The following is a 55269-nucleotide window of genomic DNA, read 5'->3' as shown; positions in this document are numbered from 1 at the left end:
GCACGCCGTGCGTGGCGGCGCACAGCACGACCCGCGCCCTGTACGCCGCCTACAACGGCGCCCTCTACCAGGTACGCCGCGCCTCGGACAACACCACCCGCGACATCGGCGTCCTGAGCGCGGGCGGAGTCGCCAACGCCGCCACCCAGGACTCGTTCTGCGCCGGCACAACCTGCCTCATCACCATCATTTACGACCAGTCCGGCCGCAACAACCGCCTCACCCAGGCACCCCCCGGCGGGTTCAACGGCCCGGCCCCCGGCGGATACGACAACCTCGCCAACGCCACCGCGGCACCGATCACCGTCGGCGGCCAGAAGGCGTACGGCGTCTACGTCGCCCCCGGCACCGGATACCGCAACAACACCACCAACGGCGTCGCCAGGGGCGACCAGCCGGAGGGCATGTACGCCATCTTCGACGGCACCCACTACAACGGCGGCTGCTGCTTCGACTACGGCAACGCCGAGACCAACAGCCGCGACAACGGCAACGGCACCATGGAGGCCATCTACTTCGGCAACAACAAGGTCTGGGGCTACGGCGCCGGCAACGGCCCCTGGATCATGGCCGACCTGGAGAACGGCCTGTTCTCCGGCGTGAACCAGAAGTACAACGCGGGCAACCCCACCATCAGCCACCGCTTCCTGACCGCCATCGTGAAGGGCGAGCCGAACCACTGGGCGATCAGGGGCGGCAACGCCCAGTCCGGCAGCCTGTCCACCTTCTACAACGGCGTACGCCCCAACGTCCCCGGCTACAACCCGATGAAGAAGGAAGGCGCCATCCTCCTCGGCATCGGCGGCGACAACAGCAACGGCGCACGCGGCACCTTCTACGAAGGCGTGATGACCTCCGGCTACCCGTCAGACGCCACCGAGAACGCGGTCCAGGCCAACATCGTCGCCGCCGGCTACAGATAACCGGCCACAGGCAGACCGAGGATCGAGATGAGCGAGCCGCCCCGGGACCGCACCCAGAGCGGCTCGTCGCCAGGGGCGGGCCCCGGGTCAGCGGAACTGCCAAGTGACTGAACAGGCCCAGGGACCTTCGTGTGGCACCTCCTGTCCGGATGCCGAGGAGGTCAACGCAACCGTCCAGTTCCGGTAACACAGGACAGAAAGGGATTCATCCATGGGACCGTCCGTTCACGCAGCTGGTCGTAAAGTCTTATTCATTCTGTTCAGGCTGGTAACGATGTTCGCGCTCGCCGCGGGCGTCGTGACCGCCAACTCGACGTCAGCCCATGCGTCCACCAGCCAGTTCAGGGGCGTCAACTGGCCCGACGCGAGAGACAACTTCGTGAACGGCGTGCTCTACGTGTCCGGGCTCAGCGCGTCCGACACCTACTCCTCCGCGGCCACCGTGGCGAATCAGGTGGTCGGCCAGCTGTATTCGATCACCGGGGCCAACACGGTACGGATGCCGATCAACGAGCCGACCGTGTCCAACTACTGGGGAACCTATACAGGTGCGATCGACACCGCGCTCAGCAGAGGCAAAGTCATCCTGGCGTACTGGGCCCACAGCGGCGGCAGGTCGGCCAACATGACCACGTTCCACCAGATGTGGGACAGGATCATCGCCCAGTACGGCGGTAATCCCAACGCCTACTTCGAGGTCATCAACGAACCATTCGGCTACAGCGCCACAGATCTGAACAATATGTACAACACCTGGTTGACCAGGTATCCCAACGTGCCGCGCGGCAGAGTGATCCTCGACGGCACCGGCTTCGCCACGAACGTCACCGTGGTCGGCAGTGACAGCCGCCTGAACGGCACGCTGCTCGCGGTCCACGACTACACGATGAACGTCACCCCGCCCTACGACGACGAAACCGCGTGGGCGAACCACATCGCCAGCTCAATCGGACCCTACGCCAGCCGCACCATCGCCACCGAATGGGGCGCTCCGATGGGCCCCGGCAGCAAGTACGACATCCAGTGGAACACCATCGACTACAGCATCCCGAGCGGGTCGTACTTCGCCGACTACCTCCGCGGGGTCAGCAGCCAACTCCGCAGCCTCGGCATGGGCAGCGTGTACTGGCCCGGGCTGCGAGACGGCGACTGGTACAGCCTGACCAGCAGGAGCGGAAGCGGCTCGAACATCAGGCTGGCGTTGGTGAACCCCTCTGGGCTGATCCGGCTGCAGTACGCCTGGGGAATGGGGAACGGAGGAGGCACCTACGTTCGCATCCGCAACGCAAACAGCGGGCTGAACATCGACGGTATGGGGGTTACGACCAACGGTGGCAACGCCGCGCAGTCGAGTGGCGCCAGTGGCGCGAACCCGCAATGGGTTATCGAGAACGCCGGCAACTACGTGCGGATCAAGAACCGCGCCACCGGCCTCTACCTCGACGGCATGGGCCGCACGTCCAACGGTGCCGCCGTAGGCCAATACCAGAGCACCAACAGCACGAACCAGCAGTGGTCGATCCTGACCGCCGCCAACAACGTGCGGATCAGGAACCGTGCCACCGGCCTCTACCTCGACGGTATGGGCCGCACCTCCAGCGGCGCCAACCTGGCCCAGTACAGCGATACCGGCGCGACGAACCAACAGTGGACGGTCGTCGCGGCGAACTGACCTGGTGGGCCTCTTACAGCCTCGGCCATCAATGCCATCCTCACGCGCAGGAGCGGGCGGCGTACTGCGCGTCCAGCGACGCCGTCACCGGTTTGCCGTCCAGCGTGGTGGACGCCTTCACCGTCACTTTCCCGGCCGGCACACTCTCCGCACTGGTCGGGAACGAGCGGGACTTCCGATTGCCCGGCGGCACCGACCCGAACGGCGTGGTCCCGTACGCCGACTCCGCCGACACCTTCACGTGGACCGCCTCGTTGTTGGTCACCCTGACGGTCACCATCACCTTCTCGCCCACGCACCGGGTGTCCGCGGACACTTCAAGCGACGGCCCCTCGACGTCGACCTGAAACGAGGCGGTCATCGTCCCGCCGGCCACCGTGTACGACACAGTCACGGTCTGCCTCCCCGAGGTGGCCGGGTCGTACCCCGACACGGAGTATCCGCCATACCCCTCGGCGAGGACCTCGTCCTTCATCCCGTCCGTGTAGTCGGCGGTGACCACCAGACTCGACAGGTCGAGGGATTCACCGACGGTGTAGGTGGTCTTGGCCGGGGGCGTCTTCACCGAGACCGACGACAGGTCCGCGCCGCGCAGGGCGGCGTGCTCCGCCTGGGTCAACGCGAAAACGTTCCCGTGGCGGATGACGCCGAGCGCCAGGTTGTAGTCCGGCGTCTGCCAGGTGATGGGCGTCCATTCGCCCGACGCGAGGTCCTTACTCCAGTACGGGCTGAGCTGCTCCTCCATGTAGTTGCCCGCGGGTGCGCCGGCCCACTTCTGGTCCGCCCAGAGGTAGTACCCCTTACCCCGCACGTCGCCGGGGTTGGCCTTGACCACCATCGGCGCCTCGGCGTAGGTCGTGTTCATCGTGTCGTGGGTGATGCAGCCTTTGACGAGCGTCCAGTCCTCCGGAGGCGCCCCGCCACCCGTACGCTCTGCCGTCGACGTTCAGGTCGGTGGCGATGAGGTAGAACCTGTCTCCCTCGGGCGATCGGACGATGGACGGGTCGCGCACGGCGTGCATGCCCTTGGTGGACTCGATGAACATCTGCCCGTGGTTGGCCGCCACCCAGCGGGTCGGGTCGTTGCCGACGCTCGTGGACATGTAGATCTGCTGGCCCGCCTGGCTGTTCGACCTCCCGTCAAAAGGCTCACGGTCACCATCGCCGCTGCCGTTGACGACGCCGCCAGATGCCGTCGCCGTCGAGTTGTCATCGCCATTCTTCTCTCCGAGGAAGATGCGCCGTAGTGCGTGTTCGCAGGTCAGGTGCCCCGCGACAGGTGTCGCGGGGCGCCCCTCTTGGTTCAGCGGGGAAGGTTCAGCGAGCTGCCTTGGGGCCTTGGTCCAACTGATCGCCAGCGCCGCGGCCCTGCTCATGGTCAGTTCTCCGGCGCGTCCCCGTACTGGGCGATCAGCGCGTCGGCGTCCCGCAGGAGCGTGTCGCGGACCTGGGGGTCGGTGACGACCTCGCCGTCGTTGACGAGGTCCTGGAACTTCTGCAGTTCCTTCACGACCTTGTCGTTCTTCTTGTCCTTCTCCTGCGCGTCGCGGACGGTCGCGAGGTTGATCCGGAGCCGGTGGGCGCTCTTGGCGGTGAGCTTCCCGGCGGCTTCGAAGCGGTCGATCAGAGCGGCGATGTGATCCGTCGAGGTGACGACGGAGAACTTCACCGTCTGTTCGGCCTTGTTGCCGGCGTTGTCGACGGCGGTGACGGCCAGGGTGTGCTCGCCCAGGGCCAGCTCGTACAGCGGCTTGATCGTCCCGGGCTCGAACGGCTCGCCATCCAGCGTGCCGGTCACCGACTTCATCCCGGAGTCGGCGTCGTCGGCCGTCCAGCCGATGGTCAGGTCCTGGCTGTCGCCGTACTCCTGGCCGTCGGTGACACCGGAGACCGAGATGGTCGGAGGTGTCGTGTCCTTCTTGGCGTCGAAGGCCCAGGAGTCGATTTCGAAGAGGTCCACGCCGTCGGGCCCGGCGTAGGTGAAGTACACCTCGTGCACGCCGGTGATGCCGTCGAGCTTGGCGGTCAGTGTCGTCCACTCGCCGAGCGGCGCGTCGACGGGGATGGTCGCGGCCACCGGCGCGGCGCGGTCGCCGAGACGAAGCTGGATCTTTCCGCCTGCCACGAGCGGGCGCACCTTCGCGGTGACGCCGACCGCGCCGTCCTCGCCGAAGTCGACCTTCGCCAGCGACGTCCAGTCGCCGTTGTCGATGTCGTGCACCACGAGGTTCGGGGCCTGCGCGCCGAACTCCGCAGAAGCGCCGTCGATCTTCTTCGTCGCGATGCCCTGCTGCCATGCGATCGTCTCAGCCTCGATCACACGGTACGGGTTGAGGTTGCGGATCTGCTCGACGCCCTTGTAGTCGCCCCTCACTTCCTTGATCGTGCCGTCCGCGTTGAAATCGAGCTTGGCCAGATGCGGGCTGCGGAATCCCTGCGTGGCACCGCCCGTGATGCGGCTGTTGAGGGTCTGGGCGTGGTAGGTGAAGTAGTACTGGCCGTCGAGCTTGAACACCGACTGGTGGTTGTTGCCGCCGGCGCCGAAGTAGGTGCCGGGGTTGCGGAAGATGATCCCCGCGTACTTGTCGGCCGTCCAGGGGCCCATCGGGTTGTCGGCCATGAGGTACGCGATCGCCCCGGTCGGCGGACCGTTCGGATCCACCGGGCCCGAGAACCCGAAGTTGGACGAGTAGGAGTAGTAGTACCTGTCGTTTCGCTTGAACACGTGGCCCGCCTCGAAGACGAGCGGCGCGTCGATGACCTCCGCCGAGCCCTTCGTGCTGATCATGTCGTCGCCGAGCTTGATCACGCGCGTGGACTTCGGGTGGTTCGTGTTCTCGTAGGTGCGCGACCCGTCGTCGCCGCCACCGCCGAAGTAGAGGTAGCCCTGCCCGTCGTCGTCGACGAACACGCCCGGGTCGAAGAGCCAGTTCCTGCCGTTGGACGCGCCCGGCGTCGCGCTGGTGATGAGCAGGCTGCCGCGCTCGTCGCGCCACGGGCCGAGCGGCGTGTCACCGACCAGGACGCCGGTGGAGCCGCCGTTGTTGGCGTAGTACAGGAAGAACTTCTCCTTGCCGTCGACCACCTTGCTCTCGACCGCGGGGGCCCACGACTGGTTGGCGTAGCGGGCGAGGCCGTTCGGGCCGGCGACGGGGATCTCGCCATGGTCGACCCAGTTCACGAGGTCGTCCGATGAGATGACGGTGATCGTGTTGATACCGCCGTAAGTGTTCGTCGGGGAGATGCCGTTGGGACCGGGGTTGTACATCTGCGTGTCGTTCGTCAGGTAGAGGTACACGCGGCCGTTGTGGACGAAGGCGTTGCCGTCCGCCCCGAACTTGTGCGAGATGAGCGGGTTGCCCTCGCCGGGGTTCTTGCCGAGCACCTCGATGGTCGTCGACGGGACGAACTCCGAGACGGACACCTCATCGACCTTGAAGTCCATGAGGTGCGTGTCCGGAGCGGACGCCGGGTTCGCCGTCCACGGCGTCTCGATGAACAGCCTCGCGGTCGTGACGTTCTGTCCCGCGGGAATCGTGAACGTGCTCTGGATGAGCCCCCACTGTCCGCGCGCCACGGTCACCGTGCCGACGTTGGTGTAGGTCGAGCCGCCGTAGTGCATGGTGGCGAAGAACTGTTTGGTCGCCGGGCTGTTGGGGTTCTCGTACTTCACCCGCGCTGTGATCGCGTAGGTCTTGCCGGCCTGTACCTTGCCGGACAGGTCCTGCATCGGACCGGATCCGGTCGTCTTCCGGTTGGTGACGAGTACGGCGCCCGATCCGGCGTACGCATCCGTCGTGGGCGACAACGTGGCGCCGTCGGTCGCGTTCCCGTTGTTGACGAACCAGCTGGTGAGGCCGCTTTCGAACCCGCCGTTCAGGATGAGGTTGGGGCCGGCGGCCTGGACCGGCCCCGCCGTGGCGGCGGCCGCTGCGGCCAGCATGGCCCCGGCCATCGCCACAGCGGCGACCCGTCGCCGAGTTGCCCTGCGAACACGCTTCAACACGAGGTACTCCTTGATCGCTGAATTGCATGGGGGTTCACTGGCGGCCTGGGGATCCCCAGGCCGGGCACGCATAGGAGAAGGGGCGGCCCGGCGGCACCGGGCCGCCCCAAAGATCAAGCGCGGGTGATCAGCCGCAGGAGCGGGCGGCGTAGTCCGCCGTCAGCGACGCGGACACCGGCTCACCGTTCAGCGTCGCGGACACCGCCACCGTCACGGTCCCGGCCGCCACACTCGCCTCGTTGGTCGGGAACGAGCGGGGCTTCTGCTTGCCCGGCGGCACCGACCCGAACGGCCGCGCACCGTACGCCGACTCCGCCGACGCCTTCACGTGGACCGCCTCGTTGTTGGTCACCTCGACGGTCACCATCACCTTCTCGCCGACGCACCGGGTGTCCGCCACGACGGACACCTCCAGCGACGGCGCGTCGGTCTTGAGCGTGCCGAGCCGGGCCAGCTGGTAGCTGAGCGCCCGTTCCGGCGCGTCGATCTGGTTCTGGGTGCCGAAGTCACCGGCCCGCGCCGCCGTCGCGCCGGCGAGCGCGGCCTGCATCGCGGCCCAGGCGTCCTTGGGGTAGTAGTGCTTGTCGAGCGTGCCCGCGTAGGCGATGGCCGCGTCGAGGGCGCTGGTGTCCAGGGGCTTGTTCTGCGCGGTCAGCGTGTCGCTGAGCAGGTAGTAGTCGAAGTCGACGTGCCCGCCCTTCTCCTGCGTCGCGTAGTCGAACAGGCCGACCCGGTGTCCCATGAAGTGCGCGAGGCTGCCGTCCAGCGTCTGCGGACCGACGCGGTTGCCGAGTTGGGTCCATTCCAGCCCGTCGAGGCTGTAGTAGAACGTCGTCCACAGCTGTCCGACCGGCGAGGTGAAGTCGAGGTCCGCCTTCACGTACACCTGGGTCGCGTCCCCCAGTGACACCGTCGTGCCCGGCACGAAGTTCTCCAGCGTCGTCTGGTTGAGGTCGACCGCGAACGGCTGCACCCGGTTGACGACGCCCAGCGTGTTCTGGCCGCCGGCGCGCTTGACCGCCACGTACGAGAATCCGCGGTTGTAGGCGGCCAGGCCGGCCACGTCGCCGTTCTTCATGCCGGAGATATCCATCTTGGTCTCGACCGACTGGCGCGGCCCGAACGTCCGCTGCGAGAGCGTGTTCCGCGCCTCCTCGAACCAGGCCAGCTCGGCCCGGTTGGAGAGCTTTGTGTAGATGTACTGGCCGGTGACCACCTTTCCGGTCGTCAGCCGCAGCCATCCGTCACGGTCGGTGAGCGACCAGTACCGGTTGTCGGGGGCGTGGTTCCACTCCCACACCGGATCCAGCCGCGACCCGTTGGGGGCGATCTCCTCCTGGGCCGGGTACTCGGTCGTCACCGGCTGCCCGATGATCGACACGTCGTCGATCAGATACTCCACGCTGGAGGACGGCGGCTGCGGGTTGGCCCACGGCGTCTCCACCGCGAACTTGAAGTTGTCCGGGTTCGCCGTCGCCGGAACGGTGTACTGGCCGGACACCGTCGCCCACTGCCCGGCCGACACGTTCCCGGAGGCCATCGTCTGGACGCCCGCACCCCAGTCCGCCACGAGGTTGAACCGGATGCTGCTCGGGCCGGAGCTGTACTTGATCTTCGCCGACACGGCGTAGGTCACGCCGCGCTGAATCTTCCCGTTCAGGTACTGGTTCGGGCCTGACCCGTTGAGCGTGCGGTTGCTCACCTTCAGCGCCGCCAATCCCGAGGCCGGATCGGTCGTGTCCCGGCTGACCGTGGCGCCGAACTGTGCGGCCCACGGCGAGACCGTGCCGGATTCGAACCCCTGGTTCTGCAGGAGTTCGACCCCGATGAGCGACTCGTCGTACGTGGGCGGAGCCGGGATCGTCCACTCTTCGTCCATGTACGCCTTGTGCGGCGCATCGTTGGCGAAGTCGTCCGAGGCGACCACGCCCTTCTGGCGCTCAAGCGCCTCCTCCTGCGGGCTGAGCTTGATCGGCTTGCCGAACACGCCGTCCACCGGCACGACCCCGTTGTTGCCGAACGTCGGCCACCCGTCCTGCCACGTGGCGGGGATGAGCGCCGGGATGCGCCCGATGGGGAAGGTGTCGCGGAAGAACATGCCGTGCCAGTCGGTGCCGCCGTCCGCGCGCGAGATCGGCACGAGGCTGCCTTGGGCGAAGCCGTTGGAGTTGAGCACCCCGCGCGCCTCGTAGGTGTTCACGCCGCCCGCGGAGGTGTAGCGCCCGAGCAGTTCCTTCGAACGGAACATGACGACCTGACGGCCCTGCCCGGAGGGCCAGGTGATGATCACGGCGTAGTAGTAGCCGTCGATGTAGTAGAACTGGGCACCCTCGAACAGGCCGCCGATGAACGGCCTGCCGGCGTAGTTGCTCGCCGTGAAGATGTTCGGATAGTCCTGCGCGATGGCCGTCAGGTCGGAGTTGAGGCGCACGGCGCTTGTCCCGCCGGAGCCGTAGAAGATGTACGCCGTGCCGTCGACGTCGAAGAACAGCGACGGGTCGTGCAGGCCGCGGCCGAGGGGCGTGCGCTCCCACTTGCCGTTCTCGACGTCGCCGGTGCGGTAGATGTACGCGCCGCCGAGGTTGTTGGTGTTGAAGACGACATAGAACTTGCCGTCGTGATAACGGAGGGACGACGCCCACTGGCCCTGACCGTAGGAGGTCTGTCCGTTGCGCAGGGAGAAGGCGTCTCCGATGTCCGCCCGGTTGAAGACGTAGTTGACGATCTGCCAGTTGACGAGGTCGTAGGACTTCATGATCGGCGCACCCGGGCTCAGGTGCATCGTCGTGCTGATCATGTAGTAGATGTCCCGGTGCTCCTTGTTCTCGGCGGCCGGGACTCGCTCGACGCTGATGTCGGGCACGTCGGCGCGAAGGAGCGGCACGGAGTAGGTGCCATCGCCCTTGTCCGTCGACGTGTACGACGGCTTGGGCGACCACTCACCGGCGGCGTTCGCCACACCGCCCGTGGACACCAGACCTGCGCACAGGAGCATGCCGACGGTCAGGAGCGAAATGCTCCTCGGCCGCGCAGCCACCGCGGAGCAGACAAGTTTCCGGGCTAGGGCGAGAAAACGTAACCCGGCGACGATGCCGGCCGACCCAGGGAGAAGAGATCGGGGAGATGCGGACATGACGAACTCCAGACGCGACAGAACGTGGGTGGTGCTGATGTTCGCGCCAGTCACCGAAAGAGCGCGGCGACCACCGCAGACCAGGACAGTTCGGGCATGCAACAGGTGGAGATGGGTGATGTCAGGCACGCCTGATGACAGGGTGTGGCGGAATCTGAGGGATCGATGTGAAGAGTCGACCGTCAGCGCCGGGTGGACTCGTGGCTGGTCCGGCCGAGGTGCGGGGCTCGCTGGAGGAGCGGCCGAGCGTGAGGGCTCGCGGTTGACGATTTCGGTGATGTCGTGCGCTGGGTGTACCGGGTCAGGCGGTCACCTAGGGAGCGGCACGACAGCGGCGAGCCGGGCGTTCGTGAGGATGATCAGGTTCGTGCAGGCGGGCCGGAGTGGAGCACTCCCGCCGAGAGACTGCGGGTCGGCCGTGACAAGGTGGATCGCTCTCATGAGTTGGGGGCTCCTCATGCTGTTAGCGCTAACACTTTGAAACCAGAAGTTAACAACCGCGATGTTTTGCGACATTAGGCGGCGTAGCTTGCACTGTCAAGACTGTGCGGAGCGCTCCAGCGCAAGCAACTTACGATTCGATGGCAGTTCCTTCCCGCGAAGCGGCGGTGGGTTGCCGGGAGTCACCCGGCGGCCATGTCTACCTGAGTGGCCGCCGCCATTGACTTTGGCCGATTCTCTTTCGTATGTTCCTAACAGCCCGCAATGTTATCGCTAACAACCCCCGACCCACCTACTCACTCAAGCGGCCGTGCTCGCCCAGGCCGCTCCGCAATGCACCCATTTCGCCCTCTTCGGGAGGTAGACGGCCAGCGCCAGCCGGTGGAGCACGGCCGGGAAGTTGCCTACTACAAGGAGGCGCTGTGTCGTCCACAGCTGTCAGTCGGCATCGTGCAGGCTGCTGCTATCGCCGCCACCGCTTCGGCCGCCGGTACGTTCGGGGGCAGGTCCCCAGCGAGCGCGGCCCTCCCTGGCGGCGGCTTCGGCTTCGAGTCCGAGCTGACCGGCCGAACGCCTCGGTGGCACCCACATCACGACGCTGCTGCTCGGGTTCTCCGAGCCGCGCTCGCGTACTTCCAGAACATGAAAGAGCGTGAAGTTGAACAGGCGCAAGGGACCGTCCTCGGGCGCGACGTCTCGCTGATCATGCACGACCTCGATGTGGTGGCCGAGGTCGGCGACAGCACGGCCACCGCGTGCGTGGGGTGATTGGGACCCGTTCAGCGTCGGGGCAGGCCGACGGCGCGGCCGATAAGGGCGTCGAAGGCGCGATCCGACAGGAGCCACCGTGTGAAGATGAGGGGTTTGGCGCCGAATCCGGCGGTGTAGCGGGTCTTGGGACGGCGGGCGGTGACGGCCTTGGCGATGGCGTCGGCGATGACGCGGGGCGGGGAGTTGCGGCGGGCGTTGGCCGGCACGGACAGCGAGGTCGCGACGGCGGTGGCCTGCGCCGCGTAGGGGCCGGAGCCGGAGGCCGCCTTGAGGTTGTCGGCGGCGATGCCGCCCCATTCGGTGGCGATGCCGCCGGGTTCGATGACGACGACGTGGATGCCGAACGGCTTGACCTCCAGGCGCAGGCAGTCGCTGAGGGCCTCCAGGGCGAACTTGGTGCCGTGGTACCAGCCGCCCAGTGGGGTGTAGATCTTGCCGCCCATGGAGGTGACGTTCACGATCGTCCCGGACCGCTGGGCACGCATGTGGGGCAGGACCAGGCGGATCAGTTCGGCGGCGCCGAACACGTTGACGTCGAACTGAGCGCGTGCCTCGCGCATCGGGACGTCCTCGATCGCGCCGTAGGAGCCGTACCCGGCGTTGTTGACCAGCACGTCGATGCGGCCGGTCTCGGCGATGATCTGCTCGATGCCGGCGGTGGCGGACTCGGCGTCGGTCACGTCCATGGCCAGCGGCCGCACCCCGAGGTCGGCGAGGGTCTTGAGCCGGTCGGTGCGGCGGGCGGCGCCGTAGACGGTGTAGCCGAGGTCGTGCAGTTTCAGTGCGGTGGCCTCGCCGATCCCCGAGGACGCCCCGGTCACCAGCGCGGTCTTGCCTGTCGCGGTCATGTCTCACTCCCCTAATAAAGTGAATGGTGCTTCACCATATATCATGAAGCATAGTTCACGTTGCGTGAAGCCGCTCTCAGGGAGTACCTCATGACCTCCGCACGACCGCCGCGCGCCGACGCCGTCCGCAACCGCGCCAAGATCATGGGCGCGGCCCATGAGCAGATCACCGCGCACGGTCCCGGCGTGTCGATGGAGCAGATCGCCGCCGCTGCCGGGGTCGCGGTCGGCACCCTGTACAAGCACTTCCTGACCAAGACCGAGCTGGTCGCCGCCGTGGTCGCCGCCTCGATCACCGCGGTCGCCGACGACGCCGAAGCCGCCCGGCGACGCGCGGCCAACGGCTCCCGCGCGCTGGAAGAGATCACCGGGTTCCTCACCCGCCTGGTCGACACCGCCGCCCACGACCATGCCGTCAAAGCCGCCGCCCGCACCTTGAACGCCGCCGACCCGGCCACCCGGGAGGATGAGGCTCGCGCCACCCGCGCCCTCGGCGAACTCATCCACGCCGCGCAGACAGCGGGGGATCTGCGCGCCGACTTCACCGTCGACGACCTTTACCTGCTGTTCTCCACCGCCCCCACCGACCAGCCATCGGCCGTCCGCGCCCGCTGGCTCACCCTCCTGCTCACCGGCCTGGCCGCCCGCTGACCAGCTGGACGACCCGGACCGGCATCGCGGTGAAGGTGCCGTCCTTGAGCGAGGAACGCAGTTCCTCAAGGAACGCCGTCACTCCAACGTCCTCTTCGACGTGGCGCCGCGTCACCGCATTCCAGCGCATGCACCGCGTGCGACCTGCAGTTCTGCCCACCCCGGATCCACCCCGACCTCCCGTACGCGTACGCGGCGATCCGCTTGGACGGGTGCCGCAACCTGCTCCGAGTACGGGTCACAGGCCTGCCGCAGGGCGTACCGCTGGCGTCCAGCACCGGACGCCGCGGCCGCCTGACCACCGTCGAGGAGCCCACCGCCCGCCTCGGCACCCTGGTGTTCGTGGTCGACGGGCAGGCGGGAGCGGACGCGTGACGGCGGGGCAGCGAAAGTTCGTCATAGAGGCGGGCCACATCGCAGCGCCCGACATGAGTTCAACGAGTGGCGTCTGGCATGCGGACCGTACCGCGATCATCCAGGCCATGCTCGTCCTGCAGACCGTCGAAGACGGCCGGTACTCAGGATGAAAATGGCTCATAGATCACATCTGGTCGTGTGTCGCTTGTGCGGCCTCGACCAGGCGCCGCGTGTAGTCGTGCCGTGGTGCCTGCAGCACGCTCTGGCTGTCTCCGTACTCCACTACCGTTCCGTCGAGAAGCACGGCTGTGTTCTCCGCGACGACGCGGGCGAGCGTCAGGTCGTGGGTGATGAAGAGCATCGACAGCCGCCGCTCCTTCTGCAGGTCCTGCAACAGGTCGACGATCCCCGCCTGCACCGAGACGTCCAGAGAGGAGGTCACCTCGTCGCAGACCAGGACGTCGGGCTGGGCGGCGAGGGCACGGGCGAGTGCCATGCGCTGACACTGACCTCCGCTCAGTTCGTGCGGCAGGGCGACCATGTGGTCGGCGCGCAGGCCCACGCGCTCGACCATTTCCCGGGCGCGTGACCAGGCCTGTCGGCGTGGCAGCCCGCCCAGGGTGGCGGCGGCCAGAGCGACGGAGTCGCCGACGCTGCGCCGGGGGTTGAGGGACGCGTGCGGGTTCTGGAAGACGTACTGCACCGCCCGCCGTTGGGCGAGCGCCCGCCGCTCGACCGCTCGCGGCAGCACGGCATCGGCCACGAGCACGTCGCCGTCATAGTCGGAGTGGAAGCCCGCGACGCAGCGCGCGAGCGTCGTTTTGCCGCTGCCAGACTCCCCGACCAGGGCCAGGCATTCGCCGGTCGGCACCCGCAGGCTCACGGCGTGGGTCGCGGTTGTCTTCCCGTACCTGGCGCTCACGGCGGCGAGCTCCAGCGCGTACGTCCCGGCCCGGCGGTAGCGGCGGGGTGCGAGTGTGGTCGTGTCCGGCAAGGAGGCCAGCAGCTTCCGCGAGTACGGGTGGGTGGCGGCCTCGGCGAACCGGGATGCGGGGACGTCCTCGACGATTTCCCCGCCGCGCATCACCAGGATGCGATCGGCGAAGCTCATGAGCAGCCGCAGGTCGTGGGAGACGAACACCACCGAGGAGCCCGTCCTGGCGCTCATTTCGCGGACCAGGGAGACGACCTTCCGCGTGGTCGAGACGTCCAGCCCGGTGGTCGGTTCGTCCATCACGACCACGGCCGGGTCGAGCGCGAACGCGACCGCGATGGCGACGCGCTGCTTCTGTCCCCCGGAGAGTTCGTGGGGGTAGCGCCGGTGGAAGGACGCGTCGGCGGGCAGGCCGACGGCGGAGAACAACTCCTGTGCGCGCCGCCGCTGCGCGCCGCGGTCGAGCACTCCGTGCGCGGCCATGACTTCGCGGACTATGTCCCCGACTCGCAGCGAGGGATTGAGCGCCGAGGAGGGGTCCTGCGGGACGTACGACACCGTGCGGCCGCGCACCGACCGCAGGTTCTGGACACCTTCCCCGACCACCGGCTGCCCGTTCACCCGGACGGTGCCCGCCCGCACATCAAGGCCGGGGGCGACGTAGCCGAGCAGGGACAGGCCGAGCGTCGATTTGCCGGACCCGGTCTCGCCCGCCAGCCCGACGATCCGGCCCGCCTCGACGGTGAGATCGATGCCCGGCACGACCGCCTCGCCGGAGGCCCGTACGACGATCCGCAGGTCGCGGATCTCGGCCCGGGGCGCGTCTGCCGTGGGCGTCATCGTGCCGACCTCGCGGCCAGGGCGCGGCTCGCGCCGTCGCGTACCAGGTTCATCCCGATCAGGAAGACCGCCATGACGAGGACGGGCGCCATCACCGCCAGCGGCTGGACCGCGAGACCCCCCTTGTTCTCCTCGATCATTCGGCCCCACTCCAGCCCCGAGGAGCCGAACCCGAGGAAGTTCAGCGAGGCCAGGAGCACGAATGAGGCCGCCAGCCGCACCCCGAGTTCGACCAGGAGGACGGGAAGCACGTTGGGCAGGAGCTCGTGTGCCGCGATGCGCCGCCGGGACAGCCCGATCCCTGCGGCGGCGAGCACGTAGTCCGAGCTGGCGACGTGCGACGTCGCGGCACGCGCGACCCTCGCGGTGTGTGCCACGTGGGACAGGGCGACGACGGCCACCAGAACCGGCGGGGTGGCCCCGAAACGGGTGATCACGAGCAGGGAGACGAGGATCTGCGGGATCACGATGAACGTGTCGTTGACCGACAGCAGCAGCTCGGAGGCCCTGCGGGAGAGCATTGCCATGGCGATCCCGACTCCGGCGCCCAGGGTGACCCCGATCAGTGTCGCGAGCGCCCCTTGGATGATGAAGGTTTGCCCGCCGGCGAGCAGCCGGGTCAGCACGTCCCTGCCGAGGATGTCGGTGCCGAGCAGATGGCCTGCGGCGGGGCCCAGGAGGGGCGCTCCGGCGAACTCCTCGGGATCCCGCGTGGCCAGATGCGGCCCAACGACGGCCGGGACGACCACCAGCACCACCGCGACGGTGCCCAGCACGCTGCGCGGATCGCGTAGCATCCGCGCCACGACGGTCGTCCTGCGGTCATCGTGGACGGGTGTGGAGTTGGCGGCGTTCATCCCGCCCTCCCTTTGGATCGAGGGGCCGCCAGGGCGCCCAGGAGGTCGACAAGGAGATAGAGGAGCAGCGAGAGGGCCGCGACGACCATCACGATGCCCTGGACGACGGTGACGTCCCGGTCGGCGACCGCGCTGACGAGCGCGGAGCCCAGTCCGGGATAGGCGAAGACCACCTCGATCGTCACTGTCCCGCCGAGGAGGTAGGTCAGGGTCATCGCGCTGACCTGGAGGCTCGGGCCCACGGCGTTGGGCAGCGCGTGGCGGAGCAGGATGCGCCGCTCGCCGATCCCGGACAGCCGCGCCCACCGGATGTGGTCGGAGGCCAGCTCGTCGCGTACGGCGGTCTTCACCGACTCCGTGAGGTACGGCATCGCCGTGAGCACGAGGGTGAGGACCGGCAGGACCATGAGGCGGGGGTCGTCCCAGACGCGCTGGTTTCCGCTGACGACCGACGTGGGCGGCAGCACCGGCCAAATGTTGGTCGCCAGGAGCAGTACGAGCAGGATCCCGACCACGAACTCGGGCAGCGACAACAGCACGGTCGCGGCCCCCGACACCAGGTGGTCGAGTACGCCGCCGGGCCGCCGGGCCGCCAGCGTGCCAAGCGTGAAGGCCACGGGCAGCAGGATCGCGGCGGTGACGGCGACCAGGACGAGGGTGGCCGCCATCCGGTCGCCGACCAGGTCGGCGACCGGCGTGCCGGAGGTCAGGGAGGTTCCGAAGTCCAGGCGCAGGATTCCGGAGAACCAGTCCAGATACTGCGCGACCAGCGGCCGGTCCAGGCCGAGTTCGGCGCGCAGCCGCGCGATCTGCTCGTCGGTGGCCGTCTGCCCGAGGATCTGGTGGACGACGTCGCCGGGCAGGGCCTGGGTGAGGAAGAAGACGACGAGCGAGACGACGAGCAGGATGGCGGCCGCGGTGATCAGCCGCCGCAGGACCAGCCGCGCCGGCCATCCCGTGGACGCCTCGCGCCGCGTGCGCGCCCGCCCTCGCGTCGTCTTCTCTTTGAGCATGATCCTGGACTCCCGTCGCGTGTCCTGGAATATCAGGAGACGAAACCGATGGTGTTGAAGTGGTATCCGTTGCCGCCGTCGGTGTTGGGGTAGGTGGAGTAGCCGGTCAGGGACGTGGAGTAGGCGTTGATCGCGTTCAGGAAGACGGCCACGACGTAGGCGCCGCGGTCGTACTCGATCTGCTGCATCTGGTGGACCAGATCGGCGCGCTTGGCGTCGTCGACGGTCTGCACGGCCTGGTCGTAGAGGGTGTCGTACTCGTCGTCCTGCCACTTGGTGGCGTTGTACGGCGCGTCCTTGACGATGGTGAAGGCCGCCTGGTCGAAGATCCCCAGGAAACCCCAGTAGGACATGGACAGGGGGTAGGTGCCGTAGCCGTCGCCGTAGTAGGTCGCCGAGTCGACCGAGCGGAAGGTGATGTCGAAGCCGGCTACGGCGGCCTGCCGGACGAAGACCTCGTTGAGCCGGTCGGCGTAGGACGTCAGGGGCGCGGCCGTCAGCTCGACCTTGATCGGGAGCGTGTATCCGGCGTCCTGCAGCAGCTTCTTCGCCTGCGCGGGGTCGGCTTGGCGCTGCGGAAGCGACTTGTTGTACATGGCGTCGAACGGTGAGAAGACGTCGTTTCCGACGCTGCCGTAGCCGGCCATGGCCTGGTCGATGAGTTCCTTGCGGTTGACGGCCAGGCGGAGGGCCTGGCGGACGACCGGGTCGTTGAACGGCTTCTGCTTGACGTTCATCTGCCAGGTCAGCGTCCCGGACGTGGCGTAGGAGTCGACGACGTACTTGTCACCCGCCGCCTTGACGACGGGGACGAGGCTGGGGTCGATGCTGGAGGCCATTTCGATCTGGCCGCCGATCAGGGCGTTGACCTGCGCGGAGGCGTCTTCGAAGCTGATGAGTTCCAGCCGCTCGGCGTAGGGTTTCCCGCCCCAGTACCTGGTGTTGGCGGTGAAGGTGATGGAGGTTCCCGGCTTGTTGGTCTCCAGCACGAACGGGCCCGAGCCGACCGGTTTGGCCGGGGTGAAGCCTTCCGGGACGATGCTCACGGTCGGCGAGGTGAGGGCCTCGGGGAACAGGACGGTCGGCTCTTTGAGGGTGAAGGTGAGCGTCCTGTCGTCCACGACGGTGATGGCGGCGGGGTCGACGTAGGGCATCGAGGTCGAGGGGGGCAGCTTCTCGTCGAAGATGCGCTGGAAGGTGTGGCGGACGGCTTTGGCGTTGACCGGCGAGCCGTCGGAGAACACCGCGCCGTCACGGAGGGTGACCGTCCACTTGTCGGCGGTGTCGCCGGGTTCCACTGATTCGGCCAGGCGCATGGTCACCTTGCCGTCGGTGCCGTACTCGGTGAGCGTGTCGTAGAGCTGGCCGGCGATCGCGTAGCCGCCGGCGGTGGAGACCTTTGCCGGGTCGAGGGCGTCGGCCGTCGAGAGGGAGGTGATGCCGACGCGGAGCGTGCCGCCCTGGTGGGGGTTCGCCGGGCTTGACGGGGTCTGCTGCGCCGTGGGGCTCTCCGTGGGCGAACCGCCGCAGGAGGCGAGGGCGGCGACCATGAGGGGGACCATCAGGGGGATGAGGAGGCGGCGGGCGTTGTCGGTCCAAGAACCGGGCATGGTCTTTTTCCTTCGGGGAGCTTGGGGGGTCCGGGTCATGTCGGCTCTTCGTCGACGGGGGAATCGATGAGGGACAGGACGACGCGCATTCCCGGCTCCAGCCAGGTCTTGAGTCCGATGAGTTCGAGTTTGTCGGCGCCCTTGACGACCTTTCCGATGCCGGAGACGGGCAGGGGCTCCGGGGGGATGTCGTTGCCGTACATGATCGAGATCTGCTGGCGCGGGCCGTAGTAGGAGACGGCCCCGCGGATCTCGGTGCCCTCGGCGGCGACCTGTTCGGCGAGGTCTTCCGGGTAGAACATGTTCTCCCAGTCGGCGAGGATCTTGGTCTGCATGAGCAGCAGGTCGCCGGTGAGCTTGCCGTGCTGGAGGTAGGTGGGGAACGGCAGCGCCTCCCGGAGCTTGGCGGCGATCTCGGGGACCTTGTCTTCCCAGATCTCGATTACCGCGATGTCCGCGCCGTCGAGGTTGAGGTTGACGAGCATGGTGGTTCCTGTTCTGGTCAGGCGCGGCCGGCGGCGGCGTCGGCGATCTTCTGGAGGGGGTTGACCCGGTGGAAGCCGTTGACCAGGCCCCAGGGGAAGACGATGTCGACCCAGCCGTGCAGGCGGTTGAAGTAGGTCATCGCCGACTCGGTGAGCCGGGCGAACTCCTCGAGGGTGGTGGCGGCGCGGATCCCGCCGACGTACAGCTTGAGAATCGCGCAGCCGTCCGGCAGGCCGACGTAGTCGTTCATGTTGGCCTTGTACTGGCACATCTCGTCCATGTAGAGGACGAGGGTGCGCAGTTCGGCGTCCGGGTTGCGGGTGGCGGTGATCCAGGCGAACCAGAGGATCTCGTCGGTCAGCGTACGCAGCTCGTTCTCGGCGAAGATCAGCGTCGACAGGTAGTTGTTCTTGGCTCCGGTGCCCATGGGGACGATGCCCTTGCCGAGGTTGAGCACCTCCTGGGGAGGGGTGTCCCAGATCCGCTCGCGGGCGGCGTCGATGGCCTTGATCACCTCCTCTACGGAGCCGACGTCGGTACGGATCTCTGCCTTGGCGACCACTGGCACCTCCGGGTGCGGTCATGAGGAACGGGGGGACGGAACGCGGGGCTGCAGGGTGGCCTCGCGAGGGCTTCGCGGTCGATGTGTGGCGCCGCGCGAATGGCCCGATCGAGATGCAGGCACCGTACGGCGATACAAACTTGATAGTCAACAGGAGATTGGTACATTCACTAGGTGAAAAACATGTCCTGCCATCGGCGTGCCGCCAGGTTGGAAACAACGAGGTAACACTGGATTTTCACCATCACGCCAAGATGACTACCGGGTAACAGATGCTTTTCATACAACAAGATCGATTTTCGGCAGATGAAAAGAGAAGGTGGACTATGACTTCCGTCGCACCGAGCCAGGAGGGCTCGACGCGGTCGGTCGACCGGGCGCTCAGATTGCTGGCCGCCGTCCTTGAGTCGACGACGCAGGGCACGCTGTCCGACCTCGCCCGCGCGACGGAGCTGTCGGCGGCCACCGCGTCCCGGCTGCTGGCGACCCTCGCCCAGCACGACCTGGTGGTGCGCGGCGAGGACGGCAAGTACCGCAGCGGGACCCGCATGCGGCAACTCGCCGCCGCCGCCCTGCGCGACAACGCGCTCTACGAACTGGTCGGCCCCCACCTCATCCAGCTCGTCGAGGAGACGTCGGAGACCGCCAGCCTCGGCGTGCCCGGACCGCCCGGCGAAGTCCTCTACCTGCGGCAGGTCCCCTCCCCGCGACAGGTGCAGACCGCGGTCTGGACGGGCAGGACCATCCCCCGCGACGGGACCGCCCTGGGGGCCGCGCTCGACGGGGCGACCACGCCCCGGGGCTTCGTCACCTCCCAGCGGCCCGACTCCGACGTCACCGCGGTCGCCGCGCCGGTCCTCGGGCACAACGGAGAGATCCTCGGCGCCATCAGCATCAACGCGCCCGCGTACCGCACTACCGACGCGGACGTCGAACGGTACGGCGCCGCGCTCGTGCGGCACGCGCGCGAACTGTCGGTCGCGCTGGGCGCACCGCAGCACCTCGTCGGGCCCGCGTGACCCCCCGTCAGGATGGCCGGCCCCCGATCCGGCCCCCGATCCGGCTGGTCAGCTCACCGGCCGCCGACCGGACCGATTCGGCGATCTCGGGCCAGGTCTGAACACATCCGGCGCCCGCGCAGGGATGGCGGAAGGTCACGCTGATGGCCGCCAGCGGCCGGCCGCCGTAGTCGAACACCGGGGCGGCCACCGAGGCGAAACCCTCGGTGACATGGCCGTCCTCGATGGCCCAGCCGAGCCTGCGGTGCGCGCCCAGCGTGTCCCGCAGCTCGGCCAGGCCACCCGGCCCGCGCTCGGTCCGGCGCACGAACGCCGACGCGGCGGGAAACAGCGCCCGGACCTGGGCGGCGGGCAGGCAGGCCAGCATGGCCCGCCCCGACGCGGTGAGGTGCGCCGGGAGCCGGACACCGACGTCGGTGACCAGGGTCTCCGGCCGCGTGGGCCGTTCCTTGATCAGATACAGCAGTTCGTTGCCGTGCAGCACGCCCAGGTGGGCGTTGTGGCCGACGAGGTCGACCAGCCCGCGCAGGATCGGCCCGGCCAGCCGTTCGAGCGGGTCGTGCCGCAGATAGGCCGAGCCGAGCTCGAACGCCGCGATGCCGAGGCCATAGCGCCGCTCGCCAGGCAGGTGCACCACGAAACCAGCGGCCTCCAGCTCCGCGAGCAGGTGGTAGGTGGTGGAGCGCGGCAGCCCGAGGTCGCGGGCCAGCGCCGCCGCCGACACCGGACCCGCCTGCCGAGCAAGCGCGCCCAGCAGCGCGAGCCCGCGGCGCAACGCGGGAACGTTGCCTTCCGCCATCCCACCCCCTGTCTGAGATCCGAGACACTACCCGCTCATCACCCATGACGCGGCCCACCCTCCGGCCGATGGAATGGCGGTATGTCAGATGAGGTACCGCTTGGATCGTCTGCAACGGTCGCCCGCGACCACGCGGAGCCGGTCTCCCTGCGTGCCCTGCGCGGGAAGCGGTGGAGGCGATGCTGTCCCGCGTCGATCTGCCGGAGACCCTGCTGGAGGTGTACTCGTCGCGGATTCGGGGTTGCCAGCGACCCTCCGGCGCGCGACCAGGCCAGACATGCGGCGCGCCGAGCGTGGCCGAAGAAATCTGGATGCCCGAGGTGCTGTCCACGGCCCTGAGCGATCGTGCGGGCCGCCGACGGCCCCGTCCAGGTAGGGGCGGTGGGCGAGGAACTGGGCCTTCAGGTGACGGTGCGTGGCAAGCTGAAACCGCTGCGCGCGAAGATGACCAAGCTCGCCGACCGCGGCTGGCTGCGCAAGCGAGGCGACGGGCGGTTCACCGCACGCTCCTAGTAGTAGCGGCATAGAACCTGGAACGCTTCAGATGCCACCCACCGTGTGGTGCCTGCTCAGATCTGGTTCGTGCCACCGTCGACGTAGATGTTCGCGCCGACGACGTAGCTGCTCTGTTCCGAGGCCAGGAAGGCCACGACTGCGGCGGCCTCCTCAGGCTGACCCATACGGCCCTTGGCCACGGTCGCGGCGACATTCTCCTTGACGGCCCGGGCGGTCTCCTCGTCGCCGAAAGCGGCGGTGCCCCCGGGAGTCTCGATCCATGCCGGCGAGACCACGTTGACCCGGATGCCACGGTCCTTGAGCTCGTTGGACCACGTCCGCGCGAAGGACCGGACGGCCGCCTTCGACGCCGCGTACGCGCCGAACGCCGCTACTCCACGGTCGCCGGCCGTCGAACCGACCAGGACGATCGAGGCTCCGTCGTTGAGCAGCGGCAACGCCTTCTGCACGGTGAACAGCGTGCCTCGGACGTTGACCGCGAAGGTCTGGTCGAAGTGCTCCTCGGTGGTCTGTTCCAGCGTCACGAACGCACCGACCGCCGCGTTCGCCACGAGCACGTCCAAACCCTTGCCTCGCGCCCGGACCGCCTCGTAGAGCCGGTCCAGGTCCTCCGGCTTGGAGATGTCGCCGACGACCGCGGTGGCCCGGTCTGCTCCGATGGTCTTGACGGCGGCCTCCAGTTCGGACTCGCGTCGGCCGGTGACGAACACGTACGCGCCCTCGTCCGCCAGCCGTACGGCGGTGGCCAGACCGATACCGGTGCTGCCCCCGGTGACCACCGACGTCTTGCCTTCCAGCTGTCCCATGTGGGTGTCTCCGTCACTGTCTCGATGCCGATCTGTTCGACATCGATACTGCGGGAGATCGGGGATACTATCCATGATGCAGAGTCCGGCGTTCTTTACGTATCGTCCAGGAGGTGTCGTCGGTGCTCGGATTTCGGGATCCAGTGGCTGACGCGATCGGCCTGCTCCGGCCCCGCACGGTGGTCGGGCCCAGCCTCCGGGCCGCGGGAGAGTGGGCTTTGCGCTTCGACACGTTCTTGCACGTGCGGGTCGGGGGCCTCGTGCGCGGCACGTGCTGGTTGATCCTCGAAGGGCACGAGCCGGTGCTCCTGCAGGCGGGTGACACCTTCATGCTGGGCAACCCGCCGCCTTACGTGCTGGCCAGCACGCTCGACGCAAGCCCGCGCCCTGCGGAGCCGGTGTGGGCGGGTGCCGAAGACGGGTTCGTGCGGATCGGCCCGGAGTCCGAGGAGGACCTCTACCTCTGCGTCGGGCACATCGCGTTCGACGACAGGAACGCGGCCCTCCTGACCGATCTTCTGCCGCCGCTCGTGATCGTCCGCGTGGCCGATCCTCATGGCAGGCGGCTCGCGCAGCTGATCGATCTCCTGGCCACCGAGGTCGGGGTCGCCGCCGCCGGCGGCCCGCTGGTGCAGAACCACCTCGCACAGATCCTGCTCGTGCACATGCTGCGTGCTCACGCCGGTCAGACGGACCGGCCCACCGGCTGGCTGGGCGCCCTGAACGAGGACGGCATCGGTGCCGCCCTGCGTGCCGTGCACGCGGACGTGGCCCACTCCTGGAGCCTCAAGGAGCTCGCCGAGATCAGCCACATGTCCCGTTCCGCGTTCGCCCAGGCCTTCAAGAGCCACGTCGGGGTCCCGCCGTTGGAGTACCTGATCCAATGGCGCATGAGCCTCGCGCGCGACGCCCTCGCCCGCGACACTCTGTCGATCTCCGAGCTCGCACGGGCCACGGGCTACCTGTCCGAGAGCGCGTTCAGCACCGCGTTCCGCCGCGTGGTCGGCTCATCGCCCGCACAGTTCCGGAACCAGGCACGGCAGCCACCGCGCTCGGCCGCGAACGGAAGCTGAAGGAGGCGTCCTGTGCTCAGCTGCGCCGCTCACGCTGGCGACGAAGACACCAGCACTGATGTGCCCCGCCTTCCGTGGGGTCACTTTGATTGACTTGTGTGCCATTGACCCCAGAAGAAGAACGCTTGCCGTCCGCAGCTTTCGCCGGGTTGGGATGCGGTCCGGCATCAACCAGAACATAGCCGTACGGCGGACGCCCACCGAGAAACCGCCCCTCCACCTGAGCCTGAGCGGACATCGCGGTCCGCACACGAATCTTGACGCGGTTCCGCTCCCCCTTGCTCATCCCACCGAACACGCTCATCACAAGATCGTGTGCTTCGTTGGACGGATCGATGGGCCACCCACCTCAGGCACCCACAGCGGGACCCCGAAGTGCTCAAACAGGGGGAAGGTCAGGCCGTGCTGGTTCCCGTAGAAGGCTCTGTGCGGCTCTCCGATGACGACAGCCCCGAAACCACGGTCAGGACGACGCAACTCCGCCAGCAGCGCCGATGCTTGCGGCCGTCGCTGCCAAGGAATCGAGCGAGACTTGTCCACGTCGAAGAACTCCGCGACGATCATCCCACCTCTAGGTTCGATGAGCGCGCGCGAGCGCGTGATCTGCCAAGCCCGAGACGAGGCCGGGTCCTGGTTGTCCTCAGTCGACACTCGGCCGTAGAAGGCGAAGCGGGTCGTCTCCATACGTTGTCCCTCCCTCAAGCAGCGTCCGCAATGGGACTGTGCGCCTCTTGAGAGGCTTCCAACAGGATGGTGAGCAGCTCCGCCGCAGCACGCGGAGTCAGACGAGGATCTGTGTCCGGAAGGTGGACCACGAGTTCAGTGTCACCCTTCATGCTGCCGCCTCAGACGCCGAAGTTGCCGAAAGATCTCGCCCTTCTGCTCTGGCCTGGAGTACAGCCATGTGGTCGCGCCATCGCTGGCGTTCATGGACCGACCGCAGCAGGCGTACGGCCAGCGGTGACACGCTCGGACCTCCGGCCGGGACCGGCCGCCAGATGTACCGGTGCGGGTCGGTGGGTTCGTCGGTCTGGCCGAGCGCTTCCAGGACCCAGGTGCGCCGGTCCTGCTTGTGCTCGGCGAGGGTCTTGTTGGACCACTTGCGTGAGACCAGGACGCGACGTCCGGCGTAGCCGAGGTGTTCGGGCTTGTGCGCCTTGCCCCGGCATCGGCCCGGAGCCTTGCCCGGCTTGGCGTTCTTAGGCTGAACGCCGTACCGCAGCCAGTTCGCGCACGTCGGGGAGCACGGCTCATACCGCTGCGCCTCAGCCATCCGCGCGGCATGCTCCCGTTGCGCCGGGTTCGTCGAGTCGATCGTGTCGCTGATCGATTTCGTCAGGGACTTCGACAGGTACCGGATGCACTGATCGGCGTCCGGCGTTCCGCATCGCCCGCGGCGCCACGAACCGCGAGGTCGCCGCCGAACTCTTCATCACCGAGGCCACGGTGAAGACGCACCTGCTCCACATCTTCGCCAAGCTGGAGGTCAACGACCGCGCGGCCGCGGTCGCGTCGGCGTACGAGAGGGGCCTGCTCAAGCCGGCGAACAAAGGCTGACCCTCGCCAGGGCCGGCGGGAGTAGCATGGGCCGGTGGGAACGGCGGCGATCCGGACACAGCGGCTGCTGCTGCGGCGCTGGACCGGCGCCGGAGGAGCCCGTTCGCCGCGCTCAACGCCGACCCCGTCGTGATGGAGCCCTTTTCCGCCCCGCTCACCCGCGAGCAGAGCGACACGATGGCCGACCACATCGAGGCGGGGTTCGAGGAACACGGCTTCGGCCTGTGGGCGGTGGAGGCGGACGGGCGGTTCATCGGGTTCACCGGACTGTCGGTCGCCCGCTTCACCTCCCCCTTCACCCCCCTGCGTAGAGATCGGCTGGCGACTCGCGCGGCCCCGCCTGGGGGCACGGGTACGCCACCGAGGCGGCCCAGGCCGCCCTGGCGGACGGGTTCACCCGGGTCGGGCTGACGGAGATCGTGTCGTTCACGGCCACGTCCAACCTGCGGTCCCAGGCCGTGATGCGCCCCGGGTTTCCCTCAGATCTCGTATTACGAGATATAGTCGCGCTATACACGCGTCACAAGCCGATACCCCGTCGCCCACGAAACAGGAGGAAGCTTTCAAAATGCCGGGCGCAGACGAGCAGGCGGGACGATCAGCAGGCTCCCGGATTGCGGTCATCGAGAAGGCTGTGAAGACACTGGACGCCCTCTTGCCCGTGACTGACGGCCTGACCCCCACTCAGGTGGCGGAGGTGATCGGCACCAACCGGAGCACCGCCTTCCGGCTCCTCGCTTCGCTTGAACACGGCGGGCTACTCGACCGAGACCCCTCCACCGGCCGGTATCACCTCAGCATGAAGTTGCTCCAGTACGGCTCGGCGGTGCGTAGCAGGATGCCCATCATCAGGGTCGCGGAGTCGACGCTCGCGAACCTCCGGGACGAAACGCGACAGAGTGTTCTCCTCGCCGTACGCGAGGGCTGGGGGGCGCGATGCCTGTCTCGTCTGCCCGGGCTCGAGGTGGACGTGGTCTCCTGGACCACCGGCGAATGGCTTCCCATGCACCTCGGGGCGGCTCCCCAGGCGCTCATGAGCGCTATGAGCGACGCGGAGATCGACCACTACCTCGCTGAGAACACCGACTGGCACACCCTCCAGGGAGATCGAACCGCCGACGACATCCGGAAGGGGATCGCTTTGATCCGGCAGCGCGGCTGGGCCCTGAACCAGGAGGGAATCGCTCAGGGCGTCGCGTCCCTCGGCGCCGTCGTCTACAACCGCAGCGGCGTCCCGGTGTGCGCGATCTCCGTTGCGGGACTCGAGCACCACTACACCGAGCCCCGGCTGGAGCGCACGGCTGCCGCCGTCCTCGCCGCGGCCAAGGAGATCAGGGAGAAGCTCGACTGACCGATGACGTCACAGTGGTTCGGTTCTGGCCCGAAGAGAGTCCCCGGACCAGAACCGAACCAGCGTAGGTGGGTCGCGTCGTTCAGGAGCCGGAGAAGCCCAGCTCGAATCCGCCGGCACCGGTGTACTGCATCATGACCGGCGGCAGAGTGACACCCTGGTGCTTGTCCGCTGAGAACTCGTAGGGTCCGAGGACTCCGGTGTAGGAGCCTTCTTCGATCGCCTTGGCGATCTCGGGGCCGCTCGTGGCTCCCCCCTTGAGCGCGTTGATGATCATCTCAGTGTTGTCGTAGGCGGCCCCGGCGGCCGCGGGCGGCTGGTCCCGGTACTTGTCCGTGTAGGCCTTGGCGAAGGACTTGACCTTGTCGGCGTAGGGAACGCCGTCCTCCACGTCGTCGGAGATGTCGACCCAGAAGGCATTGGCGAACAGACCGCCCTGCGGCAGGTCGTTGGCCAACGGCTGCAAGGCGTCCAAGGATGCCGAGCCCGTGCCCACCCAGATCGGCTGGGTCATGCCGAGGGCCTTGGTGGCCTGGGCTATCGGGACGATGTTGCCGCCCGAGACGCCGGCGACGATCAGGTCCGGCTTGGCGTCGCGCAGCTTCGTCATCTGGGTCTCCAGGTTCGTGGAGCCGGACGTGAACCGCTGCTCGGCGACGACCTCATACTGACCGGGGTCGTTCTTGGCGATGTAGCTGAAGATCGAGAGGTACCCATCACCGGAGGCGTCGTCCTGGCCGATGAAGCCGATCTTGTGGACTCCCAGGTCCTTGAGCCAGGGCAGCGTCGCGGGCACGTAGTCGGTGACCGGTGCCATGCTGAGGAAGAAGTACGGCGTCGGCTCGATGTTGGTGGGTGAGAGGCAGAAGTGAAGCACCTTGGCCTGATCCAAGATCGGCTGCATGGCCCGGCATCCTGCACTTGACGAGGTCCCGATCACCACGCTGGTCTTCGAGCTGAGTGTTCTGGCTGCCGCGGCCGCGACTGTCGGATCCGAGGTGCCGTCCTCGACGATCAGGTCGATCTGCTTGCCGTCGATGCCCCCGTCGGCGTTGACCTGGTCGACCGCCAACTGGATGCCGTTCAGTCCGGGAACTCCGTACGCGGCCTGGGCGCCGGTCTTGTCGATGACGACGCCGATGGAGATCGACTCACCTGAGCTGTCGTCGGCGGTGCCACCCGAGGACCCGCAGGCGGCGGTGAGGGCGACAGCGCCTGCCGCGATCGCCGTGGCGACCACCCTCATTGGTTGCTTCATTGCATGCCTCATTCTTCGGGCACCCGGACGGGTGCGGAGTTGTGACCGGCCGCGGCAGACGCCGTTGCCCGGCCGTTCTCGATACGAGGCCCCGAAGAGCCACCCCTACGGTGTCGACGACGAGTACCCGCCCTCTTGTCTTCCCGTAGCAGAAGGAGAACGACGATGAATGCGCCGTAGATGTAGACGTCTTGCCACGACGTCGAGATGTAGCCACCGGCGTAGCTGGCGAACAGGCCGATGGCCAGGGAGGCCAGCGCCACGGGGACGTACTCCCAGCGGCCGGCGATGGCACCGATCGCACCCGTCAACGCCAGCGCGAACACCCAGGTCCAGCCGAAGGGCATGATGGGGGACAGGAGAATCCCGGCCGCTGCGCCGAAGAAGCCGGCAACCTGGAAGCTGACGAACTGCATCACCTTCGTGTTGATGCCGACGATGCGCGCCCCTTCGACATCGTCTGCTGCCGCGCGAAGCGCCTTGCCCAGCATGGTCCGCTCGAAGAGCACGAAGCCGGCGATCACCAGAAAGGCAGCGCCCGCCCACATCAACAGCGAGTGAGGAAGCACCGTCGCACCGAAGATCCGCAGCGGCTCGTTGGAGAGCCACGGCTTGGCACTGCGGTCGTTGAGGCCCCAGAACTGGCGTGCCAGCTCTGCGAAGAGGAGCGCGCCGCCCAGGAGCATGATGACGGGTCCCGTCTCACCGCGTGTGGCGAGCCTGTTGAGGGCGAGCAGGTACAGGAACACCGCGATGCCGGCACAGGCGAGCAGACTTGCAAGGGCGGCCAACGGCCATCCCAGGCCGTCGCGCACCGAGCCGAAGATCAACGCGCTGTAGACGACGTACGTGCCCTGAGCAAGGCTCTCCACCCGTGAGACCTGATAGGTCACGACCATGCCGAGAGCGACCAGCATGTAGAGGAACCCGACGTTCAGTCCCGCGAAGGTCAGCTGCAGGAATGTGCTCACACCACACTACCCAGATAGGAGTCGACGACTGCAGGATCGGAAGCGAGCTCGTCCACGCTGCCGGACAGGACGACTCGGCCGGTTTCGACCACCGCGCCGTGGTGGCCGACGGAGAGCGCCTTCCCGACGTTCTGCTCGATCAGCAGGACACCGACTCCGAGCGCGGCGAGCTCTGCGGCCTTCTGAAGGATGATGTCGACGTAGATCGGCGCGAGGCCCAGGCTGGGTTCGTCGAGGATGAGGTAGCGAGGGTCGGCCATGAGGGCGCGCGCGATCGCAACCATCTGCTGCTCACCACCGGAGAGGTCGCGGGCCTTCCTCTTCAGCAGTCTTCCCAGCTGAGGGAATGTCTCCATGACGCGGTCGTAGGAGGCGCTCCGCTCCGACCGTGATCTCGTCCAGCCACCCAGGAGCACGTTGTCGCGAACCGTCGAGCGACCGAACAGGTGTCGCGCCTCGGGAACCAGCGAGAGCCCTCGACGCACACGCTCGTTGGCGCTCGCCTCCGTCACGTCGACGTCGTCGATCGTGACCTGACCGCCACGAAGTCCAAGCACTCCGGCCAGGCACTTGGCGGTCGTGCTCTTGCCCGCGCCGTTTGCTCCGAGGAGGCAGAACACCTCTCCGGGACGCACCTCGATGCTCACCTCGTGCAGCACCGGTGCTCCGAGGTATCCGGCTACGAGCCCCTTACCGCGCAGCATGGTCGGCTCCCAGGTACGCGTCGATGACGGCCCGATTCGAGCGGATCTCGGCAGGCGTGCCCTCGGCCAGGACGGTTCCGCGGTCGAAGACCACGATGTCGGACACGAGAGACATCAGGAACCCGAGGTTGTGCTCGACGAGGAGCACGGTCACCTCGTGCGTGGCGAAGTACTGCTTGAGGTCGGCGGCCAGAAGATGCCGCTCGGCGTCCGTCAGGCCGGCAGCCGGCTCGTCGAGAAACAACAGCGATGGCCCGCTTGCCAGTGCGCGCGCCACTGAGACGAGGCGCTGTTGCCCGGCGGTGAGGTCCTCGCTCAGACGATGAGCCAGCTCGAGGGCGTGGACGGACTCCATGGCATCGAGGGCGGCGTTCCGCAGGAGCGTCTCGTCCTTGCGCCACCTCCGCGAGCGGAACATGGCGCTGAAGACACCGGACCGACCGGCGAGGTGGCTCCCGATCATGACGTTCTCCAGGGCGGTCAGTCCTGGAAAGAGGCGGGCATGCTGGAACGTCCGCCCGATGCCGAGGCGTGCGATCTGGTCGGGGCGTCTTCCAGCCAGGGGCGCACCACGCCAGGTGACGGTTCCCGCGCTGGCAAGGACGACGCCGCTCGCGGCACCGATGAAGGTCGACTTCCCTGCGCCGTTGGGCCCGATGAGGCCGAGCACGGAGCCCTCAGCAACCGAGAAGGTCACCTCGGAGAGCGCCGACACGCCGCCGAACTCCACGCAGAGGCTCGAGGCTTCAAGCATCGCGCCTCCCGATGGCGCGAAGACGGCTGAGGGCTGTACTCGCCAGGCCGGCGAGTCCGTGTGGCGACAGCAGGCAGATGACGATCACGGCGATGGCCTCCATGAGCTCGGTGGTCAACGTCTGAGTGACGTAGGCGGAGGTCGTCATGAAGACCGTCACCATGACCAGCCCCGCGAAGATGCTTCGCTCTCCTCCGACGAGGACGGGAAGGAAGAGCAGCAGGGAGGTCGCGAAGGCGAAGTCTGTCGGGGCGATGAACGCGCTGTAGTGGGCGAAGACGGATCCCGCGAATGCGGCGGGCACTGCTGCAACAAGCCAGAGCACGGCCTTGGCCCGTGCCGGGTTGATCCCGACCGTTGCGGCCGCGTCGGTGTCCTTGTGGATGGCGGTGAGCGATCGACCGAACCTGGAGCGCGCGATGTTGCGACCCAGCAGGAACAGCACGAGGACAGCGGCCCAGCTGAAGATGAAGTACGACTTCTCACCCGTCACCTCGAAGCCACCCACTGAGAGAGGCGGGATGCCGAAGATCCCGTTGTTGCCGCCGGTGAGGTCTCTGAGGTTGACGAGGACCTGCTGCAGGAGAAACGAGAACGCGGCGGTCGCCATGGCCAGGTACCAGCCACGAAGGCGGAGGATCGGGCTGGTGACCAGCGCGAGCGTCAGCGCGGCCGCGATGCCGAGGGCCATGCCGGCCAGCGGCGAGAGGCCCCACTTGGTGGTCGCGAGCGCGGATGCGTAGGCGCCCATGGCCATGAAGACCGCGTGGCCCAGCGTCATCTGCCCCCCGAGGCCGGCGAGGAGGGACACGCCGACGACCGCGATCCCGTAGATGCCGGCGAGCACCAGGAGCGGGTAGACGTTCGAGCCGCCGAACAGCGGGGTGGCCACGAAGATCCAGACCACGATGGCAGCGGGCTGCCAGCCCCAGGCGACGAGGCGCTCGACGCGGGCCGTCCCGATGGCCGTCTCGGTCGAGGATGCGCCGGAGGTCCGCGCTGCCGGAGCGTCCGAGTGAGTCAGCATCATCACCAGTCGCTCACGAACGTAGGTGCACCGGGCATGGAGTCGGCCTGCTGCGACATGAGCTCTCCCTTGATCTACATCTCGTATTACGAGATGTCAACTCGAAATGCGAACGTAACCTATGTCACATGCGATGGCAAGCACAAGTGCCGACTTCGAACGTCTAACGTCGGACAAAACTGGGATTGTCTACAACCTCACAGACGAATGTTGAACTTTGGGCTGACGTGCTCTAGGTTTCCGCCATGGCAAGCTTCGTCCTGGTGCACGGCGGCGGTCACGGCGGCTGGTGCTACCAGCGAGTCGCTCGCCTGCTCGAGGCGGCCGGCCACACCGTCTACTCGCCGTCGCTGACCGGCTCCGGTGACCGCTCCCACCTGATGAGTCCCGATGTCGACCTGGAGACGCACGTCACCGAGGTGGCGAATCTCCTCTTCTTCGAGGATCTGAGCGACGTCATCCTCGTCGGTCACAGCATCGGCGGCATGGTCGCCAGGGGGGCCGCCGACCGCGCCGGCGGCCGGGTCGGGAAGCTCGTCTACCTCGATGCCCCGCAGGGGCGGACGGCCGCCGAGGCCCTGCCGATGTTCGACCTGCGGGCCGGCAGCAAAGTGGTCGATGGTGTCGAGCTCATCCTCCTGCCGAGCGAGGACCTACTGGGCTTCTTCGGGGTCACCGATCCGGAGGACGTCGCGTGGGCCTTGCCGCGCCTCACCCCCCATGCCTGGAAGTGCTTCGACCAGGAGCTCAGCCTCCAGAACGAGCAGGCGGTCGACGGTCGCGGCGATCCCGCGCTACCTCATCGTCGCCAGCGGGAGCGTGGACCTCGGCGTCCATCCCGAGGAGTTGCTGGCCGCAGCGAGAGCCGAGGACCGGCTCTGGGTGATCGAGGGCGGGCACGATCTGATGATCACCGCGCCCCGGGCCGTCGCCGACTCGCTGGCTCAGATCGCCGCCGAGGGGACGGTCTAGGCGAAGGACACGGCCGCGGACGACGGCGGTCACGCCACGTTCTCCAGCACCACGGCGAGTGCCTGGCCGACGCCGATGCAGATCGCGGCTATGCCGTACCGGTCGCCGGACTCCTGCAGCCGCGCGGCCAGCGTGCCGAGGATCCGCCCACCGGACGCCAGGTGCTCCGCGATGGCGAGCCTGACGTCGAGGCCGACGATGTCGGTCGTCCTCAGCGGGCCGGCCGGATGCTTGTAGCCCAAGGTCATGGCGGCGTCGATGTCTGCCGCTGTGGCCACGCCGTCCTCGAGCATGCGGATCGCCTCGACGGCCAGCGCGACGCCGAGCCGGCTGCTTGCGAAGCCCGGTGAGTCGGTCACGGTGATCGGGGTCTTGCCGAGCGCGCGGACCCAGTCCTGCGCGACCGTGGTCAGGTCCGGTGCGGTTCTCGCCCCGACGACGATCTCGACCAGCCCCCTGGCCGGCACAGGATTGAAGAAGTGCAGCCCGAGGAACCGGTCCGGCTTCGCCAGACTCTCGGCGATGCGGTCGATCGACAGTGCGCTGGTGTTGCTGGCGAGGACGGCGCCGGGGGCGATGCGCTCGACGGCCTTCACCAGACTGCCCACCACCGTCTCGCGCGTGGTCCGGGCGGCGTCCGCGTCGACCTCCACGACCGTGACCTCGGCGCCCGCCAGGAGGAAGGCATGGGCGATGCCGGCGCCCATCCGGCCGCCGCCGTACACGCCCATGCGGGACGGGAGTGCATCGGAGCTCCTGGAGAGGCAGGGGCGCGCTCTGGCGCACGGTCAGCCCCACGGCGAGTCGTCGCCGAGGTCGACGAGTGAGGGATACGCCGTCGACGACGGCGTGCCCCGCAGGCTCTGGGCGATCGGGCTGGGCAGCGTGGGGAAGGACCGGCCGGTGCCGGGTGCGGTGACCCGCTCGGGAGCATCGACGTCGACGAGACCCGCGGCGACCGCCTCGTCCCAGGTCGAGACGACCACCGTGCAGACGTCCTCGCCGTCGAGGACCGACCGCCAGTGGTCACTGGGCTCCGCCGCGAACCGCGCACCGAGCGCCGCGATCACCGCCTGCTCCTGGCCCTCGTCGTCCCAGAGCCTCCGATCGAGGTCGACCAGGTCGACGAGCCGGTCCCAGAACTTCTGCTCGAGGGCCGCGCAGGCGATGTGCCGCCCGTCGGCGGTCGGGTAGACCTGGTAGCGCGGGCTGCCGCCGGTGAGCAGCTCGGCGCCCGGCCGGGGCCATCCCCCGCCGGCCTGGTGGGTGGCGAAGTAGCCGTAGGCGAGGACCTGCAGGTTGTGCGTCATCGAGACCTGCAGGTGTGCGCCTCCGCCGCCGAGGTCGCGCCGACGCAGCGCCAGCAGGATGTTGACCACCGCCGGATAGGTGCCGCCGGCGATGTCGGCGAGCACGGTCACCGGCAGGGTCGGCGAGCCGGTGGCGTCCGCGACCACGCCGAGCAGGCCCGACTCCGCCATATAGTTGAGGTCGTGCCCGGCCCGGGACGCGTGTGGACCGGTCGCGCCGTACCCGGTGATCGAGCAGTAGACGACGTCCGGGTTGACCGCGCACACGGAGTCGTACCCGAGCCCGAGCCGATCGGCGACACCGGGCCGGAACTGCTCCACCACGACGTCGGCCTCGGCTGCGAGCTCGAGCACCCGGTCGCGTTGCACGGGGTCCTTGAGGTCGACGCCGTAGGCACGCTTGCCGCGGTTCAGGACGGCGTAGTTCGCGCTCGCCTCCCCGAACCTCGGCAGGTAGCTGCGCATCTCGTCGCCCCGGCCCGGCCGTTCGAGCTTGACCACGTCGGCGCCCGCCTCGGCGAGCAGCAGCGTGGCGAGCGGACCCGGGAGCAGTGTCGAGAGGTCGAGCACCTTGATGCCCGCCAGGGGCGGCGCGTCGGCGCTCATCCCAGCATCTCCCGCAGCTTGAACTTCTGGATCTTGCCGCTCGGCGTCATGGGCAGCTCCGGAAGGCTGATCACCTGCTCCGGCAGGTAGTGCTTGGAGAGGCCCCGCTCGAGCAGGTACGCCGCGAGCGTGTCGACCGTGAGCTCGGGTCGGCCTTCCTTGACCACGAGCACCGCGCAGATGAGCTCGCCCAGCCGCTCGTCGGGGGCGCCGACGACGGCGGCGTTGACGACGTCGGGGTGATCGAAGATGACGGACTCCACGTCGGTCACCGGGATGTTCTCGCCGCCGCGGATGATGATGTCCTTGCTGCGGCCGCGCAGGCTCAACCAGCCGTGCTCGTCGACGCTGGCGCGGTCGCCGGTCCGGAACCACAGGCCCGGCAGGAAGGCCTCGTCGGTGGCGTCGGGCCGGTCGTAGTAGCCGTAGACGACGCCCGGGCCGCGCATCAGCAGGTCGCCGATCTCGCCCGTCGGCACGTCGTCGCCGTCGGCGTCGACGACGCGAACCGCGGAGCCGGCGAAGACCGAGCCGTCGGTGCGCTGGATGGCGGGCGGCTCCTTGGGCGTGCAGGAGCTCATGATGCTGCATTCGGTCATGCCCCACGCCGGCGCGACGTACGCGCCGAGCGCCTCCTGCGCCTGGGCGGGCAGGTTGCGCGGCACCGGGGAGCCCGCGATGACCAGGCAGGTCAGCGGGCAGTCCGGGTCGTCGACGAGGTCGGTGCGCATCATGTCCTGCAGGAAGGTCGGGGCACCGAAGAACGTCGTCACCCGCTCCTCGCGAATGATCCGCACGCCCCACGCCGGGTCCCACCGATCGACGTAGACCCCGGTTCCGGCGAACAGCACCGTCATCACGATCCCCCAGGCGAAGCCGGTGTGGTGGCCCACGGGTGAGGCGACCAGGTGGACCACGGGGTCGCCGTACACCTGCGGACCGACGTGCTCGACCTGCCGCCGGATGGCGTAGATCAGCGTGTTGTGGCTGTGCATGGCGCCCTTGGGCTCGCCGGTCGTGCCGGAGGTGAAGCCGAGGTAGCAGACCCGGCTGGGTTCCGGTTCGGGGAGCGTATGGCTGGGGACGTCGTCGTGGCTGGACCACAACGACTCGCCTTCGCGCAGCCCGGACTCGTCGTCGTCGAGGAGGACGACGTGCTCGAGCGTGGGGATCTCGGCTCGCAGCCGGCGGGAGAGGTCGAGATGCTCGATGCTGCGCCAGCGGCGCGGAACCACCAGGACCTTGGCCTTGCTCCGGCGCAGGATGGCCGCGGCCTGCCGCTCGCCGTATGCGACCGGGATGCCTCCGTAGACGGCGCCCAGCTCGTTGATCCCGAAGACCATCTCGGGGTACTCGATCCAGTTCGGCAGCATCAGCACGACGGCATCGCCCACGCCGACTCCGAGAGAGGCGAAGACGCTTGCGGCGTGGTGCGCGTTGGCGTCGAACTCCCGGTAGGTGCGGGTCACGCGGTCGCCCTGCGTGTGGTGGCCGACGAGGGCGACCCGATCAGGGTGGGCCTGGGCGGCCTGGGTGAGCAACGAGCGCAACGAGCGCTCCTCCCACCATCCCGCCTCACGCCACTCGCGGGCGACCGCGTCCGTGACGGGGGTGTGCTGGCCGTCCAGCACATCGGCCAGCTTCGGGTGGCTCCGGGTCGTGGTCATGACGCCTTCCTGTGCAGGGTGTCGGTGTCCGGTCGTCCCACCAGCAGGCGCGCAGCACGCACGGCTGCGCCGTGCAGGTCGATCGCGGCGCGCAGAGAGACGGCATCGCGAAGAAGGCGCTCGGGTGGGTACTCGGTCAGGTAGCCGTAGCCGCCGTGCGACTGGAGCGCCGCGGCGGCGACCTCGACCGCTCCGTCGCAGGCTTCTCGGGCTGCAGCCAGTGCGCGGATCGGGTCGGTGAGTGGGTCGAGTGCGGCGGTGAGGGCCACCGACGCGCCGGCAGCCTGCTCGAGCAACGACTGGCGCACCGTCGGGAGCGCAGTCAGTGCGTCGCCGAACTGGTGCCGGTCGGCGGAGTAGGCGGTCGCGGCATCCACGGCCGCGGACGCGATCCCGGCCGCGACCAGGGCGGCGCCGCGGTGCAGCCGCGCCCGCGCTCGGTCGGCATCCACGCCGCGCAGCTCGACCACGTCGCCGCTTCCGGCGTCGACCCGTGCCGAGCGGGTGAGCGCTCCGCCGAGGCCGCTGCGCCGGAGCGCCGTCATCGTCAGCGCCGAGCGCTGCACCAGCAGGGCTGCGTCCGGGCCGTCCAGCACCAGCAGGTGCGGCTCCTCCGCCGCAGCGTCGACTCGGTCGACCGTGCCCCGCAGGATGTCGCCGTCCCAGGCCAGGCGGACGTGGGGCGAACTCGCGTCCACCACCGCCACGGCGGCGGCACCGAGGTGCAGGGCGCCGACGAGCTGCGCACACCGGGCGTCGGGGCCCACGACGGCCACGGCCGCGTGTGCCTGGACCGAGGCCCAGCCGAGCGCCGGCCAGCTGCGGCCCAGCTGCGTCCAGGCAACTGCGGTGGTGACGGCGTCTGCGCCGCCTCCGCCGTACGACTCCTCGACGCCCAGCGTCCAGACGCCGAGCTCGGCGAGTGTGGAGACGAGGCCGCGTACGACATCGGGGGTGTCGGTCAGCGTCACATCCCGGTCGCCGGCGAGGCTCTGCAGCATGCTCAGCAGGTCGAGCTGGTCGGCGTCGAGCGTCGGGCCCCGCCAGGTCATGACCAGAAGCTCTCGGGCTCGGGGTCGCGGCGCTCCGCGAACGCGGCGCTGACCTCGTGGGCCTCCCGGGACGGCACGTTCATCGGCTTTCCTTCTTCCCGGTGCGGAATCCCTGGCCGCTCTTGGCACCCAGCCGTCCGGCGGCCACCATCCGCCGCAGCAGAGGCGGCGGGGAGTAACGGTCGTCGCCGGTGGCGGCGTGAGCGCTCGCGGTCGCGCGCAGGTGGACGTCGAGGCCGATCATGTCGAGCATCTCGAGCGGTCCGGTCTTGTAGCCGAGCCCCAGGCGGAGCGCGAGGTCGATGTCCTCGGCGGTGGCCAGCCCGTCGTCGTACTCGGCGATGACGTCGTTGAGGTACGGCAGCAGCAGCGCGTTGACGAGGAACCCGGGCCGGTCCTCGACGACGACGGGCTTCTTGCCGTCCAGCATGTCGACGAACGCGACGAGCCGGTCGATGAGCGCCTCGTCGGTCTGCAGCGCTCGGACCACCTCGACGGTGCGCATCATCGGTGCGGGGTTGAAGAAGTGGAGACCGGCGACCCGGGTCGGGTTGGGGAGCGCCGCGGCGAGGTCGGTGACCGACAGGGTCGAGGTGTTGGTCAGGATCGGAGTGTCGACTCCGACCACGTCGGCCACTCGCGCGAGCAGCGCCTTCTTGAGCTCGGCGTCCTCGGTGACCGACTCGACCACGAGGTCGACGCCGGCCAGATCCGCGACCTCGGTGGTCCCCGTAATCCGGCTCAGCACCGCTTTCCTGGTGTCCTCAGTGAGCTTGCCGCGGGCCACCCCGCCCGCGAGGAGCTCGGCGACCGCGACCGTGCCGGCCCCGATCCGGGACTGGTCTGCCTCCAGCACGACCACGTCGCGGCCGGCGGCGGCGAAGACCTGGGCTATCCCGGCACCCATGGTCCCGAAGCCGAGCAGGCCGACCCTCTGGAAGTCGTTCATCGAGCTCTCCTCTCAGGACCCGAAGAGACGGGTGTCGTCGTAGTCGTAGAACCCGCGGCCGGTCTTGCGGCCGAGGTCGCCCGCGGCGACCATCCGCTCGACCATCGGCGGCGGGAAGAAGCGCGGGTCGCGCAGCTGCTCGTAGAGCCGGGTCGCGACCTGCTGGTGGATGTCGAGGCCGACGATGTCGAGCAGCCGGAACGGGCCCATCGGGTGACCGAGCGAGCCGAGGACGGCCTCGTCGATCGCCTCCTTGCTCGCGATGCCGGCCTCGAGCGCGGCGATGCACGAGTTCTCCCACGGGATGAGGAAGCGGTTGACGATGAAGCCGGGGCGGTCCTTGGTGACCACGCTGGTCTTGCCCAGGGAGGCGAGGAACTCGACGGTCGCCTTGTGAGCCCAGTCGGCCGTGTGGCGGCCGTCCGCGACCTCGACGAGCTTCATCAGCGGCGCCGGGTTGCAGTAGTGGGTGCCGACGACCCGCTCGGGAAGCCGGGAGCCGGACGCGATGCCGGTGACCGAGAGCGTCGAGGTGTTGGTATGGAAGAGGGTCGCGGGCGACACGATCTCGTCGAGCCGTCCGAAGGTTTCCTTCTTGAGAGCCAGGTCCTCGAAGACCGCCTCGACGACCACGTCGCACGGCGCCAGGTCGGCGAGGTCGGTGCTGCCGGCCAGCGCGTCCTTCGCGGCCTGCCCGGCCGTCCCGTCGAGCTTCCCGAGCTGCACGCTGCGGTCGAAGAACGCGTGCACGGTGTCGATGCCGCGACGGAGGTTGGTCTCATCGACGTCGAAGAGGATGGTCCGGTGCCCGGCCCGGGTCATCACGGTTGCGATGCCCGACCCCATGGTCCCGGCGCCGAGGACGGCGACGGTCTTGCTCTCGTTGCTCACTGATACTCCTGGGATGTGCGGTCAGCGGACGGACTGGCCGCCGTCGACGACGATGACTTCGCCGGTCATGAAGTCCGAGGCGCTGCCGGCCAGCAGCAGCAGCCATGGCTGGAGCTCGTCGGGCTCCCCCATGCGGCGGGCGGGGATGGCGCGCACGACCTTCGCGAAGGTATCGGCGTCCTTGCGCAGGTCGGCGTTCAGCGGGGTGGCGAAGTAGCCGGGCGCGATGGCGTTGACCTGGACGCCGGCGCGGGCCCACTCCATGGCGATCGACCGGGTGAACCCGATGACGCCGGCCTTCGAGGCCGAGTACGCCGCGTGGTTGGGCACGCCCTGGAGTGCGAAGTTGGAGGCGATGTTGATGACCTTGCCCGAGCCCTGGGCGGTCAGGTGGCGCCCGGCCGCCCGGGTGGCCAGGTAGGTCCCGCGCAGGTTGGTGGCGAGGACCTGATCCCACTCGTCGGCGCCCTGGTCGAGCAGCGGCGTCGAGGCGACGATCCCGGAGTTGTTGACCAGGATGTCCAGGCGCCCGAACGTCTCGACGGTCGCCTGGACCATCCGTTCGACGGACGCCTCGTCGGTGATGTCGGTCGGGCAGGCGAGCGCCTCGCCGCCGCCCGCCTTGGCCTCCTCGACGAACGAATTGAGCTCGCCGGAGGTGCGGGAGGCGACCGTGACCGATGCTCCGGCGCCGACGAGGGCCTCGGCCATCGATCGCCCGAGGCCCCGTCCGGCACCGGTGACGATGGCGACCTTGCCGGTGAGGTCGGTCATGACAGCTCTCCCATCGCGCGGGTGGTCTCGCGGCCGATCAACAGTCGCTGGATCTCGTTGGTGCCGTCGTAGATCTGGGTGACCTTGGCATCGCGCAGGCATCGCTCGACGCCGAGGACGGCGAGGTCGCCGTAAGGTCCGAGGAGCCGGGTGGCGGCCACCGCCGCGGCGAACCCGAGGTCGGTGCAGGCCTGCTTCATCATGCCGATCTGGCCGGTCGGGATGTCGGTCGAGCCGTCGACCTGACGGGCCACCGCGTGCAGCAGGAGGCGGCCCTGGAGGATCCGGCCGCGCAGCTCGGCCAGCGCGAAGGTCTGCTCGTCGGGCAGCCGGGCACCGTGCTGCCGGGTCAGGAACGCCAACGTCCGCGCGTACGCCGCCCGAGCCAGGCCGACGCCCTGGGCCGCCGCGCTGATGCGCGACTTGACCACCGAACTCATCACAACCTGCCAGCCCCCGCCCTCGTCTCCCAGGAGGTGGTCGGCAGGGATCTGCACGCCGTCGAAGAAGAGCTCTGCGGTGCTCGAGCCGTGCATGCCGAGCTTGGCGAATGGCCGGCCGTGCGTGACGCCCTCCCAGCTGCCGTCGACGACGAAGGCGGTGATGCCGCGCCGCCCGAGCGACCGGTCGGTCGTCGCGAAGCAGATGATCACCCTGGCGCGGTCACCGGTGGTGATGAAGGTCTTGGAACCGTTCAGCAGGTAGCCGTCCCCGGTGGGCCGGGCCGTCGTCTGGAGGCTGGCGACGTCGCTGCCGGCCTGGGGCTCTGTGATGCCGAGCGAGCCGTAGACCGAACCGCGGACCAAACCGGGGACGTACCGCTCGGCGAGCTGGTCGCTGCCGGCGATCAGGATCGGGTACGCCGCGTGCATCTGGGTCATGAAGACCAGTGAGGTGGCCGCGCACCCGGCGGTGATCTCCTCCATGGCGACGGCGTACGCGACGTTGGTGTCGCCGGTGCCGCCGAGCCGCTCGGGGAAGACGAGCCCCATGAGGCCCGCGGAGGCGAGCGCCTGGACACTGTCGTGCGCGAAGTCCTGCGCCTCGTCGAGCCCAGCGGCGCGGGGAGCGACCTCGCGGGAGACCACATTGCGGGCGACTGCCCGGACCTCGAGCTCGCGCTCGGTCAGCGCCGCATCGGCAGCAGGCTCGTCGAGCGCGTCGTGGAGGGCCACGTACGCCTTGGGGCTCACGTCGAGATCGAGCGGCTCGATGCTCATGCCGGCTCCTGCCGGACGAGGTCGGCGAAGGCGGCGGGCCGCCGGGCCAAGCGCGGCAGCCGCTGCGTGCCGCCGTACCCGGGGATGAGGCCGAGTCCCGACTCCGGCAGCCCGAGCGACGCTCGCGTGGACAACACCGGGAAGGTGGAGGCCAGCACGAGCTCGAAGCCACCGCCGAGGGCCACGCCGTTGACCGCCGCGATGACCGGGACCGCGACCCGTTCGATGTCGCGCAGGGCGCGCTGCCCGGCCTCCATGGTGCGGCGGGCCTCGTCCTCCGCGTCCAGCACGGCGGCTCGCAGCCGCCCGAGCACCTCGGCGTTCAGCGCGTTGAAGACCTCAGGCCGGTCGATCGTGACGACCACGACCGCACCGCGGCGTTCGGTGCGGACAGGGCCGGTCACGAGGCGAGCACCCCCTTGGGCAGCCCGACGGCACCCGCGGCGGCGAGCTCGTCCACCTGCTGGTCGCTGTAGCCCAGGTCGACCAGGATCGTGCGCGTGTCTGCTCCGAGCCCGGGGAAGCGCTCATTGCGGGGCGTGTCCTGGGAGGCCAGCCGGAACGGGCTGCGGACGCTCACGAGCTCCTGCTGGAAGCCGGGGACGGGAAGCAGGGAGCCGCGCGCGATGACCTGCGGATCCTTGACCACCTCGGCGAGCGTCTGGACCAGCGAGACCGGGATCTCGGCCTTCCCGAGGATGCGAAGCCAGTCGGAGGCCGATCGAGTGGCCAGCCGCTCCCCGACCTCGGCGGTGATCCGGGTCCGCTGGTCGCGGCGTCCGGCGTTGTCGGCCAGGGCCGGATCCGCCGCGAGGTCGGGGAGCCCAACCGCGCCGCAGAAGCGCTTCCACATCGCGTCGTTTCCGATCGCGACCACGATGGTGCGGTCGGCGGCCTCGAAGGACTGGTAGATGGCGAGCACCGAGTCGGTGCCGCCGCTCGGCGCCGGCTCCGGCTCGTCGACGCTGTACGCCGCGATCCGGGGCGCCATGAGCGCCAGGTCGGTGTCGAGAAGGGAGACGTCGATGGTCTCCCCCTCGCCTGTCCGAGCCTGGCGGACCAGTGCGGCGTTGATGGCGATCGCGGCCGCCATGCCGGTGACCACGTCGGACAGGGCCGTGGAGACCCGCTGCGGGGTGCCACCCTTCGCGCCGGTCACCGACATCAGCCCGGAGCGTGCCTGGGCGACCAGGTCGTAGCCGGGTAGGTCGCTGTCGGGGCCGTCGAGACCGAAGCCCGACACCGCGCAGTAGACCAGGCGCGGGTTGCGGACCCGCAGAGTGTCTCCGTCGATGCCGAGACGGGTCAGCTTCCCGGGGTTCATGTTCTGGAGGAAGACGTCCGCCGTGTCGAGCAGGCGCAGCAGCACCTCCCGGCCTTCCGGCGCGCGGAGGTTGACGACCAGCGAACCCTTGTTGCGGTTCGCGGACGCGAACCACGCAGAGGCCCCCTCGACGAACGGCGGGCCCCACCCGCGGGCGTCGTCACCGTGACCGGGCCGCTCGACCTTGATCACCGTGGCTCCGAGGTCGGCGAGGTACATCGCCGCGGTCGGCCCGGCGTACGAGGTGGTCATGTCGACCACGCGCACGCCGGCCAGAGGGCCACTCACAGAGTCAGTCATCGTCACCGTTCTCATGTCGAACATCTATGCCTGGCATGGTGTGCTCCGGCTACGTCGGCCAGACGTCGGAGGCCGACGGCTCACCGGCGACGAACTCGGCGACGCGACTCAAGAACATGCGCCGGAGCTGGAGGATGGCTCGATCCGACCTGCCCAGGTTCTGCAGGTTCGCATCGGCGATGTGGCGCATCGCCTGCTGCGTCAGCGCGTCCTCGATGCCCTGCAGCTTGGGGTGGTCGACGAAGTCGATCAGCCTCTTCTCACCGCGAATGATCTGCTGGGCGCAGTCCTCGGTGAGCGGGTACCTCGCGGCGACCTCCTCGAGCTCCTTCTGAGTCTGTCGCCACTCACGAGCACCCTCCTCGTCGGTGTGGATCGACATGATCCCGAAGCCCTTGTGGTTCTCGTCGTCGATGGGAACGCGCCAGTAGAGGTTCTCGAGCGTTCCGATGCGCATAGGGATGATCAGGTGCATCACGTTGGGGAACAGGACCGTGACTCGTGCGTGGAGTCCCTCGTCGTCGACCTGCTCGACCCTGACGCCGTACTCCAGGCGCTCAACGGTGAAGTCACGCACGACGGCGGCATCGCCGGAGAATCCGGTGCGAGTCAGCTCCGGGTTGGCCGACAGCGCGTGCGTGTAGGGCACGTGCGCCAGGTCCATCGAGTTCTCATGGTTGAGATACCAATTGCAGTATCGACGGTAGACCTCGGCTTCGAGGACGGGGGCGGATGCCATCCCGTGCCCATGAGCCCGTGAGTACGCCGCGATGTCGGGGAACGCCGGCTCGGGCCCCTCTCCGAGGTACACGAAGATCAGCCCGAACTCCTCGCGGACCGGACGCGTTCCGATGGTGACGCGCTCGAGGAGAGCCGGGGTCTGCAGCGGGGCTTCGACGCAGCGCCCGTCCGCGCCGAACTTCCAGCCGTGGAACTGGCAACGGATGGCGTCGCCCTCGACGTTGCCGATCGACAGCTTGGTCAGCCGGTGCGGGCACAGGGCGTCCATCACCACCGGCCGTCCGCTCTCGCCTCGGAAGAGCGTGAGCTCCTCGCTCATGATCGTGACCGGCTGAGCCTGCCCGGCCTCCAGGTCGACAGAGCGAGCGATGGGCTGCCAGAAGCTGCGCAGATACCGGCCGGCGGGAGTCCCTGGTCCGGTCTCGAACGGGGTGAGCGTCCTGACCCGATCGGCCAGAGGCTCCGGCGGAAGTAGTGTGGTCACGATCAGCTCCTTTCGTACAAGGCCTTGTTGATGAACATGCCGCGGTCGACGAAGTCGGGACGCGGCACTCCGAACACGTCGATTCGCTGGTTCAACCCGGCACCGATGGGTCGACTCGTGTGGATGTTCCCGGCCGGGATGATGGTGATCGACGGACTCGTCACGTGCACGTGCTCGTCGGCGCGCCAGTCGGCCAGTCGCGCCGTCCATGGCCGCCGGACGTGATGGACGTACTCACCGGCGAGCGTCACGCTGGCCTGCTCGTAGTCAGCGTGGCTGTGCGGCGTCATCCGGCTCGTGTCCGCAGGTCCGACCTCCGGCTCGAACCAGTTGACCGTCAGGGAGTCGGTCCGGAACGGTCGTCCGGGGACCTCCCCCACGGCCTCGAAGTCGGCCACGGAGTAGACCTGAAGACCGCGCGGCGCGCGCGAGGGCGTCAGCGCGGGGAGCTCCTCGACCGCAGGATCGCGTACGGCGTAGGCCTGGCTGTTCCGCGCCTGAGCCAGCACCTGCGTGGCACGGGCCGTGAAGACACTCAGCACGAAGCCGGGAGCGCTTCCCACGACGCGAGACTCACCTGCCGGAACGACGACCAGCGACTGGCCTCCGACCTGCACGGGGCCCTGTCCCGCCGCGGACACCTCGACCGAGGCCTCGTCCAGGACGGCCAGCACGTGCTCGTCGGGGGTGTCGACGTGGCGCAGCTCGCTGCCCGCGTCCAGCCAGGTCAAGCCGATCACGAAGTTCTGGGCGCGGTAGAGCCAGGAGTGCTCCCCCGTTCCGAGCCGCCATCCCGTCGACAGCTGTCCGGCGGCGTCGGCGACGACGTAGTCGGCGCTCAGCTCGAAGAACTGAGCTGGACGCGGAGGAACTGGCAGAAGTGCTTCGTCTCGGGTCAAGGAGCGTCCTTCGCTGCTGGCAGATGACATCTCGTATTACGAGATGTCATCTCGTTAACAATTTCGTCATGCTGACCGACAATAGACTTTCTGTCAACCGGATGAGGCCGCTCAGAAGCGCCGTGGCTCCCCCTCCGCGCCACGCGCGGAGGGGGAGCCACGGTCTACTGCTGCGAGGTCCCGACGGAGATGGAGGGCGAGGACCGGAGATGCCCGCCGGGCGGGCACCGCGTCATGCCTGCTCGCCTAGGGGGTCGACGACGCGCCGTCCCGCTCCGCCGCCTGATGAGTGGTGATGTGCTTGCGGAGGTAGGTGAGGTGCTCGATGATCGCCTCCTCGCCCGCGGCGGGATCCTGCTGCTCGATCGCGCGCAGGATGCGCTGATGCTGCAGGACGGTCTCCCGGCCGACCTCGGGGGACAGCTCGAGGTAGTGCACCGGCTCGGTCGCGTGATGAAGCGCCTCGACGAGGCTCGCCAGCACCCGGTTTCCGGCGGCGCGTGCGATCAGGGTGTGGAACGCGCGGTCCAGCTCGGGAATCTCCGGATCGTCCACGGAGGCGGTCTTCTGCCGTTCGACGATCTCCTGCAGACGCTTCAGCTCCTCCTCCCCGCGGTTGACGGCCGCCAGCTGGACGGACGGGACCTCCAGGAGCTGCCGGGCATCCGCGACCTCGTCGAACTCGACCGTGCCGAGGGCGAGCAGGTTCTCGACGGACTCACTCATCACCGCACCGAGCAAGCGGTAGTCGACCGACTGGACGAAGTTCCCGCCCCTCGCGCCCGGCACCTTCGTGATGAGGTGCTGCGAGGTCAGGGTTCGAAGAGCCTCTCGCAGGGTCGTCCGGCTGACGTTGAACTGTCGGGCGAGCTCTGCCTCCGGGGGGAGCATCTCGCCTGGCTGCAGCTCGTTGGAGAGGATCGCCTCGCGGATCGTCTCCTCCACCTGCTGCCGGGGGCGGAGCACCTTGCGTCCGATGACCTTCGACGCTTTGCCGGACCTGTCCTGCTTCATATCCGTCCTATTCCGCGCCTGAGACATCCCTGGACAGTAGATCTCGGGACGTCCCGAGACCGGCCCCTGCGACGCCGCACCGGGGGACGCACCCTATCCCAGGACATGTCGAGTATTGACAACCTGTCGAATGTCGAATGTCGGCACTGTCATCCGCCCCGATACCCGGGAAACCCGCGCCGCACCATCACGTTGCTCAAGGCCACTGCCGTCGCCTGGAGTGCCGCGACATGACGCTCAGGCCGGAAGCGCCCCGTGGGGCCGGTGAGGCTGATCGCCGCCACTGCGCCGTCGGCGCCGACGAGCGGCGCGGCGACGCACGTGATGCCCAGAGCCGACTCCTCTCGATCGAAGGCCACCCCGGTGCGCCGGATGGCAGTCACCGCCTTCGACAGGCTCCCTGGGGCGACGATGGTGTGCGGCGTCCTCCGCTCCAAGGGCTTGGACAACACCGACTGCCGCAGCGAGGGGTCGCCGAACGCGAGCAGCACCTTGCCGATGGCGGTGCAATGCAGCGGCATCCGCCCACCGACGCGCGAGGGGCTGCGCACCTGTCTGTGACCGTTGATCTTGGAGACGTAGACGACCTCGGCGCCGTCCAGCACTCCTAGGTGGACCGTCTCGTGAGTCCGCTCATACAGGTCCAGCAGGAACGGGATGGCCAGCTCGAGCAGGCCGCGTTCGGCGGACGCGCGCATTCCCAGCTCGAACAAGCCACCGCTCAGCCGATAGCCGGAGCTCTCCCTCGCGAGGAGCCGCAGCGCCACCAGCTCCTGGCACAACCGGTAGACGGTCGCCTTGTGCAGCCCGGTGCGACGTACCAGCTCCGCCAGCGGCAGCGCCTGGTCGCCGATGGCGAAGGACCGCAAGATCAGCGTCGCCTTGCCGAGAACTGTCTCCGTGCCGACCGTCACATCTCGCATCGTAGTCGAACGTTTCGCTCACCGAGACGTAGGTCTGTTCAGCAGGCGACGCAAGGGGGACAGTTGTCGCCATGGAGCCCCCCGTCCGCGCCCGTCGCGAGCGACGAGATCCTCGCCGCCGTGCGCCGACTCGAGACAGCTCGCGCGTCCGGGCTCGCCTGTCCCCCGGTGCGCGACCTCATCGGTGCCCACGACCTGCAAGCCGTCTACGCCGTCCAGCGCGAGCTCACCGAGAGGCGTCCGGCCGGCGGTGCCCCGCGCAATCGGGCACAAGATCGGGCTCACCTCGCCCGCGGTCCAGGCCGGCGCACGGTACGGCGTCGATGTCCGAGAGATCTTGATGGAGTGCGGACGACGCAAGCTGGTCGGCGGGCAGGAGGACATGATCGTCGACATCGCTCTGCAACTGACTGGATCGGAGACTTCCTGACATGTCCAGCGATGCTGACAGCACGCCGGCTCGAGACGACAGAATGGATCGAGGGCTGGCGGTCCGGCGACGCATTCTGGGCGATGCCTACGTCGACGCGGCGCTTGGCGCATCCGACTCGTTCTCGGCCCCCTTCCAGCGCTTCATCACCGAGAACGTCTGGGCCGGCGTATGGGACCGGGGCGTCCTCGACGAGCGATCCCGCAGCCTGGTGACCATGTCGACCCTCGCGACCAACGGACACTGGCACGAGTTCGCGCTGCACGTGGGCGGGGCTCTGCGGAACGGGTTCCTCACGCCTGAGGAGCTCTTCGAGGTGTGCGCGCAGCTCGCCGCGTACGCCGGGTATCCCGTCGCTCTGCGTGCCACCAAAGAAGCCAAGCCGATCGTCGTCGAATTCCTGGAGGAGAAGAGCTCATGACCGAGACCGCAAACTTCTCCCTGGCCGGAAAGGTCGCTGCGATCACCGGTGGCAGCAAGGGGATCGGACGATCCATCGCCCGCCGCCTGGGTCAAGCCGGGGCCAAGGTCGTCATCGGAGCCCGAGGAGAGGCCGACCTCGAGGCCGCGCTGGCAACGCTGACCCAGGACGGCATCGACGCGCGCGCCGTTGTGGTCGACCTGAGGTCGGCGGACGGTCCGCGCCGGCTGGTCGAGGAGTGCATCTCCTTCGGCGGACGCTTGGACATCGTGGTGAACAACGCCGGCTCGGCGCCCTCCAGCGAGTTCCTGAACCTCACCGACGAGGACTTCCTGGCGAGCTGGGAGCTGAAGCTGCTCGGTGCCATCCGCATGATCCGACTCGCCATCCCGCACATGCAGGCAGTGGGTGGCGGGCAGATCATCAACATCGCCGGGACGGGCGGGCGCGAGCCGGGAGCGAACCAGCTGGTCGTCGGCACCACCAATGCGGCGCTCCGTGTCGTCTCGAAGGGCATATCGAAGGGCTTCGGCGCAGGCGGGATCCGATCGAATGTGATCAGCCCCGGCCGGGTCGACACAGACCGGTACGCCACGTACAAGGCCAGGAAGGCAGCCGAGACCGGCCTGAGCGAAGACGAGATCGCAGCCTCGGATCTGGCTCAGACCCCGACCCGGCGCATCACGAGTCCTGACGAGATCGCCGAGCTCGCGCTGCTGATGGCTGCCGGTCTGGTGCCCAACCTGACCGGCTCGGACGTGGTCATCGATGGGAGCGCCTCGAACAGCATGTGACGGGGCTGTCGACTCACAGCTCGATCTGCTCGAGCACGTCGAGCGTGGTGACTGTGGTGCCTTCAGGCGCGAAGTTCGCGAGCAGCATGCGATGCAGTGCCCGGTGCACCGGAGCGAGACCGGCGTCATGGATCGGGATCACCGTGCGCGCCGCCATGCGACGTACGTAGTCGATGCCCTCGGACAGCTTCATCCACGGCGCCCCCAGCGGTGCCAGCAGCACGTCGGCGTCCACGGGCACCGCGCTGAGCGAGTCGCCCGGGGCGAAGACGCGCCCGGCGAACACGAAGCCGTAGTTGATCGGCAGGGGCACTCCCGGATACAGCTGCTCATGGGTGGTGAGCACCGCCGTGACGTCGACGCTCCCGATCGAGAAGCCACCTTCCTCCACGGCGTGGAACTCGACCCCGGCCTCGCGGACCAGCTCGGCGACGTCAGGAGCGCCGAAGAGCGGGATGGCACCCGAGGTCGCGGTGACCTGGGCGAGGTGGTCGAGATCCAGATGATCCGGATGGGCATGGGTGACCACGACCGCATCCACCGCCGCGATGTCGCTCAGCGAGGGACCGTAGGCACCGGGATCGAGGAGGACCCGAGTGCCGGTGGAGAACTCCAGGAGGACGCACGAGTGGCCGAGATGGGTGAGGGTCAACGCCGAGGTCATCGGGTCTCCTGTGGTTGCATCGGGAAGGACGCCGTACGGGACGAGGCCCCGTTGCGCGCTTGCCGGACGAGATAGTCGAAGCCGGCCTGGTACTGCTCGGGGTTCCATACGGTGTGGCGCTTGCTCTCGAGCTCCGCCTCGTCCGACCACCGCCTGGGGCCACCGGCGGCCAAGGCGCTCAGCTGAACGCGGCAGGCCGTCTCCAGGAGGGTTGCGCGCATGACTGCGATGGCGATCGTGGGCCCGACCACGACGAACCCGTGCCCGGGGATGAGCACTCCCGCGGCGTCACCCAGTGCCCGAGCCAGCCCATCGCCGAGGTCGTCGGTTCGGATCAGGTCGCCCGAGTCGGTGTAGCGAGGGATGTCGGTCTGCTCGAGGAACGGAGCGGCGGCGTGGTTCAGCGCCCTCAAGGGAACCTCCAGCGACGCGAAGGTGGCTGCGGCCTCACCATGGGAATGAACGACCGCGCCGACGTCGAGCCGCGCCGCCATTGTCCGCGTGTGGATCGGATATTCGATGTGCCGGCGCCCGGTGCCGGCAAGCACCTCGCCGCCGGGCGAGACAAGAACCACCCGCTCGGGCGTGACCTCCTCGAATCCCCAGCCGGCAGCCTTCATCCAGACTCCACGACCGTCCGGATCGCGAGAGCTGACGTGGCCCCACACCATGTCGCCGAGCCCCGCCACCGCCAACGCTCCATGGGCTTCCGTCAGGCCTGTTCCGATGTCTTCGATGTCGCTCATGTCAGATGTCCAGGACCAATCGCCGTGTGAGTGCCCTGCTGACACAGGGGAACATGGTGTCTCCGGAGGCTTGCTCGGCCTTGGTCAGGATCTCGTCGCGGTGGTCCGGCGTCCCCTCGAGGACCCGTACCTCGCAGCTTCCGCAGTAGCCCTCCGTACACGAGAACGGCACCGTCGGCACCACGTCCCGGATCGCGTCGAGCAAGGATCGCTCCGGCCCCACCTCGAGGGTCACCCCGGTACGGGCGAGCACCACCTCCACGGTCTGGTCGTCTCCGAGATCGGCGGCGGCCGGCCTGGTGGCTGAGGCGACGAACCGCTCGAAGTGGAACGCCGCGGCCGGTGCGAGCCGTGCCCGCGCGTCCTGAACGGCATCGAGCAGCGGCCCAGGTCCGCAACAGTAGATGGCCGTGTCGGCGTCGGCCGCAGCGACGATGGCGTCGATGGGCAGCAACCCCTCGGCGTCTTGGGGAACGATGTGGACCCGGTGGCTGGAGATGCTGCGGAGCTCCTCGACGAAAGCCATGCTGCGCGCGGTCCGACCGCCGTAGTGAAGCTCCCAGTCCGCACCCTCCGGCAGCGCTTGGATCATCGCGAAGATCGGGGTGATCCCGATGCCGCCCGCAATGAACAGATACCGCCGCGAGGGCGCCAATGCGAAGTGGTTCCTAGGCCCGTCGACGGGGAGGATCTTGCCGACCAAGCCGGTGTCATGGATCTCCACGGAGCCGCCACGCCCCTTGGTCTCCTTCAGGACCGCGACTTGGTACCGATGACGGTCCGACGCAGAGCCGCACAGCGAGTACTGGCGGCGCAGCCCGCTGGGAAGGAGGATCTCCAGGTGGGCGCCGGGCTCCCATGCGGGCAGTTGCTCGCCATCGGGGTCGACGAAGGTGATCGTGACGACCCCTTCCGCGGCCAGTCGGACGTCGGTCACGACCAGACGCAGCGACGTGGCCAACGGCGACGCCCCGGACGTCGCAGAAGCCTCGCGCGTGTCGATCGCTGAAGTCATGAATGATCTGCTTTCTGAGATTGCATGGGTGGTCCGGCCGGTCTCACCAGTCGCTGTCCCCCACCGGTGTGCCGGCCACGAAGTCGCCGAGCCTGCTGACGAACATGCGGCGGAGCTGAAGGACCGCCTTGTCGGACTGCGCCAGGTTCTCCTTGCCGGGCTCGTCGATCCACTGCATGCCCATCTGGGCCACGTGGTCCTCGATGTTGACCAGGTCGGGGTGGTCGGCGAAGTCGAACAGGGTCTTCTCACCTCGCAGGATCGCGGTGGCGCACTCGTCGGTGGAGGGGTACTTGGCGATCAGATCCGCCTTGCGGGCCTGGTAGGCCTCGAACCTCTCCTTGCCGGCCTCGTCGGTGTGCATCGCCGTGATCTGGATGCTGTAGTGCGACTCATCGTCGACCGGCACGCGCCACGCCACCTGCTCCAGCCAGCCGTCGCGCTGCGGGACCAGGAGGTGCATGGCGTTGGGGAGCATGACCGTGGAGATCACGGGATCCGACTCGTGCTCGACCTCCACGGCGCGGATCCCGAAGTCCATCCGCTCGACGGTGACGTCGCGGACACGGATCACCCCCGGGTCGAAGCCGACCTCGGTGATGCTCGGGTCGGAGGAGAGCTTGTGGGTGTAGGCCACGTGGGCGAGGTCGAGCGCGTTCTCGACGTTGATGTAGTAGTTGCAGCCCCGCTTGTAGGTGCCGGTGTCCTGCACCAGGGCCGAGGTCATGTCACGGCCGTGCTTCTTGGAGAAGGCGGCGATGTCGTGGAACCTCGGCGGCTCACCCTCCCCGAAGTAGGCGAAGATCACGCCGTACGCCTCGTGCGTCGGATACACCCGGACTCGTTGCCGCTCGAGCAGGGTCGGGCCCTGACCCGGAGCCTCCTCGCAGCGGCCGTCCTCGCCGAACCTCCAGCCGTGGAACATGCAGCGCAGCGAGTCGCCCTCGACGTTGCCCAGGGAGAGCATCGTCTGGCGGTGCGGACATCCGGGCTGCGTGACATGCGCCTTGCCGCCCGTGCCGCGATAGAGCGTGAACCGCTCACCCATCACCTTGATCGGGGTCGCGGTGCCTGCGGGCAGGTCCGTGGAGAGGCGGATGGGCTGCCAGAAGCTGCGCAGGTACCTTCCTGCTGGAGTGCCCGGTCCTGTCTCGAACGGGCTGAGAGCGGCATTGGCCGGAGCCGGAGGTGCGGTGATGGTCACGACGAACCCTTTCGGTGCTCAGCGAGCTGAGTGGTGGAGCGCGTAGTGCTGGGCCAGGAGGTCCTTGCCGTAGTCATTGCCGTTGGGCTCGCGCACGATGGTGTGGATGTGGAAGCGTTCCGGCTCCTCGTTGTCGAGGAAGATGCCGGGGTGGTTGTCGTACTCCACCCACAGCACGGGCGAGTGGACGCGGTAGTAGAAGGCGGCGACGTCGTCGTGCCCGCCGCGCCAGCAGAACCGGGTCTCGTCGAGGTGGTCCTCCACCTGACGTCGCTTGGCCTTCGCGTGCACGCCCGGCAGCCGGCTGAGGTAGACGTCGACCAGGTCCAGCAGCAGGCCCTGCTGGTCCGCACTCAGCTCGGAGCCCTTGATGCCCTCGTACGGCTGCACCTGGTTGTCGCGTCCGGCACCGCCGACATGGCGGCCGTTGAAGGGGCCGGCCAGCTCCGCGGGCAGATCCTCGGCGAGCACGGTCCGGCTGAGGAGGAACGCGTCCTCTTGCGACTCCGTCAGACTGCGGCGGAACGCCAGCCCCTTGTCGGTCTCGAGGTCGAGAGCGCGGGTTCCGGCGTAGGCGCCGTCGAGGGAGAAGTTCGGCTCCGCACCGAGGAAGACGGGTGCGAGCACGAGCTGGGAGCCGACGAAGACGCAGTTGATGTCGACGTGGTGACCCATGATCTGCCAGCCCCACGGCTCCGTCGTGCTCGGTTCGCCGAAGACGAGGAAGTTGTAGGCGAACTCGGTGAGGGTGTCGGTGTAGAGGCCGATGAGCTCGCCGAGGGCGGCGTTGAGCCTCATGCAGTTGCGGGCAGACTCATAGCCTTCCTCGCTCAGGCTCTCGCGCATGAGATCGAGGACGAGGTCGCGCTTGGCCTGCGAGATGCGCTCGAGGCGCACGCCCTTCGCGGGCCACATCACGAAGGCGTTGGTCCACGTCCGCCACTCATCGGAGTCGAGGGGCATCTGAGTGCACATCCGCTCGCTGTCACTGAGGGAGGCGAGGAAGGCCTGGGCGGCGTCGACCGCAGCCTTGTGGTTGGCGCCGCTGTCGGCGAGCTGGTAGAGCCCGCGCATCGGGGTGCCGTCGGTGGTCAGTCCGACGTAGGGCTGCGTGAGGTTGCGCAGCGCGGCGGACAGCTCGTAGGCGGGGACGGCGGGAAGCAGCGGCTCGCCGTACAACACGCCGTCGAGGACGGGAAGGCCGGTCGGCCGGGCCCCCACTCCTCGCAGGGCGCTGAAAGTCTTGTTCGCCATCTTCACTCCCTCGTGGTGGGCTCGTAGTCGGATTGGTTGAGCACCCAGCCCTGCTCGATGAAGTCGGCGCGCGGCGGGGCGAAGACGTCGATGAGCTGGTGCGCGCCTCGGTTGACCCAGCGCCTCGTGTGGATGTTGCCCGGCGGGATGACGGTCACCGACGGGCTCGTGAGCTGCACATGTTCGTCAGGACGCCAGTCGCGCATCCGCTTGGTCCACGGCCGCCGGACGTGGTGGACGAAGTCCCCCTCGACAGTGACCGAGGCCTGCTCGAAGTCGTCGTGCACGTGCGGGGAGAGCTCGTCGGTGTCACGTGGGCCGTTCACGGGAGCGAACCAGTTGACCATGAGAGATCCGCTGCGGTAGATGCGGCCCAGTCGTCCGGGGACCTGGGCGACGTCAGACAGCGGGATGACGCGGAGGCCTCCCGCGCCCTCGGTCTCCGGTAGTGGGAGGAGCGATGCGACGGTCGGGTTGGGCACTGCGTAGGTCGCCGCGTTGGCGGCCTTCGCCGCCACCGAGCCGCGTGTCGAGAAGACCCGGAGGAGGTCACCCGGCCTGCGCATCGTCACCTGTGCCGGGCCGGCGGGGACCACGACGATCGACGGACCCGCCGCCGAGACATGGTTGCCGGGGACGGCGACTCCGACCTCGGTGCCCTCGAGCACCAGAACCAGGTGCTCGTCGGGGGCCGGCTCCTCGCTCAGCACCTCACCGTTGCCGGCCTTGCTGACGACGGTCACGAAGTTCTGACCGCGGACGTACCACGAGTGCTGACCCTTGATCCGGTCAGGCGGGGCGTACTCCCCCGAGCCGAGCTCGAAGAACGTCGGCGACCACGGGGCCGCTGTGTCACTCATCTGCTCGCTCCAGGGGCACTGCCAGCCGGGTCGTCGGATCGATGAAGAGGTTCTGGATCCACCGGGACCTGATCAGCCAGCGACCGTTGCGCAGCACGAACTCGTCGTGCACATCGCCGACCAGTGCCGGGGATGTCATCGGCCGCGGAGCCTCCCCATCTGCTCCGAAGATAAGCAGCACGGACGTGGCGCGCACGCGGTGCGGTTCGACCTCGTGCAGGTGGAGGTTGGCCACGATGTGGCGCGACACTCGGGGTCCGCGGGCCTTGCGGCCGGCGTACACCTCCTCGATCCCCGAGGTGCCGCGGAACACCGCGTCGGTGAAGCGGAGCTCCGCATCCGGCGTGAAGTACGTCGACGCGGCCGCACCCTCGTGGTGGTCGATCTCGAACCAGAGCGCGGTGATGACCGACATCAGCTCCGAGCTCAGCGCCGACCGGTCCTGAGGGTCGCCGGACAAGGACTCGCGGGCCAGGTGCGCCGTCACGCCGCCCCCCGCTCCATCAGCGAACCGGCCGCCGCGTCGAGCAGGGAGGTGTCAGCGCCGACCATCGCGAAGGAGTAGCCCCTCACGGCGAAGTCTTCGGCAGCAGCCACGTCCGCGGCGACGCCGCCGAGGGCGATCCGTCCCGTGACCGCCTTCTCCACTCGGGTCACCAGGTCGCCGAAGGCGGCGGAGTCAGCCGCCAGGCCACCGGAGCGGGCGAGGTCGAAGGGCCCGATGACCACGGCGTCGAGACCGGCCGTCTCGACGATGTCCTCGATGGCCTCGACGGCCGGGATCTTCACCCAGACGCCGCGGGCTGCCGGCAGCAGCGACCGGCCCATCAGCGCTGCACCTCCGCGGCCGTACGGCTCGTGCTCAGAGTCACCGTGCCGAGTCCTGCGACCACGACCTGGACCACCGCATCCGCCGGCAGCTGGACCGCGGCCGTCGCGGAGCCGGCCAGGACGATGCCCCCCGGGACGATCGGGTGGCCGTGGGTGCCGGCGAGGCGCTGGGCGGCCGCCAGTGCCTCAAGCGGGTCGCCCAGGATCGCCTTGGTGGAGCCGGCGGCCGCGAGGGCTCCGTCGATGCGCAGCTCGACCGCCAGGTCGCCGAGCCCGCCGTCTCGGAGCTCGTCGGTGAACGGGAGCCACTCCCCGACCGCGAAATGGCTGGCCGAGGTGTTGTCGGCCACCACGTCTGAGAGGCTGAAGGAGAAGTTGTGGTAGCGGCTATCGATGACCTCGACGGCGGCAGCCACGTGGGTGACGTGCGCCAGCAGATCCTCCGCACGCGTGCTGGTCGAGACGCCCTCCGCCAGACGGAAGGCGATCTCGGGCTCGACGCGCGGGTGGATCATCGTGCCGTGGTCGAGATCCCCGCCGGCCGGCACCTGCATCTCGTCGGTGAGCACACCGAGGATGACGTCGGCCACGCCCATCTGCCTGGCCTTCTCCCTGCTGGTGAATCCCAGCTTCACGCCCACGACCTGCTCGCCACGCCCGCGCCTCAGCTGGACTCCGCGCAGCAGCGCACGGTAGGCGTCTGCGAGCGACAGGTCGACGCGGCCGGCGTACTGGTCGATCTCGCGGGCCTCCAGCCGCGCTGCGTCGAGGTCCTCGGCGATCTGGTCCAGGCTTGGCTCAGTCATGGCTGCCCGCCGTTGCGGGGAGCGGCCTCGGCCAGCGTCACGTCGCCGTTGGCCCAGTGCGTCGTCGGCACCTCGGTCACGATCACGCGGACGGTAGGGGCCGGGGTGTTCAGCGAGGTGACCACTGCCTCCGTCACCGCGCTGATCAGCCGCCGGATGCTCTCCGGATCACGACCGCT

Annotated in this window: 60 protein-coding genes and 2 pseudogenes (2 of these 62 only partly in view); 17 read left to right on the top strand and 45 right to left on the bottom strand. The window is 68.5% G+C overall.

Translation table 11 applies throughout. The features are described from left to right. Positions 1-923: the 3' portion of an arabinofuranosidase catalytic domain-containing protein gene (locus tag KIP79_RS19200; protein WP_308169787.1), read on the top strand. Its footprint begins 520 nt before the window's first position; only the last 923 of its 1443 coding nucleotides appear in the window; its start codon lies off the left edge, out of view; the stop codon is at positions 921-923. Positions 924-1134: 211 nt separating this feature from the next. Next, positions 1135-2595, top strand: a complete 1461-nt coding sequence (locus KIP79_RS19195; protein WP_214106216.1) for an RICIN domain-containing protein — start codon at positions 1135-1137, stop codon at positions 2593-2595. A gap of 40 nt (positions 2596-2635) precedes the next feature. Here KIP79_RS19195 and KIP79_RS19190 read toward each other — a convergent pair whose 3' ends face one another. From KIP79_RS19190 to KIP79_RS19175, 4 genes are all read right to left on the bottom strand, one after another. After that, positions 2636-3460, bottom strand: a complete 825-nt coding sequence (locus KIP79_RS19190; RefSeq protein WP_214106215.1) for a bacterial Ig-like domain-containing protein — start codon at positions 3458-3460, stop codon at positions 2636-2638. Then, positions 3396-3971 carry a hypothetical protein gene (locus tag KIP79_RS19185; protein WP_214106214.1) on the bottom strand — a complete coding sequence of 192 codons (576 nt, stop codon included), beginning with the start codon at positions 3969-3971 and terminating at the stop codon, positions 3396-3398. Before KIP79_RS19185 ends, KIP79_RS19190 begins: the two co-directional genes overlap by 65 nt. 2 nt (positions 3972-3973) lie before the next feature. Beyond that, a complete protein-coding gene (locus KIP79_RS19180) occupies positions 3974-6601 on the bottom strand; it encodes a family 43 glycosylhydrolase (RefSeq protein ID WP_214106213.1) in 2628 nt (875 codons plus the stop codon). Positions 6602-6728: 127 nt separating this feature from the next. Next, positions 6729-9638 carry a beta-xylosidase family glycoside hydrolase gene (locus KIP79_RS19175; protein ID WP_214106212.1) on the bottom strand — a complete coding sequence of 970 codons (2910 nt, stop codon included), beginning with the start codon at positions 9636-9638 and terminating at the stop codon, positions 6729-6731. Between the two features lie 918 nt (positions 9639-10556). On the opposite strand from KIP79_RS19175, the gene KIP79_RS19170 reads away from it, so the two are divergent. Further along, positions 10557-10943 (top strand): hypothetical protein, encoded by a 387-nt coding sequence (locus tag KIP79_RS19170; protein WP_214106211.1) that lies wholly within the window; start codon positions 10557-10559, stop codon positions 10941-10943. Between the two features lie 11 nt (positions 10944-10954). Here KIP79_RS19170 and KIP79_RS19165 read toward each other — a convergent pair whose 3' ends face one another. Then, the gene (locus tag KIP79_RS19165) at positions 10955-11794 is read right to left on the bottom strand and encodes an oxidoreductase (RefSeq protein WP_214106210.1); all 840 of its coding nucleotides are present in this window, start codon (positions 11792-11794) and stop codon (positions 10955-10957) included. Positions 11795-11884: 90 nt separating this feature from the next. Between KIP79_RS19165 and KIP79_RS19160 the strand changes: the two genes are divergently transcribed. Both KIP79_RS19160 and KIP79_RS19155 read left to right on the top strand, forming a co-directional pair. After that, positions 11885-12445: a TetR/AcrR family transcriptional regulator gene (locus tag KIP79_RS19160; RefSeq protein WP_214106209.1), complete on the top strand. Its 561-nt coding sequence runs from the start codon at positions 11885-11887 to the stop codon at positions 12443-12445. 204 nt (positions 12446-12649) lie between these two features. Next, positions 12650-12820 carry a hypothetical protein gene (locus tag KIP79_RS19155; protein ID WP_214106208.1) on the top strand — a complete coding sequence of 57 codons (171 nt, stop codon included), beginning with the start codon at positions 12650-12652 and terminating at the stop codon, positions 12818-12820. 166 nt (positions 12821-12986) lie between these two features. Here KIP79_RS19155 and KIP79_RS19150 read toward each other — a convergent pair whose 3' ends face one another. From KIP79_RS19150 to KIP79_RS19125, 6 genes are read right to left on the bottom strand one after another with little or no spacing between them, the layout of a single operon-like run. Further along, positions 12987-14576, bottom strand: a complete 1590-nt coding sequence (locus KIP79_RS19150) for an ABC transporter ATP-binding protein (protein ID WP_214106207.1) — start codon at positions 14574-14576, stop codon at positions 12987-12989. Continuing rightward, positions 14573-15433: an ABC transporter permease gene (locus KIP79_RS19145; RefSeq protein ID WP_214106206.1), complete on the bottom strand. Its 861-nt coding sequence runs from the start codon at positions 15431-15433 to the stop codon at positions 14573-14575. Before KIP79_RS19145 ends, KIP79_RS19150 begins: the two co-directional genes overlap by 4 nt. Continuing rightward, positions 15430-16446 carry an ABC transporter permease gene (locus KIP79_RS19140; protein WP_214106205.1) on the bottom strand — a complete coding sequence of 339 codons (1017 nt, stop codon included), beginning with the start codon at positions 16444-16446 and terminating at the stop codon, positions 15430-15432. Before KIP79_RS19140 ends, KIP79_RS19145 begins: the two co-directional genes overlap by 4 nt. A 32-nt stretch (positions 16447-16478) precedes the next feature. Next, the gene (locus KIP79_RS19135; RefSeq protein WP_214106204.1) at positions 16479-18056 is read right to left on the bottom strand and encodes an ABC transporter substrate-binding protein; all 1578 of its coding nucleotides are present in this window, start codon (positions 18054-18056) and stop codon (positions 16479-16481) included. Between the two features lie 35 nt (positions 18057-18091). Continuing rightward, positions 18092-18541: a hypothetical protein gene (locus KIP79_RS19130; RefSeq protein WP_214106203.1), complete on the bottom strand. Its 450-nt coding sequence runs from the start codon at positions 18539-18541 to the stop codon at positions 18092-18094. Positions 18542-18558: 17 nt separating this feature from the next. Beyond that, positions 18559-19104 carry a cucumopine synthase-related protein gene (locus tag KIP79_RS19125; RefSeq protein ID WP_214106202.1) on the bottom strand — a complete coding sequence of 182 codons (546 nt, stop codon included), beginning with the start codon at positions 19102-19104 and terminating at the stop codon, positions 18559-18561. A 326-nt stretch (positions 19105-19430) separates the two neighbouring features. Between KIP79_RS19125 and KIP79_RS19120 the strand changes: the two genes are divergently transcribed. Beyond that, positions 19431-20123: an IclR family transcriptional regulator gene (locus KIP79_RS19120; protein ID WP_214106201.1), complete on the top strand. Its 693-nt coding sequence runs from the start codon at positions 19431-19433 to the stop codon at positions 20121-20123. A gap of 7 nt (positions 20124-20130) precedes the next feature. Here KIP79_RS19120 and KIP79_RS19115 read toward each other — a convergent pair whose 3' ends face one another. After that, positions 20131-20922, bottom strand: coding sequence for an IclR family transcriptional regulator (locus tag KIP79_RS19115; protein WP_214106200.1), 792 nt, complete (start codon positions 20920-20922; stop codon positions 20131-20133). A 381-nt stretch (positions 20923-21303) separates the two neighbouring features. Here KIP79_RS19115 and KIP79_RS48465 point away from each other — a divergent pair, with 381 nt between their 5' ends. Beyond that, positions 21304-21435, top strand: coding sequence for a hypothetical protein (locus tag KIP79_RS48465; RefSeq protein WP_256447331.1), 132 nt, complete (start codon positions 21304-21306; stop codon positions 21433-21435). A 56-nt stretch (positions 21436-21491) separates the two neighbouring features. Here the strand turns inward: KIP79_RS48465 and KIP79_RS19110 are convergent, their stop codons facing one another. Then, the gene (locus tag KIP79_RS19110) at positions 21492-22244 is read right to left on the bottom strand and encodes an SDR family NAD(P)-dependent oxidoreductase (protein ID WP_214106199.1); all 753 of its coding nucleotides are present in this window, start codon (positions 22242-22244) and stop codon (positions 21492-21494) included. Between the two features lie 143 nt (positions 22245-22387). On the opposite strand from KIP79_RS19110, the gene KIP79_RS49520 reads away from it, so the two are divergent. Continuing rightward, entirely contained in the window at positions 22388-23317 is a 930-nt protein-coding gene (locus KIP79_RS49520) for an AraC family transcriptional regulator (RefSeq protein WP_214106198.1), read from the top strand. A 16-nt stretch (positions 23318-23333) separates the two neighbouring features. Here KIP79_RS49520 and KIP79_RS19100 read toward each other — a convergent pair whose 3' ends face one another. The 3 genes from KIP79_RS19100 to KIP79_RS19090 form a co-directional block, all read right to left on the bottom strand. Beyond that, complete coding sequence (locus tag KIP79_RS19100) at positions 23334-23621, bottom strand: hypothetical protein (RefSeq protein ID WP_214106197.1); 288 nt, start codon at positions 23619-23621, stop codon at positions 23334-23336. Continuing rightward, complete coding sequence (locus tag KIP79_RS19095) at positions 23621-24001, bottom strand: recombinase family protein (protein ID WP_214106196.1); 381 nt, start codon at positions 23999-24001, stop codon at positions 23621-23623. The genes KIP79_RS19100 and KIP79_RS19095 overlap by 1 nt, the downstream gene beginning before the upstream one ends. Before the next feature lie 148 nt (positions 24002-24149). Next, entirely contained in the window at positions 24150-24644 is a 495-nt protein-coding gene (locus tag KIP79_RS19090; protein ID WP_372453616.1) for a replication initiator, read from the bottom strand. Between the two features lie 59 nt (positions 24645-24703). On the opposite strand from KIP79_RS19090, the pseudogene KIP79_RS19085 reads away from it, so the two are divergent. The 4 genes and pseudogenes from KIP79_RS19085 to KIP79_RS19075 all read left to right on the top strand — a co-directional run. Then, a pseudogene (locus KIP79_RS19085) lies at positions 24704-24874 on the top strand (response regulator transcription factor); the annotation flags it as partial. 132 nt (positions 24875-25006) lie between these two features. Next, positions 25007-25285, top strand: coding sequence for a GNAT family N-acetyltransferase (locus KIP79_RS47105; protein WP_250213459.1), 279 nt, complete (start codon positions 25007-25009; stop codon positions 25283-25285). Beyond that, positions 25255-25512: a GNAT family protein gene (locus KIP79_RS47100; protein WP_250213487.1), complete on the top strand. Its 258-nt coding sequence runs from the start codon at positions 25255-25257 to the stop codon at positions 25510-25512. The genes KIP79_RS47105 and KIP79_RS47100 overlap by 31 nt, the downstream gene beginning before the upstream one ends. Further along, positions 25443-26225, top strand: a complete 783-nt coding sequence (locus tag KIP79_RS19075; RefSeq protein WP_214106195.1) for an IclR family transcriptional regulator — start codon at positions 25443-25445, stop codon at positions 26223-26225. The genes KIP79_RS47100 and KIP79_RS19075 overlap by 70 nt, the downstream gene beginning before the upstream one ends. 82 nt (positions 26226-26307) lie before the next feature. On the opposite strand, the gene KIP79_RS19070 is transcribed toward KIP79_RS19075, so the two are convergent. Genes KIP79_RS19070 through KIP79_RS19050 form a run of 5 tightly spaced genes read right to left on the bottom strand, consistent with a single transcriptional unit; the run spans position 26308 to position 30942 of the window. Beyond that, positions 26308-27471: an ABC transporter substrate-binding protein gene (locus KIP79_RS19070; protein ID WP_214106194.1), complete on the bottom strand. Its 1164-nt coding sequence runs from the start codon at positions 27469-27471 to the stop codon at positions 26308-26310. A gap of 20 nt (positions 27472-27491) precedes the next feature. Continuing rightward, positions 27492-28454, bottom strand: a complete 963-nt coding sequence (locus KIP79_RS19065) for a branched-chain amino acid ABC transporter permease (protein WP_214106193.1) — start codon at positions 28452-28454, stop codon at positions 27492-27494. Further along, the gene (locus tag KIP79_RS19060; protein WP_308169786.1) at positions 28451-29113 is read right to left on the bottom strand and encodes an ABC transporter ATP-binding protein; all 663 of its coding nucleotides are present in this window, start codon (positions 29111-29113) and stop codon (positions 28451-28453) included. Before KIP79_RS19060 ends, KIP79_RS19065 begins: the two co-directional genes overlap by 4 nt. Before the next feature lie 31 nt (positions 29114-29144). After that, on the bottom strand, positions 29145-29912 hold the full coding sequence (locus tag KIP79_RS19055) for an ABC transporter ATP-binding protein (RefSeq protein WP_214106275.1): 768 nt from the start codon (positions 29910-29912) through the stop codon (positions 29145-29147). Then, positions 29905-30942, bottom strand: a complete 1038-nt coding sequence (locus KIP79_RS19050; protein ID WP_250213485.1) for a branched-chain amino acid ABC transporter permease — start codon at positions 30940-30942, stop codon at positions 29905-29907. The genes KIP79_RS19055 and KIP79_RS19050 overlap by 8 nt, the downstream gene beginning before the upstream one ends. A 242-nt stretch (positions 30943-31184) precedes the next feature. On the opposite strand from KIP79_RS19050, the pseudogene KIP79_RS50435 reads away from it, so the two are divergent. Then, positions 31185-31436: pseudogene (locus tag KIP79_RS50435) on the top strand (alpha/beta fold hydrolase); the annotation flags it as partial. Positions 31437-31659: 223 nt separating this feature from the next. Beyond that, positions 31660-31911 carry a hypothetical protein gene (locus tag KIP79_RS19040; RefSeq protein WP_214106280.1) on the top strand — a complete coding sequence of 84 codons (252 nt, stop codon included), beginning with the start codon at positions 31660-31662 and terminating at the stop codon, positions 31909-31911. 29 nt (positions 31912-31940) lie between these two features. Here KIP79_RS19040 and KIP79_RS19035 read toward each other — a convergent pair whose 3' ends face one another. The 14 genes from KIP79_RS19035 to KIP79_RS18970 form a co-directional block, all read right to left on the bottom strand. Continuing rightward, on the bottom strand, positions 31941-32642 hold the full coding sequence (locus tag KIP79_RS19035; RefSeq protein WP_214106190.1) for a 3-hydroxyacyl-CoA dehydrogenase family protein: 702 nt from the start codon (positions 32640-32642) through the stop codon (positions 31941-31943). Between the two features lie 57 nt (positions 32643-32699). Next, complete coding sequence (locus KIP79_RS19030) at positions 32700-33827, bottom strand: CaiB/BaiF CoA transferase family protein (protein WP_214106189.1); 1128 nt, start codon at positions 33825-33827, stop codon at positions 32700-32702. Next, a complete protein-coding gene (locus KIP79_RS19025; RefSeq protein WP_214106188.1) occupies positions 33824-35494 on the bottom strand; it encodes an AMP-binding protein in 1671 nt (556 codons plus the stop codon). The genes KIP79_RS19030 and KIP79_RS19025 overlap by 4 nt, the downstream gene beginning before the upstream one ends. Continuing rightward, the gene (locus tag KIP79_RS19020; RefSeq protein WP_214106187.1) at positions 35491-36546 is read right to left on the bottom strand and encodes an acyl-CoA dehydrogenase family protein; all 1056 of its coding nucleotides are present in this window, start codon (positions 36544-36546) and stop codon (positions 35491-35493) included. The genes KIP79_RS19025 and KIP79_RS19020 overlap by 4 nt, the downstream gene beginning before the upstream one ends. A gap of 79 nt (positions 36547-36625) precedes the next feature. Beyond that, a complete protein-coding gene (locus tag KIP79_RS19015) occupies positions 36626-37495 on the bottom strand; it encodes a 3-hydroxyacyl-CoA dehydrogenase family protein (RefSeq protein ID WP_214106186.1) in 870 nt (289 codons plus the stop codon). Between the two features lie 12 nt (positions 37496-37507). After that, positions 37508-38386 carry a 3-hydroxyacyl-CoA dehydrogenase family protein gene (locus KIP79_RS49515; protein WP_214106185.1) on the bottom strand — a complete coding sequence of 293 codons (879 nt, stop codon included), beginning with the start codon at positions 38384-38386 and terminating at the stop codon, positions 37508-37510. Positions 38387-38407: 21 nt separating this feature from the next. Beyond that, positions 38408-39160, bottom strand: coding sequence for an SDR family NAD(P)-dependent oxidoreductase (locus KIP79_RS19005; RefSeq protein WP_214106184.1), 753 nt, complete (start codon positions 39158-39160; stop codon positions 38408-38410). After that, the gene (locus KIP79_RS19000) at positions 39157-40380 is read right to left on the bottom strand and encodes an acyl-CoA dehydrogenase family protein (RefSeq protein WP_214106183.1); all 1224 of its coding nucleotides are present in this window, start codon (positions 40378-40380) and stop codon (positions 39157-39159) included. The genes KIP79_RS19005 and KIP79_RS19000 overlap by 4 nt, the downstream gene beginning before the upstream one ends. Then, entirely contained in the window at positions 40377-40784 is a 408-nt protein-coding gene (locus KIP79_RS49510) for an enoyl-CoA hydratase/isomerase family protein (protein ID WP_308169785.1), read from the bottom strand. Before KIP79_RS49510 ends, KIP79_RS19000 begins: the two co-directional genes overlap by 4 nt. After that, entirely contained in the window at positions 40781-41992 is a 1212-nt protein-coding gene (locus tag KIP79_RS18990; RefSeq protein ID WP_214106182.1) for a CaiB/BaiF CoA transferase family protein, read from the bottom strand. Before KIP79_RS18990 ends, KIP79_RS49510 begins: the two co-directional genes overlap by 4 nt. A gap of 61 nt (positions 41993-42053) precedes the next feature. Next, a complete protein-coding gene (locus tag KIP79_RS18985) occupies positions 42054-43229 on the bottom strand; it encodes a Rieske 2Fe-2S domain-containing protein (RefSeq protein ID WP_214106181.1) in 1176 nt (391 codons plus the stop codon). A 2-nt stretch (positions 43230-43231) separates the two neighbouring features. After that, entirely contained in the window at positions 43232-44128 is an 897-nt protein-coding gene (locus tag KIP79_RS18980; RefSeq protein WP_214106180.1) for a hypothetical protein, read from the bottom strand. Between the two features lie 246 nt (positions 44129-44374). Next, a complete protein-coding gene (locus tag KIP79_RS18975; RefSeq protein ID WP_214106179.1) occupies positions 44375-45142 on the bottom strand; it encodes a FadR/GntR family transcriptional regulator in 768 nt (255 codons plus the stop codon). A 149-nt stretch (positions 45143-45291) separates the two neighbouring features. Beyond that, a complete protein-coding gene (locus tag KIP79_RS18970) occupies positions 45292-46056 on the bottom strand; it encodes an IclR family transcriptional regulator (RefSeq protein WP_308169784.1) in 765 nt (254 codons plus the stop codon). Positions 46057-46315: 259 nt separating this feature from the next. Here KIP79_RS18970 and KIP79_RS49505 point away from each other — a divergent pair, with 259 nt between their 5' ends. From KIP79_RS49505 to KIP79_RS18955, 3 genes are read left to right on the top strand one after another with little or no spacing between them, the layout of a single operon-like run. Next, positions 46316-46495 carry a 4-hydroxy-2-oxovalerate aldolase family protein gene (locus tag KIP79_RS49505; RefSeq protein WP_250213457.1) on the top strand — a complete coding sequence of 60 codons (180 nt, stop codon included), beginning with the start codon at positions 46316-46318 and terminating at the stop codon, positions 46493-46495. Position 46496: 1 nt separating this feature from the next. Beyond that, entirely contained in the window at positions 46497-46916 is a 420-nt protein-coding gene (locus KIP79_RS18960; protein ID WP_214106176.1) for a carboxymuconolactone decarboxylase family protein, read from the top strand. Next, positions 46913-47710: an SDR family NAD(P)-dependent oxidoreductase gene (locus tag KIP79_RS18955; RefSeq protein WP_214106175.1), complete on the top strand. Its 798-nt coding sequence runs from the start codon at positions 46913-46915 to the stop codon at positions 47708-47710. Before KIP79_RS18960 ends, KIP79_RS18955 begins: the two co-directional genes overlap by 4 nt. A gap of 13 nt (positions 47711-47723) precedes the next feature. Here KIP79_RS18955 and KIP79_RS18950 read toward each other — a convergent pair whose 3' ends face one another. The 10 genes from KIP79_RS18950 to KIP79_RS18905 all read right to left on the bottom strand — a co-directional run. Further along, a complete protein-coding gene (locus KIP79_RS18950) occupies positions 47724-48374 on the bottom strand; it encodes an MBL fold metallo-hydrolase (protein ID WP_214106174.1) in 651 nt (216 codons plus the stop codon). After that, complete coding sequence (locus KIP79_RS18945; protein ID WP_214106173.1) at positions 48371-49120, bottom strand: class II aldolase/adducin family protein; 750 nt, start codon at positions 49118-49120, stop codon at positions 48371-48373. Before KIP79_RS18945 ends, KIP79_RS18950 begins: the two co-directional genes overlap by 4 nt. Position 49121: 1 nt before the next feature. Further along, positions 49122-50057 (bottom strand): PDR/VanB family oxidoreductase, encoded by a 936-nt coding sequence (locus KIP79_RS48435; RefSeq protein ID WP_214106172.1) that lies wholly within the window; start codon positions 50055-50057, stop codon positions 49122-49124. A 121-nt stretch (positions 50058-50178) separates the two neighbouring features. Then, positions 50179-51339, bottom strand: a complete 1161-nt coding sequence (locus KIP79_RS18935) for a Rieske 2Fe-2S domain-containing protein (RefSeq protein WP_214106171.1) — start codon at positions 51337-51339, stop codon at positions 50179-50181. A gap of 18 nt (positions 51340-51357) precedes the next feature. Further along, on the bottom strand, positions 51358-52593 hold the full coding sequence (locus KIP79_RS18930; RefSeq protein ID WP_214106170.1) for a DUF3500 domain-containing protein: 1236 nt from the start codon (positions 52591-52593) through the stop codon (positions 51358-51360). Between the two features lie 2 nt (positions 52594-52595). Then, positions 52596-53453, bottom strand: coding sequence for a hypothetical protein (locus KIP79_RS18925; RefSeq protein WP_214106169.1), 858 nt, complete (start codon positions 53451-53453; stop codon positions 52596-52598). Then, on the bottom strand, positions 53446-53940 hold the full coding sequence (locus KIP79_RS18920; protein ID WP_214106168.1) for a nuclear transport factor 2 family protein: 495 nt from the start codon (positions 53938-53940) through the stop codon (positions 53446-53448). The genes KIP79_RS18925 and KIP79_RS18920 overlap by 8 nt, the downstream gene beginning before the upstream one ends. Then, entirely contained in the window at positions 53937-54281 is a 345-nt protein-coding gene (locus tag KIP79_RS18915; RefSeq protein WP_214106167.1) for an aldolase/citrate lyase family protein, read from the bottom strand. Before KIP79_RS18915 ends, KIP79_RS18920 begins: the two co-directional genes overlap by 4 nt. Continuing rightward, positions 54281-55090 carry a 2-keto-4-pentenoate hydratase gene (locus KIP79_RS18910; protein ID WP_214106166.1) on the bottom strand — a complete coding sequence of 270 codons (810 nt, stop codon included), beginning with the start codon at positions 55088-55090 and terminating at the stop codon, positions 54281-54283. Before KIP79_RS18910 ends, KIP79_RS18915 begins: the two co-directional genes overlap by 1 nt. Beyond that, positions 55087-55269: the 3' portion of a tautomerase family protein gene (locus KIP79_RS18905; protein ID WP_308169783.1), read on the bottom strand. Its footprint extends 18 nt past the window's final position; the window shows 183 of its 201 coding nt (coding positions 19-201); the start codon falls outside the window, past its right edge — the gene reads right to left on this strand; it ends in the stop codon at positions 55087-55089. Before KIP79_RS18905 ends, KIP79_RS18910 begins: the two co-directional genes overlap by 4 nt.

It is taken from the genome of Acrocarpospora catenulata, assembly GCF_018476525.1.
In the GTDB taxonomy this organism is placed as follows: Bacteria; Actinomycetota; Actinomycetes; order Streptosporangiales; family Streptosporangiaceae; genus Acrocarpospora; species Acrocarpospora catenulata.
The sequence above is the reverse complement of the archived record's forward strand: the minus strand, read 5'-3'. Positions and strand labels throughout refer to the sequence as shown.

Bases quoted from the DNA above. Each gene is read 5' to 3' on its own strand.
- KIP79_RS19195 (WP_214106216.1), top strand. From the start codon at position 1,135: ATGGGACCGTCCGTTCACGCAGCTGGTCGTAAAGTCTTATTCATTCTG.
- KIP79_RS19190 (WP_214106215.1), bottom strand. From the start codon at position 3,460: ATGAACACGACCTACGCCGAGGCGCCGATGGTGGTCAAGGCCAACCCC.
- KIP79_RS19185 (WP_214106214.1), bottom strand. From the start codon at position 3,971: ATGAGCAGGGCCGCGGCGCTGGCGATCAGTTGGACCAAGGCCCCAAGG.
- KIP79_RS19165 (WP_214106210.1), bottom strand. From the start codon at position 11,794: ATGACCGCGACAGGCAAGACCGCGCTGGTGACCGGGGCGTCCTCGGGG.
- KIP79_RS19160 (WP_214106209.1), top strand. From the start codon at position 11,885: ATGACCTCCGCACGACCGCCGCGCGCCGACGCCGTCCGCAACCGCGCC.
- KIP79_RS19150 (WP_214106207.1), bottom strand. From the start codon at position 14,576: ATGACGCCCACGGCAGACGCGCCCCGGGCCGAGATCCGCGACCTGCGG.
- KIP79_RS19145 (WP_214106206.1), bottom strand. From the start codon at position 15,433: ATGAACGCCGCCAACTCCACACCCGTCCACGATGACCGCAGGACGACC.
- KIP79_RS19140 (WP_214106205.1), bottom strand. From the start codon at position 16,446: ATGCTCAAAGAGAAGACGACGCGAGGGCGGGCGCGCACGCGGCGCGAG.
- KIP79_RS19135 (WP_214106204.1), bottom strand. From the start codon at position 18,056: ATGCCCGGTTCTTGGACCGACAACGCCCGCCGCCTCCTCATCCCCCTG.
- KIP79_RS19130 (WP_214106203.1), bottom strand. From the start codon at position 18,541: ATGCTCGTCAACCTCAACCTCGACGGCGCGGACATCGCGGTAATCGAG.
- KIP79_RS19120 (WP_214106201.1), top strand. From the start codon at position 19,431: ATGACTTCCGTCGCACCGAGCCAGGAGGGCTCGACGCGGTCGGTCGAC.
- KIP79_RS19115 (WP_214106200.1), bottom strand. From the start codon at position 20,922: ATGGCGGAAGGCAACGTTCCCGCGTTGCGCCGCGGGCTCGCGCTGCTG.
- KIP79_RS19110 (WP_214106199.1), bottom strand. From the start codon at position 22,244: ATGGGACAGCTGGAAGGCAAGACGTCGGTGGTCACCGGGGGCAGCACC.
- KIP79_RS19100 (WP_214106197.1), bottom strand. From the start codon at position 23,621: ATGAGCGTGTTCGGTGGGATGAGCAAGGGGGAGCGGAACCGCGTCAAG.
- KIP79_RS19095 (WP_214106196.1), bottom strand. From the start codon at position 24,001: ATGGAGACGACCCGCTTCGCCTTCTACGGCCGAGTGTCGACTGAGGAC.
- KIP79_RS47105 (WP_250213459.1), top strand. From the start codon at position 25,007: ATGGAGCCCTTTTCCGCCCCGCTCACCCGCGAGCAGAGCGACACGATG.
- KIP79_RS19075 (WP_214106195.1), top strand. From the start codon at position 25,443: ATGCCGGGCGCAGACGAGCAGGCGGGACGATCAGCAGGCTCCCGGATT.
- KIP79_RS19070 (WP_214106194.1), bottom strand. From the start codon at position 27,471: ATGAGGGTGGTCGCCACGGCGATCGCGGCAGGCGCTGTCGCCCTCACC.
- KIP79_RS19055 (WP_214106275.1), bottom strand. From the start codon at position 29,912: ATGCTTGAAGCCTCGAGCCTCTGCGTGGAGTTCGGCGGCGTGTCGGCG.
- KIP79_RS19050 (WP_250213485.1), bottom strand. From the start codon at position 30,942: ATGATGCTGACTCACTCGGACGCTCCGGCAGCGCGGACCTCCGGCGCA.
- KIP79_RS19040 (WP_214106280.1), top strand. From the start codon at position 31,660: ATGCCTGGAAGTGCTTCGACCAGGAGCTCAGCCTCCAGAACGAGCAGG.
- KIP79_RS19035 (WP_214106190.1), bottom strand. From the start codon at position 32,642: ATGGGCGTGTACGGCGGCGGCCGGATGGGCGCCGGCATCGCCCATGCC.
- KIP79_RS19030 (WP_214106189.1), bottom strand. From the start codon at position 33,827: ATGAGCGCCGACGCGCCGCCCCTGGCGGGCATCAAGGTGCTCGACCTC.
- KIP79_RS19025 (WP_214106188.1), bottom strand. From the start codon at position 35,494: ATGACCACGACCCGGAGCCACCCGAAGCTGGCCGATGTGCTGGACGGC.
- KIP79_RS19020 (WP_214106187.1), bottom strand. From the start codon at position 36,546: ATGACCTGGCGGGGCCCGACGCTCGACGCCGACCAGCTCGACCTGCTG.
- KIP79_RS19015 (WP_214106186.1), bottom strand. From the start codon at position 37,495: ATGAACGACTTCCAGAGGGTCGGCCTGCTCGGCTTCGGGACCATGGGT.
- KIP79_RS19005 (WP_214106184.1), bottom strand. From the start codon at position 39,160: ATGACCGACCTCACCGGCAAGGTCGCCATCGTCACCGGTGCCGGACGG.
- KIP79_RS19000 (WP_214106183.1), bottom strand. From the start codon at position 40,380: ATGAGCATCGAGCCGCTCGATCTCGACGTGAGCCCCAAGGCGTACGTG.
- KIP79_RS18975 (WP_214106179.1), bottom strand. From the start codon at position 45,142: ATGAAGCAGGACAGGTCCGGCAAAGCGTCGAAGGTCATCGGACGCAAG.
- KIP79_RS18960 (WP_214106176.1), top strand. From the start codon at position 46,497: ATGTCCAGCGATGCTGACAGCACGCCGGCTCGAGACGACAGAATGGAT.
- KIP79_RS18955 (WP_214106175.1), top strand. From the start codon at position 46,913: ATGACCGAGACCGCAAACTTCTCCCTGGCCGGAAAGGTCGCTGCGATC.
- KIP79_RS18950 (WP_214106174.1), bottom strand. From the start codon at position 48,374: ATGACCTCGGCGTTGACCCTCACCCATCTCGGCCACTCGTGCGTCCTC.
- KIP79_RS18945 (WP_214106173.1), bottom strand. From the start codon at position 49,120: ATGAGCGACATCGAAGACATCGGAACAGGCCTGACGGAAGCCCATGGA.
- KIP79_RS18930 (WP_214106170.1), bottom strand. From the start codon at position 52,593: ATGGCGAACAAGACTTTCAGCGCCCTGCGAGGAGTGGGGGCCCGGCCG.
- KIP79_RS18925 (WP_214106169.1), bottom strand. From the start codon at position 53,453: ATGAGTGACACAGCGGCCCCGTGGTCGCCGACGTTCTTCGAGCTCGGC.
- KIP79_RS18915 (WP_214106167.1), bottom strand. From the start codon at position 54,281: ATGGGCCGGTCGCTGCTGCCGGCAGCCCGCGGCGTCTGGGTGAAGATC.
- KIP79_RS18910 (WP_214106166.1), bottom strand. From the start codon at position 55,090: ATGACTGAGCCAAGCCTGGACCAGATCGCCGAGGACCTCGACGCAGCG.